General features: G+C 60.4%; 37 protein-coding genes and 1 tRNA gene. 10 read left to right on the forward strand and 28 right to left on the reverse strand.

Annotated features, from left to right (window positions below; genetic code table 11):
• Positions 1–356 precede the first annotated feature (356 nt).
• Positions 357–2,558 (reverse strand): catalase/peroxidase HPI, encoded by a 2,202-nt coding sequence (gene katG, locus ACR0KJ_RS17970; protein WP_170453267.1) that lies wholly within the window; start codon positions 2,556–2,558, stop codon positions 357–359.
• Positions 2,559–2,973: 415 nt separating this feature from the next.
• Here katG and ACR0KJ_RS17975 point away from each other — a divergent pair, with 415 nt between their 5' ends.
• The gene (locus tag ACR0KJ_RS17975; RefSeq protein WP_170520764.1) at positions 2,974–4,590 is read left to right on the forward strand and encodes a choline dehydrogenase; all 1,617 of its coding nucleotides are present in this window, start codon (positions 2,974–2,976) and stop codon (positions 4,588–4,590) included.
• Here the strand turns inward: ACR0KJ_RS17975 and ACR0KJ_RS17980 are convergent.
• The gene (locus ACR0KJ_RS17980) at positions 4,584–5,429 is read right to left on the reverse strand and encodes an SDR family oxidoreductase (RefSeq protein WP_480627325.1); all 846 of its coding nucleotides are present in this window, start codon (positions 5,427–5,429) and stop codon (positions 4,584–4,586) included. The two genes, ACR0KJ_RS17975 and ACR0KJ_RS17980, sit on opposite strands and share 7 nt — an antisense overlap.
• An 88-nt stretch (positions 5,430–5,517) precedes the next feature.
• On the opposite strand from ACR0KJ_RS17980, the gene ACR0KJ_RS17985 reads away from it, so the two are divergent.
• Positions 5,518–6,150, forward strand: coding sequence for a class I SAM-dependent methyltransferase (locus ACR0KJ_RS17985; RefSeq protein ID WP_170631698.1), 633 nt, complete (start codon positions 5,518–5,520; stop codon positions 6,148–6,150).
• A 68-nt stretch (positions 6,151–6,218) separates the two neighbouring features.
• Here the strand turns inward: ACR0KJ_RS17985 and ACR0KJ_RS17990 are convergent, their stop codons facing one another.
• Genes ACR0KJ_RS17990 through ACR0KJ_RS18000 form a run of 3 tightly spaced genes read right to left on the reverse strand, consistent with a single transcriptional unit; the run spans position 6,219 to position 10,167 of the window.
• Positions 6,219–6,998, reverse strand: a complete 780-nt coding sequence (locus ACR0KJ_RS17990; protein ID WP_170453271.1) for a carnitinyl-CoA dehydratase — start codon at positions 6,996–6,998, stop codon at positions 6,219–6,221.
• On the reverse strand, positions 6,995–9,010 hold the full coding sequence (locus ACR0KJ_RS17995; protein WP_480627326.1) for an acetate--CoA ligase family protein: 2,016 nt from the start codon (positions 9,008–9,010) through the stop codon (positions 6,995–6,997). The genes ACR0KJ_RS17990 and ACR0KJ_RS17995 overlap by 4 nt, the downstream gene beginning before the upstream one ends.
• Positions 9,007–10,167: an acyl-CoA dehydrogenase family protein gene (locus ACR0KJ_RS18000; protein ID WP_480627327.1), complete on the reverse strand. Its 1,161-nt coding sequence runs from the start codon at positions 10,165–10,167 to the stop codon at positions 9,007–9,009. The genes ACR0KJ_RS17995 and ACR0KJ_RS18000 overlap by 4 nt, the downstream gene beginning before the upstream one ends.
• Positions 10,168–10,244: 77 nt before the next feature.
• Between ACR0KJ_RS18000 and ACR0KJ_RS18005 the strand changes: the two genes are divergently transcribed.
• A complete protein-coding gene (locus ACR0KJ_RS18005; protein WP_480627328.1) occupies positions 10,245–11,198 on the forward strand; it encodes a GlxA family transcriptional regulator in 954 nt (317 codons plus the stop codon).
• Positions 11,199–11,204: 6 nt separating this feature from the next.
• Here ACR0KJ_RS18005 and ACR0KJ_RS18010 read toward each other — a convergent pair whose 3' ends face one another.
• Together ACR0KJ_RS18010 and ACR0KJ_RS18015 are read right to left on the reverse strand one after the other, a co-directional pair.
• Entirely contained in the window at positions 11,205–12,197 is a 993-nt protein-coding gene (locus tag ACR0KJ_RS18010) for a sterol desaturase family protein (RefSeq protein WP_480627329.1), read from the reverse strand.
• A gap of 81 nt (positions 12,198–12,278) precedes the next feature.
• Positions 12,279–13,034 (reverse strand): class II aldolase and adducin N-terminal domain-containing protein, encoded by a 756-nt coding sequence (locus ACR0KJ_RS18015; protein WP_170453275.1) that lies wholly within the window; start codon positions 13,032–13,034, stop codon positions 12,279–12,281.
• 350 nt (positions 13,035–13,384) lie between these two features.
• Between ACR0KJ_RS18015 and ade the strand changes: the two genes are divergently transcribed.
• The 3 genes from ade to ACR0KJ_RS18030 all read left to right on the forward strand — a co-directional run bounded on the left by ade (position 13,385) and on the right by ACR0KJ_RS18030 (position 17,062).
• A complete protein-coding gene (gene ade / locus ACR0KJ_RS18020; RefSeq protein WP_170453276.1) occupies positions 13,385–15,187 on the forward strand; it encodes an adenine deaminase in 1,803 nt (600 codons plus the stop codon).
• Entirely contained in the window at positions 15,184–16,644 is a 1,461-nt protein-coding gene (locus ACR0KJ_RS18025; protein ID WP_170453277.1) for an AMP nucleosidase, read from the forward strand. The genes ade and ACR0KJ_RS18025 overlap by 4 nt, the downstream gene beginning before the upstream one ends.
• A 130-nt stretch (positions 16,645–16,774) precedes the next feature.
• The gene (locus tag ACR0KJ_RS18030; RefSeq protein ID WP_170453278.1) at positions 16,775–17,062 is read left to right on the forward strand and encodes an HU family DNA-binding protein; all 288 of its coding nucleotides are present in this window, start codon (positions 16,775–16,777) and stop codon (positions 17,060–17,062) included.
• A 410-nt stretch (positions 17,063–17,472) separates the two neighbouring features.
• Here ACR0KJ_RS18030 and ACR0KJ_RS18035 read toward each other — a convergent pair whose 3' ends face one another.
• The 3 genes from ACR0KJ_RS18035 to ACR0KJ_RS18045 all read right to left on the reverse strand — a co-directional run bounded on the left by ACR0KJ_RS18035 (position 17,473) and on the right by ACR0KJ_RS18045 (position 19,717).
• The gene (locus ACR0KJ_RS18035) at positions 17,473–17,706 is read right to left on the reverse strand and encodes a hypothetical protein (RefSeq protein ID WP_170520781.1); all 234 of its coding nucleotides are present in this window, start codon (positions 17,704–17,706) and stop codon (positions 17,473–17,475) included.
• Positions 17,707–17,826: 120 nt separating this feature from the next.
• Positions 17,827–19,023 (reverse strand): BCCT family transporter, encoded by a 1,197-nt coding sequence (locus ACR0KJ_RS18040; RefSeq protein WP_170521370.1) that lies wholly within the window; start codon positions 19,021–19,023, stop codon positions 17,827–17,829.
• A 172-nt stretch (positions 19,024–19,195) separates the two neighbouring features.
• Positions 19,196–19,717, reverse strand: a complete 522-nt coding sequence (locus ACR0KJ_RS18045) for a glutathione peroxidase (RefSeq protein ID WP_170520782.1) — start codon at positions 19,715–19,717, stop codon at positions 19,196–19,198.
• Between the two features lie 144 nt (positions 19,718–19,861).
• Between ACR0KJ_RS18045 and msrB the strand changes: the two genes are divergently transcribed.
• Both msrB and msrA read left to right on the forward strand, forming a co-directional pair.
• Positions 19,862–20,308 (forward strand): peptide-methionine (R)-S-oxide reductase MsrB, encoded by a 447-nt coding sequence (gene msrB, locus ACR0KJ_RS18050; RefSeq protein ID WP_170520784.1) that lies wholly within the window; start codon positions 19,862–19,864, stop codon positions 20,306–20,308.
• On the forward strand, positions 20,308–20,817 hold the full coding sequence (msrA, locus tag ACR0KJ_RS18055; RefSeq protein ID WP_170520786.1) for a peptide-methionine (S)-S-oxide reductase MsrA: 510 nt from the start codon (positions 20,308–20,310) through the stop codon (positions 20,815–20,817). Before msrB ends, msrA begins: the two co-directional genes overlap by 1 nt.
• 28 nt (positions 20,818–20,845) lie before the next feature.
• Here the strand turns inward: msrA and ACR0KJ_RS18060 are convergent, their stop codons facing one another.
• The 7 genes from ACR0KJ_RS18060 to ACR0KJ_RS18090 all read right to left on the reverse strand — a co-directional run bounded on the left by ACR0KJ_RS18060 (position 20,846) and on the right by ACR0KJ_RS18090 (position 32,647).
• Positions 20,846–22,849 (reverse strand): hydantoinase/oxoprolinase family protein, encoded by a 2,004-nt coding sequence (locus ACR0KJ_RS18060; RefSeq protein WP_480627343.1) that lies wholly within the window; start codon positions 22,847–22,849, stop codon positions 20,846–20,848.
• Positions 22,850–22,920: 71 nt separating this feature from the next.
• A complete protein-coding gene (queG, locus tag ACR0KJ_RS18065; protein ID WP_480627330.1) occupies positions 22,921–23,958 on the reverse strand; it encodes a tRNA epoxyqueuosine(34) reductase QueG in 1,038 nt (345 codons plus the stop codon).
• Positions 23,959–24,032: 74 nt separating this feature from the next.
• Positions 24,033–24,698, reverse strand: a complete 666-nt coding sequence (gene fzlA / locus ACR0KJ_RS18070) for an FtsZ-binding protein FzlA (protein WP_170520790.1) — start codon at positions 24,696–24,698, stop codon at positions 24,033–24,035.
• 58 nt (positions 24,699–24,756) lie between these two features.
• Entirely contained in the window at positions 24,757–25,491 is a 735-nt protein-coding gene (mtgA, locus tag ACR0KJ_RS18075; protein ID WP_480627331.1) for a monofunctional biosynthetic peptidoglycan transglycosylase, read from the reverse strand.
• A gap of 39 nt (positions 25,492–25,530) precedes the next feature.
• The gene (locus ACR0KJ_RS18080) at positions 25,531–26,448 is read right to left on the reverse strand and encodes a Hint domain-containing protein (RefSeq protein WP_480627332.1); all 918 of its coding nucleotides are present in this window, start codon (positions 26,446–26,448) and stop codon (positions 25,531–25,533) included.
• A 184-nt stretch (positions 26,449–26,632) separates the two neighbouring features.
• The gene (gltB, locus tag ACR0KJ_RS18085) at positions 26,633–31,165 is read right to left on the reverse strand and encodes a glutamate synthase large subunit (protein WP_480627333.1); all 4,533 of its coding nucleotides are present in this window, start codon (positions 31,163–31,165) and stop codon (positions 26,633–26,635) included.
• A gap of 48 nt (positions 31,166–31,213) precedes the next feature.
• Entirely contained in the window at positions 31,214–32,647 is a 1,434-nt protein-coding gene (locus ACR0KJ_RS18090) for an NAD(P)-dependent oxidoreductase (RefSeq protein WP_170623577.1), read from the reverse strand.
• A gap of 229 nt (positions 32,648–32,876) precedes the next feature.
• Between ACR0KJ_RS18090 and ACR0KJ_RS18095 the strand changes: the two genes are divergently transcribed.
• Positions 32,877–33,680, forward strand: coding sequence for an undecaprenyl-diphosphate phosphatase (locus ACR0KJ_RS18095; protein ID WP_480627334.1), 804 nt, complete (start codon positions 32,877–32,879; stop codon positions 33,678–33,680).
• Here ACR0KJ_RS18095 and ACR0KJ_RS18100 read toward each other — a convergent pair whose 3' ends face one another.
• Positions 33,681–34,664 carry a complex I NDUFA9 subunit family protein gene (locus ACR0KJ_RS18100; RefSeq protein ID WP_170520803.1) on the reverse strand — a complete coding sequence of 328 codons (984 nt, stop codon included), beginning with the start codon at positions 34,662–34,664 and terminating at the stop codon, positions 33,681–33,683. It abuts the gene before it with no gap.
• A gap of 201 nt (positions 34,665–34,865) precedes the next feature.
• Here ACR0KJ_RS18100 and ACR0KJ_RS18105 point away from each other — a divergent pair.
• Positions 34,866–34,952: transfer RNA gene (locus ACR0KJ_RS18105), tRNA-Leu, on the forward strand.
• A gap of 65 nt (positions 34,953–35,017) precedes the next feature.
• Here the strand turns inward: ACR0KJ_RS18105 and ACR0KJ_RS18110 are convergent.
• The 10 genes from ACR0KJ_RS18110 to ACR0KJ_RS18155 form a co-directional block, all read right to left on the reverse strand.
• Positions 35,018–35,470 (reverse strand): SRPBCC family protein, encoded by a 453-nt coding sequence (locus ACR0KJ_RS18110; protein ID WP_170453301.1) that lies wholly within the window; start codon positions 35,468–35,470, stop codon positions 35,018–35,020.
• A 108-nt stretch (positions 35,471–35,578) separates the two neighbouring features.
• Entirely contained in the window at positions 35,579–36,391 is an 813-nt protein-coding gene (locus ACR0KJ_RS18115) for an XdhC family protein (RefSeq protein ID WP_480627335.1), read from the reverse strand.
• A gap of 12 nt (positions 36,392–36,403) precedes the next feature.
• The gene (locus ACR0KJ_RS18120) at positions 36,404–37,588 is read right to left on the reverse strand and encodes a vWA domain-containing protein (RefSeq protein ID WP_480627344.1); all 1,185 of its coding nucleotides are present in this window, start codon (positions 37,586–37,588) and stop codon (positions 36,404–36,406) included.
• Positions 37,588–38,454 carry an AAA family ATPase gene (locus ACR0KJ_RS18125; RefSeq protein ID WP_480627336.1) on the reverse strand — a complete coding sequence of 289 codons (867 nt, stop codon included), beginning with the start codon at positions 38,452–38,454 and terminating at the stop codon, positions 37,588–37,590. Before ACR0KJ_RS18125 ends, ACR0KJ_RS18120 begins: the two co-directional genes overlap by 1 nt.
• Before the next feature lie 100 nt (positions 38,455–38,554).
• Positions 38,555–40,972 carry an aerobic carbon-monoxide dehydrogenase large subunit gene (locus tag ACR0KJ_RS18130; protein WP_480627337.1) on the reverse strand — a complete coding sequence of 806 codons (2,418 nt, stop codon included), beginning with the start codon at positions 40,970–40,972 and terminating at the stop codon, positions 38,555–38,557.
• Complete coding sequence (locus tag ACR0KJ_RS18135; RefSeq protein WP_480627338.1) at positions 40,969–41,499, reverse strand: (2Fe-2S)-binding protein; 531 nt, start codon at positions 41,497–41,499, stop codon at positions 40,969–40,971. Before ACR0KJ_RS18135 ends, ACR0KJ_RS18130 begins: the two co-directional genes overlap by 4 nt.
• Positions 41,500–41,511: 12 nt before the next feature.
• A complete protein-coding gene (locus tag ACR0KJ_RS18140) occupies positions 41,512–42,345 on the reverse strand; it encodes an FAD binding domain-containing protein (RefSeq protein WP_480627339.1) in 834 nt (277 codons plus the stop codon).
• A 157-nt stretch (positions 42,346–42,502) separates the two neighbouring features.
• Positions 42,503–43,600, reverse strand: a complete 1,098-nt coding sequence (locus ACR0KJ_RS18145) for an MHYT domain-containing protein (protein WP_480627340.1) — start codon at positions 43,598–43,600, stop codon at positions 42,503–42,505.
• An 82-nt stretch (positions 43,601–43,682) separates the two neighbouring features.
• The gene (locus tag ACR0KJ_RS18150; protein ID WP_480627341.1) at positions 43,683–45,170 is read right to left on the reverse strand and encodes a heme biosynthesis HemY N-terminal domain-containing protein; all 1,488 of its coding nucleotides are present in this window, start codon (positions 45,168–45,170) and stop codon (positions 43,683–43,685) included.
• A 10-nt stretch (positions 45,171–45,180) separates the two neighbouring features.
• A partial coding sequence (locus tag ACR0KJ_RS18155; RefSeq protein ID WP_480627342.1) for a COG4223 family protein occupies positions 45,181–46,310 on the reverse strand: 1,130 nt, incomplete at its 5' end.

Consider the following 46,310-nt stretch of genomic DNA (forward strand, 5'->3'; position numbering starts at 1 on the left):
CAATCAAAAACCTCCGAATGCCCACCGTCTCTCCGATGCGTCTCCGCCGCTCCCGCCGCGTCCCGAGCGCCTCAGCAGCGCCGGTGAAGGGGTATTTACGGATTGGGCACGGGACCTGCAACCCCCATTTTGAAAAAACTTCACATTTCTCGGCAGAAACTTACCAATCTTAATGAAAACAACATGTTAGCTTAAAAAATCCCGTCAACAACGGTCTTCTCCATTCCTGGAAACACGGCAAGGAATGGCCATTCAGCGGAATCGTACCCAATGCTTGGTATGCGCCCGAGAGTCGGGCCAACAAAAACGCCGCCCGAGTCTCCTCGGGCGGCGCTATTCCTGCGATCAACGCGGAATTACTTCAGGTCGAAGCGGTCCGCATTCATCACCTTGTTCCAGGCCGAGACAAAGTCGCAGACGAATTTGCCCTCGGCACCGGCCTGACCATAGACCTCGGCCAGCGCCCTCAGTTGCGAGTTCGAGCCGAAGACCAGATCAACGCGGGTGCCGGTCCACTTGACCTCACCGCTGGCACGGTCGCGGCCTTCATAGACGCCTTTGCCCGACGGCTTCCATTCCGTGCTCATATCCAGAATGTTGGTGAAGAAGTCATTGCTGAGCGTTCCCACGCGAGCGGTGAACACACCATGCTTGCTGTCGCCGAAATTGGCACCCAGCACACGCAGCCCCCCGACAAGCACCGTCATCTCGGGCGCGGACAGGTTCAGCAATTGCGCGCGGTCGACCAGCAGTTCTTCGGGCGAGACGGTGTAGTCGGCCTTCTGGTAGTTGCGGAACCCGTCTGCGATGGGCTCCATCACTGAGAAGCTGTCCACATCCGTCTGTTCCTGCGTCGCGTCGGTGCGGCCCGGGGCGAACGGAACCTCGACATCCTGACCGCCAGCTTTTGCCGCCTGTTCGACACCAACAGCACCGGCCAGAACGATGATATCCGCCAGCGAAACTTTCTTGCCACCGGATTGCGCACCGTTGAACGCCGCCTGAACGCCTTCCAGCGCCTCCAGCGCCTTGGACAGTTTCATCGGCTCATTGACGTCCCAGTCTTTCTGCGGCGCAAGGCGGATACGGGCCCCATTGGCACCGCCGCGCTTGTCCGACCCACGGAAGGTCGAGGCCGAGGCCCACGCGGTCGAGACCAGTTCGGACACCGACAGACCAGTTGCCGCAATCTTGGCTTTCAGGTCGGCCACATCCGCATCGTCAATCAGGTCGTGATCCACAGCGGGAACGTTGTCCTGCCACAACAGCTCTTCGGTCGGGGCTTCCGGGCCGATATAGGCAGACCGCGGACCCATATCGCGGTGGGTCAGCTTGAACCAGGCGCGGGCGAAGGCATCGGCGAACTGGTCGGGGTTTTCATGGAAGCGTTTCGAGATCGGGCCATAGATCGGGTCCATGCGCATCGCCATGTCGGCGGTGGTCATCATGGTCTTGACCTTTTTCGACGGATCATGCGCCGCCGGGGCCATGTCTTCCTCTTTCACGCCAACCGGTTCCCAGATCCACGCGCCCGAGGGGCTTTTGGTCAGGTTCCAGTCATAGCCGAACAGCAGGTCGAAATAGCCATTGTCCCATTTGATCGGGTTCGCGGTCCACGCGCCCTCGATACCGCTGGTGGTGGTGTCGTCACCCTTGCCTGAACCGAACTTGTTGATCCAGCCAAAGCCCATGTCCTCGATCGGGGCGGCTTCGGGATCAGGGCCGACCAGATCGGGGTCACCCGCGCCATGCGCCTTGCCAAAGGTGTGACCACCCGCGACCAGAGCGACGGTTTCCTCGTCATTCATCGCCATCCGGCCAAAGGTGTCGCGGATATCGCGGCCCGAGGCCAGAATGTTCGGCTCACCATCGGGGCCTTCGGGGTTCACGTAGATCAGGCCCATCTGCACGGCAGCCAGTGGGTTTTCCAGATCACGCTCGCCCGAATAACGGCTGTTGGGGTTGTCGGTCGGGGCGAGCCATTCGGTCTCGGACCCCCAATAGATGTCTTCCTCGGGCGCCCAGATGTCTTCGCGGCCACCGGCGAAACCAAAAGTCTTGCCGCCCATCGATTCAATGGCGCAGTTACCCGCCAGAATCATCAGGTCGGCCCAGGAGATCTGGTTGCCGTATTTCTGCTTGATCGGCCACAGCAGGCGGCGCGCCTTATCTAGGTTGCCATTGTCCGGCCAGCTGTTGAGCGGCGCAAAGCGCTGGTTCCCGGTCGAGGCCCCGCCACGGCCATCCGCCGTGCGGTACGTCCCGGCGCTGTGCCACGCCATACGGATGAACAGACCACCGTAATGGCCATAATCCGCAGGCCACCAATCCTGCGAATCTGTCATCAGCGCATAGAGGTCTTCTTTCAACGCCTTCATATCCAGCTTCTGGAACTCTTCGGCATAGTTGAAATCCGCACCCAACGGGTTCGACGCGGGCGCGTGCTGATGAAGGATCGACAGGTTCACCTGGTTTGGCCACCAGTCCCGGTTCGACCGGGTCCCCGCGCCATGCATCACAGGGCATCCACCTGTTTTGGGGTTATCACTTCCGTCCATATCGATCTCCAATCCTGGCTCAGGTCTTGCGGCTTAGCGCGGTCAAAATTTACGCGACAAGATCACAGTAAGATGTCGCCGATGTCGTTTTCAATTTCCTGTCTTGGAAAACAGAACCTTGCGACACCGTGCACCTCAATCTCTGCCATCTCGCGTCGCGCCCGGTATAGCAAAACCGCGCCATGAGAATAAGTTTTGTTTTTGGATTGTTGTGATAGCTTTTTCCTATGGTGGGCCGCAGCTCGCCGGGGTTCCAACTTGACCTGGTTGTGAGCCGGGCACAGTTACCTAGTGTCAACAGTTGAAATGCTGATTGAAATTTCCCGTAAGTCGGGCACAGTCGGACCCATTCCCTTGCGTCGTTTGCCCGGACCCTTTGGCCCAGTTGGCGCAATCAATTGATAAAGGCACATAAATGGAATTTGACTACGTCATTGTAGGCGGCGGATCCGCAGGCTCGGTCTTGGCCAATCGCCTCAGCGAGGATCCCGACATAACGGTCTGCCTGCTTGAGGCCGGAGGAAAAGGGGACCATATCGGCATCCGTATGCCCGCCGCAATTGTCGCGTCTTTGCCGGGGCGTCCAAAGATCAGCAACTGGGCGTTTGAAACAGTTCCGCAACCCGGTCTGAATGGCCGCAAAGGGTACCAGCCGCGCGGCAAGGCCCTGGGCGGATCCAGTGCAATTAACGCGATGCTTTATATCCGGGGCCAAAAGCAGGATTATGACGGCTGGGCCGCGCAAGGCTGCACCGGCTGGGATTGGGACAGCGTCCTGCCCTATTTCAAGCGGGCCGAGAACAACGAACAGGGCGCGGATGAGATGCACGGGGACAGCGGCCCGCTGCAGGTGTCACATCAGAAAGAGCCGCGCCCCGTCACACATGCCTTTTTGGAAGCAGCCGAACAACTGCAACATCGACGCATTCAGGACTTCAACCGCGGCGACAATGAAGGCGTCGGACTGTATCAGGTGACGCAGTTTCACGACCCCGCCAGGAATGGCGAGAGGTGTTCCGCCGCAGCCGCCTATGTCCATCCGGTCATGGACCGCGCGAATCTGACCGTGATCACCCACGCTCATGCCAAAGAACTGACCTTACAGGACAAACGCGCAACCGGTGTGATCTACAAGAAGAAAGCCAAGGGCGCTGACCACTCGGTTTCGGCCAAACGCGAGGTCATTCTGTGTGCCGGTGCGCTGCAATCGCCGCAATTGTTGCAACTGTCCGGCATCGGTGCGGCGGACGAGCTGCGCCAGCATGGGATACCCGTCCGGCACGACCTGCCCGGTGTCGGTAAGAACCTGCAGGATCATCTGGATTTCATCCTGACCTATCGCAGCAAGGACACCGACAATTTCGGCATCGGCCTGATCGGCGCCGCCCGCCTTCTGGGTCACATATGGCGCTGGCGCAAAACCGGAGTGTCCATGGCTGCTACCCCTTTTGCCGAAGGCGCGGGTTTCCTGAAAACCTCAGCCGATCTGGACCGCCCCGATATCCAATTGCATTTCGCCATCGCCATGGTCGACGATCACGCCAGAAAGCTGCATTACGGCTATGGCTACAGCTGCCATGTCTGCAAACTGCGCCCCGAAAGCCGCGGCACTGTCGGCCTGCACAGCGCCGACCCCTTTGCCGCCCCCGCCATCGACCCGAACTTTCTGTCTGACGATCGCGATCTTGAGACGTTGATCAAAGGTGCTCGCATGATGCGCCAGATCATGGACGCCCCCGCACTGGCCAAATTCCGGCACTCCGAGATGTTCGGGACCGAAACAGCCAAAACGGATGCGGATTGGGAACGCCATATTCGCGACCGCGCCGATACGATCTACCACCCGGTGGGCACTTGCAAAATGGGCGTGGACGATATGGCCGTGGTCGACCCAGAATTGCGTGTGCGTGGGGTTCAAGGGCTGCGCGTTGTCGATGCTTCGATCATGCCGACGCTGGTATCCGGCAACACCAACGCGCCAACCATTATGATCGCCGAAAAAGCGGCCGACATGATCAAGGCCGCTCAGTAAGCGTTCATCAGCGCCTCTAGCCCGACCCGGTAATTGGGGTACAGCAACCGCACCCCAAGTTCATCCTTGATGCGGTTGTTTCGCACGCGCTTGTTCTCATTGTAGAAACTGCGCGCCATCGGGGTCAGGTCCGCCTCTTCGTACGAAACGGCAGGCGGCAGGGGCAGACCCTGAAGCTCGGCGGCATAGCCGATCACGTCCTGAGGCGGCACCGGCTCGTCATCGCAGACATTGTAGACCGCGCCGGGGTTGGGCGCGGCGATCGACGCCGCCAGAACCTGCGCGATGTCCTCCACATGGATCCGCGAAAACACCTGCGCCGGCTTGATGATCCGCCGCAATCCACCGCGTTTGAGCTTGGAAAACGGTCCGCGTCCGGGGCCGTAGATTCCGGCCAGGCGAAAGATGTGAACGGGCAGGCCGGGAATGGCCGACCATTGCTGCTCGGCCTGCAATCGCCAACGGCCCCGTTTTGCAGTTGGGGCAGGCGGCGTGGCTTCATCCACCCAATCGCCCTGATGATCCCCATAGATTGCGGTGGTTGACAGATAACCGACCCATTCAAACTGTCCCGCCCGCGCTGCGATCTCGTCGCCCAGCGCCTTCAGAACCGGATCGCCCTCCTCGCTTGGCGCGGTCGAGATCAACATATGCGTGACCCCATCCAGATCCGGCACCTCACCGGGCCAGACCATCGGTTCTGCGCCCGACGCCCGAATTGCATCGGCACCGGCCTCATCCCGTGTCGTGCCGATCACGCGCGACCCGTCCGCCGTCAGCCTGCGCGACAGCGCCTGCGCCGAATACCCATGTCCAAAGGAAAAAAGCGTCTGTGTCATACCCCCTAGATGATCCGAGCCGGTCCGGGATGCAAGCGCCGCATAGACGCACTTGATTCGAATCCCCTCATGCGCCTTTCTTTTGGGTATGAGCCAGAAAACACCCGACCTGCACACCGCCTATGCGCTGACCTCGCCCGAGGACAACAAGCGTCTTTATGCCGAATGGGCGGGCGATTATGACGACAGCTTCGCCGCGCGTGAGGATTATCAGCTTCACATCCACACCGCCCGCGCCTTTGTCAGTGCCTTCGGACAAGGCCCGGTGCTGGATGTGGGCGCAGGAACAGGCCTCTGCGGTGCGATTCTGGCCGGGTTGGGCGTCGGCCCCATCGATGCCACGGATATCAGCGCCGAAATGCTGGACCAGGCCATGCGCAAGGACATTTATCGCGACGCCATCGAAGCCGACCTGAACCACGGTATCCCGGTGCCGCGCCACAGCTATTCCGGCATCGTATCCTCAGGCACCTTCACCCACGGCCACCTTGGACCCGAGGTACTGCCCGCCCTATTGCGTGTCGCCCGCCCGGGCGCCCAGTTTGCGCTCTCGATCAATGCCAGACATTTCGAAAAACTTGGGTTCGCCGACGCGCTGCACCAACTCGCGCACGACCGCATCCGCAACCTGACCCTGCCCGAGGTCCGCATCTACGGCGACCTCGCCGCTGGCCCCAACAAAGACGACACCGCGTTCATCGCCCTGTTCGAGCGCAGCTGATCCGCCCTTCATCTGGCCAAAAAGTATCCCGGGGGAGGCGCGGCGTGCCGCGACGGGGGCAGAGCCCCCTATCGCCCCTTCCAAACCGGATCGCGCTTTTCGGCAAAGGCGCGCGCGCCTTCCAGATTGTCCTCGGACCCATACAGCACATCCACGCTGGCCAATTGCCGCCTGGTGATCCGATTCATCACATCCTGAAACTTGGCATCCTCGGCTTCGCGCACAATCTCCTTGATCGCCGCATAAACAAGAGGTGGGCCGCTGGCCAGCAACCGGGCAAGTTCCCACGCGCGGTCCATCAACTGATCTGCGGGCACGACCTCATTGACCAGCCCCCAACGATGGGCTTCTTCCGGGTCGAACCAACGCCCTGTCAGCAGCAGTTCCATCGCGATGTGATAGGGAATGCGTTTGGGCAGCTTGACGCTGGCCGCATCAGCCACAGTGCCCGAGCGGATCTCGGGCAGGGCAAAGCTGGCGTTTTCCGAGGCGATGATCATGTCGGCGCTCAGCGCCAGTTCCAGACCGCCACCGCAGGCAATGCCATTGACTGCTGCAATCACCGGCTTGTTCATATCGCGCAGTTCCTGCAACCCGCCGAAACCGCCAACGCCGTAATCTCCGTCCACCGCATCACCATCGGCTGCGGCCTTCAGATCCCAGCCGGGGCAAAAGAACTTCTCGCCGCCCCCGGTCAGGATCGCAACGCGCAGTTCGGGATCGTCCCGAAAGTCGCGAAACACCTCGCCCATGATGCGGCTGGTGGCCAGATCGATCGCGTTGGCCTTGGGCCGGTCCAGAATGACTTCGAGAATGGCACCGTCGCGACGGGTTTTGATCGGACTCATGAACTTGCCTTTCGGATCAGCGCATCCACCGCAACCGCGCCCTCGGCGGTGCAGATCAGCGGGTTAATCTCAACTTCTTCAACTGTCGCGGCATTGGCAATGACATAGTTCTGAACGGCCTCGACCGCGTCCAGAATTGCGTCCATATCGGCAGGCGGTTTGCCCCGGTACCCGGCCAGCAGCGGCGCGCAGGCCAGTTTGCCCAACGCCTGCTGAACCGTCGCGCGCGAGGACGGGATCAGAACCGAAACCGTATCGCGCAGAATCTCGGTCAGCACCCCTCCGGCTCCCATGGTCAGCACATAGCCATGCGCCGGGTCTCGTGTGACCCCGATCAATAGCTCGGCTACCCCGCCTGTCGCCATTTCCTCGATCAACACCGTCTGGGTGCCAATCGACTTCGCGGTCTTGGCTAGATCGCAGGACAAAACCCCAAGACGCACCGCGTCATGTTCCGACTTATGCGCCAGCCCGACGCCCTTCACTGCAAAGGGGCCAACCAGTTCACCGGCCACGCACCCCACGTCCTCAACTGCAACCACCCGGTTGCGAGGGATGGGCAAGCCAAACGCGGCCAAAGCCGACTTGGCCTCAGCCTCGGTCAGCACATAATCAGCAGCTGCATCCGCAGGCAACAGCACCGGCTCTGACAGTTCCGGCAACGGTCGCGCCGCCGCTTCGACAGAGGACAGCGCCTCATGAAGGCCCGAGAACGGAACAACCCCACCTTCCAACAGACGCTGCGCAACATGTTCGGGCATCAACTCGGGCAGGGTCGCGGTCACTGCAAAAGGTCGCCCGGTCTGCGCCACACAGTTCAGCGCTGCCTGTGTCGCGCACGCCCAATCCGTCGGATCCGTATGCGGATAATCGACAATCGCCATGGTCAGCGCCTTATCCGGCCCGGTCATCCCGGACCACGCACGCGTCATCGCATCCGTGTCCCGCCAGATATAAGTGTGGTAATCCAACGGGTTGGCCAGCGCCACCATCGGGCCAAGTGCGGCGCGCAGATCCGTGCGCTGCTGGTCCGTCAACGGTGGGAAATGCAGGTCACGCCCTTCGGCCATATCTGCCGCCAAACTCGCCTCGCCGCCTGAACAACTGATCGAGGCCAGCCCGTTGCCGTCCAAACGCCCGGTGACATGCAGCAGTTTGAGGCATTCCAGAAAACTCGGGATATCGTCCAGCCGGGCAATCCCCAGACGACCCAGGAAAGCCTGCGCCCCGGCATCCCCACCCGCCAGCGACGCCGTATGCGAAATCGTGGCCGCCTGCGCGTGGTCCGAGCGGCCCATTTTCAACGCGACAACAGGAACATCCCTTTCGCGCGCTTTCCGCGCCAAGGCTTCCCATTTCCGCAAATCGCCAAATCCCTCGATATGGACGCCAATCGCGGTGATCCGGTCATCGTCCAAAAGGGTCGAGGCCACATCCGCCTGATGCGTCTGCGCCTGATTCCCACAGGTCAGCATGAACGCCAAAGGCAGGGCCCGGCGCTGCATCGTCATGTTGATCGAAATGTTCGAGCTTTGGGTCAGGATCGCCACACCGCGATCCACAGGGCGCATCCCGTGCTGATCCGGCCAGACTGCCGCGCGCTCCAACCCGTTGACGAACCCATAGCAGTTGGGCCCGAGGATCGGCATATCCCCCGCTGCCGCAACCAGCTGCGCCTGCAAATCAGCGCCCTGATCATCCTCGGCCCGCGCCTCGGTAAAGCCGGACGCAAAGCACACAGCGCCACCTGCCCCCGCCGAGGACAAAGCCGCAACGGCCGAAATCGTCGCGTGCCGGTTGATACCGATAAAGGCCACGTCCGGCGGGGTGGGCAGATCTTCAATCGTGGCAAAGGCGGGCATACCCGCCACTTGCTGCGCCTTGGGGTGAACCGGCCAGATGTCCCCGGAGAACCCGAACTTTCGGGCCTGATTGATCACTTCCGCGCACCAGGCCCCGCCGCCGATCACGGCCATGGACGCAGGGTTCAAGACACGCCCGAGTGGCCTCATGCGCCCAGCGCCCTCAGCAGGTCCCGGCTGATGATATGGCGCTGGATCTCGCTGGTGCCGTCCCAGATACGCTCGACCCGTGCATCGCGCCAGAACCGTTCCAGCGGATAGTCATCCATCAGACCCATACCGCCGTGTACCTGTATTGCGGCGTCCGTTACCCGCGCCAGCATCTCGGATGCATAAAGCTTGGCTGACGCAATCTCGCGATTCGCGGGCAGCCCTTTATCCAGCCGATCCGCCGCCGCCAGCGTCAGCAGGTCCGCCGCATCGATTTCGGTGATCATGTCGGCGATCTGGAAGGACACGCCCTGAAACTTACCGATCTTCTGGCCGAATTGTTCGCGCGTCGCCGCGTAATCCAGCGCGTAGTCAAAGGCCCGGCGCGCGCGTCCCACGGACATGGCCGCAACGGTAATGCGCGTGGCGTAGAGCCAGGTGTTCATCACCTCGAACCCGCCATCGACCTCGCCCAGAACCTGCGCGTCGGGCAGACGGCAATCGTCGAAATCCAGAACCATGTTCTTGTAGCCGCGATGGCTGACCGACTTGTACCCATCCCTGATCGTGAACCCCGGCGTGCCGCGATCCACCAGAAACGCGGTGATCCGCTTTTTCGGCCCTTTGGGCGTCTGATCCTCACCCGTCGCGATGAAGACGATGATGAAATCCGCGTGTTCGGCCCCCGAGATGAAGTGTTTGGTGCCATTGACCACCCAGTCCCCGCCATCGCGCACGGCGGCGCATTTCATGCCCCGCACATCCGAGCCTGCACCGGGTTCGGTCATCGCCAGCGCATCCATCCGCTCACCGCGAACGGCGGGCATCAGGTAACGCTCGACCTGCTCGCCTTCGCAGGCCATCAGGATGTTCTGCGGACGCCCGAAGAAATGGTTCAACGCCATCGAACCGCGCCCCAGTTCACGTTCGACAAGCGCAAATTCCAGATGGTTCAGACCGGCGCATCCGACGCTTTCGGGAAAGTTGCAGGCGTAAAAGCCCAACTCGATGGTCTTGTGCTTGATTTCTTCCGCAATCTCATGCGGGACTTCGCCGGTGCGTTCGACCAGCTCTTCATGCGGGTAAATCTCGTTCTCGACAAAGCTGCGCACGGTCGAGGCGATCATCTCCTGCTCGTCGGACAGGCCATATTGCATCTGAATTCTCCACATCTGGTCGTGCGCGTATCGTGACCGGGGTTGAGAAACACCTCGTGCGAGATTAGACGTTTATCATGCAGAAATGGACTAAATCCCCCTCTGCACCGCAGCAAATCGGTGTGCTTCTGTTCGAGGGATTCTCGAACCATTGTCTGGCCAACACGGTTGAACCGTTGCGGGCCGCCAATACGCTGTCGGGGCGCAATCTGTATCAGTGGCGGTTTCTGTCGCTGACCTCGGGGCCGGTAACCTCATCCTCGGGCCTGCAGGTGGCGCCTCATGGCCCGTTGCAAACCGCCAACGGCGACACCCTGATGGTGATGCCGTCTTATGGGTTTCGCACCCATGGCAACTGGCAGACGCAGGTTGGGCTGCGGTCCGCGGCCGAACGCTATGACACGCTGGCCGGGCTGGACACCGGAAGCTGGCTGTTGGCTTTGGCGGGCTTGTTGGACGGGCACCGCGCGACGATTCATTGGGAGGAGCTAACAGGCTTCACCGAACGGTTTCCCGACATCGAAATCGTGCGCGAAAGATACGTGATCGATCGCAACCGCATCACCTGTTCCGGCGCGATGGCCGCCTTTGATCTGGTTCTGCACCTGATCGGCCGGGATCAGGGGCAGGCACTGGCGCTGGAAGTGGCGCAATTGTTCATGACCCGCGATTCCGCCCGATCGCATGAGGGCGGCGCAGGTGCGACCAGCGGCTATGTCAACAAGGCTTTGGCGCTGATGCAGGAACATCTGGAACGCCCGTTGCCGATCTCCGAAATTGCCAGCCGGGTGGGTCGGTCGCAAAAGGCGCTTTCGGTGCGGATGCAGGCCGAGTTGGGGGCCGGGCCCGCGCAAGTCTATCGGCGTCTGCGGCTGAACCTTGCCCGCAAGCTGGTGGCCGAGACGGATTTGACCATAGGTGAGATCGCCCTGCGCGCCGGGTATGACGACCCCAGCGCGCTGACACGGGCATTCAAGGCCGAGTTCACCATCACCCCCCGCGCGCTGCGTCTGTCGCAGACACGGGGGTAAGTTCGGTTATCCAAACATCCGCTTTTTCCGGGCCCGCGTGTCGGCGGTTGCTTCGGGGGATCCGTCATTGAACGTCCCGAACCAACGGTCCCACGGCATTTCCTGATTGCCATAGTTACATTCGTAGTAGCGGTGGTGCAGCTGGTGATAAAACGTGCCCAGCGCCAGACGTTTTTTGTCTTTGATCAGCAGCTCTTCATAGCCCGTATGGCTCATCGCGGCTCCGGCGCCCTGAAACACGATGTGGAAATACAGATGAATGGGGTGCGAGGGCACGATCCAGTGGATGCAGAGCGTTGTCAGGTAAAAGAAATGCTCGACCGGGTGCATCGACAGGCCGGACCACGGCCCGATATTGACGTTCCGGTGATGCAGGCTGTGGACCTTCTTATACAGAAACGGCTGATGCAGCAGCCTGTGCACCCAATAGAAATGAAAGGCCGACCACATGGGGATCAGGATCAGCCACAGCACAAACCAGACCGGGTTTTCGGCGAAGGTGATGACCGGCACATATCCGTTGGCCATCAGCCACATCGTCACCACCTGAAACCCGGTCAATTGCAATACGCCTGACCCCAAAGACCAGAACATGTTGTCCTTGACCTGATCGCTGAAGCTCCACAGCGCGTTGTTTCTGCCCTGCTCTCGACGTTCAAACTTCAGCTTCTTGCCTTGCGACTTGCGGATATAGAAATACCAGTGCAGCCCGCCAGCCACCGCGAAGATCATTGCGAAGTTCACCAGCCAGATCTGAAATATCCAACCAAAGGCAAATGTTTGCGCGGTCTCAAGCGACGGATAAAAGAACGCCCACAGCGCGACCGCGAGGGCCAGCATCAATACCCGCTCGCTGAGCGTCAGCCAGTTTCTGGCCACCCAGCCCAGCAGGAAGGCCGGGCGCGGCGGCCACTGGAAAATGGATGGGTTCCGAAGCGGCAAATCCGGGTGATAGTTCCACTCTTTGCTCATGTCCTGCATCGGTGCGTTGTCCGACATGTCAGCTTTCCTTTGTCGCGCTGGTTTTCACACCCGGTCCTGCCGCCAGCGGGGATCGGGTTGGGCGGGTTGACGCCTTGATCAGGTTGCGTAGTCCGAGCCTTCGGCGTCCAGAACCGCTTTGATCTCGCGCAGATGCGCCTCGGCCTGACCGGGATAGTCATCCAGTTCCTGCGCGGTCTTTTCGGCGATCTCATCGGACAGTACGCGCAGGGGCTGGCCGGTTTGCAGCGCGCGAATATAGGTTTCGGCAGCGCGTTCGAAATAAAACAGCCGGTTGAACGTGTCCGCAGGGTCGCTGCCGATGATCAGAACACCGTGGTTGCCCATGATCATGACCTTTTTCTTCGGGTCCGACAGCATCGAGGCGCAGCGTTCCCCTTCGCTGTCAAACGCCAGCCCGCCGAATTCCTCGTCAATGACATAGCGGTTGTAGAACGTGGCGGTGTTCTGATCGATCGGAGGAAGATTGCTGTCGGCCAGCGAGGCCAGAACCGTGGCGAAGATCGAATGCACATGCATCACGCAGCGGGCATGGGCGCAATGGCGGTGGATCGAGCCGTGCAGGCCCCAGGCGGTCGGGTCCGGCGCGCCGGGCAGGCTCATCACCTTGGGGTCATTGGCATCCAGCAACAACAGGTCCGAGGCGCGGATTCGGCTGAAATGCATCTGATTGGGGTTCATCAGGAACTGCGTGCCGTCGTCATTCACCGCCAGGCTGAAATGGTTGGCCACGGCCTCGTGCATGTTCAGACGCTCGGTCCAGCGGAAAGTTGCGGCCATATCGACACGCTCGGACCAGTGGTCGATATTGGGGCGAAGATTGGCGACACTCATGGAAACGCTCCTTTGGCGGCTGATCTTGGCAAAGCCTGCCTTGCGCCGGGGTGTTTGACCAACAAATAATTTTCCCCCGTTCCATTAGTAGAACTTATGCCAGAGTTATGTTGGTTCGATTCACCCCTATTGCGTTCAGGTTCGGTTCGCACATCTATGGACGTTTGCGCCAATTGAGGTCGGCGCAAGATCGGGGCGGGGGACCTCCCGCCCATCGTCGCGGCCCCTTGCGGGGCAGCTTCTCTGGTTGGGCCGGGCAGCGCTGGCGCGCTGCGGCCGTGCCATATGATGATTTCATGATACGGGATTACCGGGGTTGCACCTGACCGCGCATTCGGGAAAGTTGAGCCATGGAATACTCACCTTTCCCAAGCTGGCCCGATGTCGCCCCTCGTTTGATTGCCGTAGCAGCCGGTCGCGAGGCGGCAGATACGGTCATTCGCGGTGGCATCTGGGTGAATGTGCACAGCCGCGAGCTGTTGCCGGAACATTCCGTCGCCATTGCCGAGGGGCGGATTGCCTTTGTCGGACCTGACGCCGGGCACTGCATTGGCCCCGACACCCAGATCATCGAGGCGCAGGGGCGCTATATCCTGCCCGGTCTGTGTGACGGTCATATGCATATCGAATCCGGCATGCTGACCCCGGCCGAATTTGCGCGGGCCGTGATCCCGCATGGCACAACCTCGATGTTCACTGATCCGCATGAGATTGCCAATGTGCTGGGTCTGGACGGTGTGCGCATGATGCATGACGAGGCGCTGCTGCAACCGGTGAATATCTTCACCCAGATGCCCTCTTGCGCGCCCTCGGCCCCCGGATTGGAAACGACCGGCTATGAGATCACGCCCGAGGATGTGTCGGAAGCAATGAACTGGCCGGGGATCATCGGGCTGGGCGAGATGATGAATTTCCCCGGTGTCATCCACGGTGATCCAAAGATGCTGGCCGAAATAGCGGCCACCCAGCGCGCCGGGAAAACGGTGGGCGGGCATTATGCATCGCCTGATTTAGGGCCTGATTTTGCAGCCTACGTCGCAGGTGGGCCAGCGGATGACCACGAAGGCACCTGCGAGGCTGACGCGATTGCGCGCGTGCGACAGGGGATGCGGTCGATGATGCGCCTGGGCTCGGCCTGGTATGACGTGGAAAGCCAGATCACTGCCATCACTGAAAAGGGGCTGGACCCGCGCAATTTCATTCTGTGCACGGATGACTGCCACTCGGGCACGCTGGTCAATGAAGGCCACATGAACCGGGTTGTGCGCCACGCGATTGCCTGCGGCTGCGATCCGCTGGTGGCGCTGCAAATGGCCACGATCAACACCGCCAGCCATTTCGGGCTGGAGCGTGAGATCGGCTCGGCCACGCCCGGGCGGCGGGCCGACATTATCCTCAGTTCCGACCTTAGCACGCTGCCGATTGAGACGGTGATCGCCCGGGGGAACGTTGTGGCCGAGAACGGCGTCATCACCGTGGACTGCCCACATCTGAACTGGCCCGACAAGGCACGCAACACGGTGCATTTGGGGCATAACCTGACCTCAGGCGATTTCGAAATCAAACCGCCTGCGGGCGCGAACAGGGTTCAGGCCAACGTCATCGGCGTTGTCGAGAATCAGGCCCCGACCAAAGCGCTGAAGGCAGAGCTGCCGATCATCGGTGGGCTGGTCGAGGGTGAAGGCGATGTCTGCCAGATTGCATTGGTGGAACGGCACCGCGCCACGGGCGGCGTGACAAACGCCTTTGTCTCGGGCTTTGGCTATCAGGGGAAAATGGCCATGGCCTCGACCGTGGCGCATGACAGCCACCATATGATCGTCGTGGGCACCGACCGCGATCAGATGGCCCTTGCCGCAAACCGTCTGGCCGAAGTTGGCGGCGGGATCACCCTGTTCCGCGACGGGCAAGAGATTGCGCTGGTCGAACTGCCCATTGCCGGTTTGATGTCCGACAGCCCCGCCACGCAGGTCGCGGCGAAGGCGGAACAGATGGTCGAGGCGATGAAGGCCTGCGGATGCCAACTGAACAACGCGTATATGCAGCACTCGCTTCTGGCGCTGGTCGTGATCCCGGAACTCAGGATATCCGACCTGGGGCTGGTGGATGTGCGGACATTTGAAAAGATAGACCTTCTGGAACCACTGGCATGACAACAATAAAAACACCTGACGCACCAAAACCGGAACAATTCACCGACCCGGACGCCGCCGTCGCGCGGCTGGAGCTGCTGTATAAGCAAGCCACAGAGTTTCTGTGCGACAGCTTTGCCTCGGCCCTGCAAAGCGGCGCGCCGTCTGAACGATTCAGAGCATATTACCCGGAAATTCGTATCAAGACGTCCTCTTACGCACAGGTCGACAGCCGGCTGAGCTTTGGTCACGTGTCCGAGCCCGGCATCCACGCAACAACCGTGACGCGGCCTGATCTGTTCCGGTCCTACCTGACGCAACAGATCGCTTTGCTGATCAAGAACCACGACCAGCCGGTGACCATCGGCGCATCGGACACCCCGATCCCGGTGCATTTCGCAGTGGCCAACAACCCCGATCTGGTGGTTCCGCATCAGGGCGCGGCCGGGTTCACCCTGCGCGACGTGTTCGACGTGCCGGATCTTACCACCACCAATGACGACATCGTCAACGGCGTGCATGACCATGATGAGGTCGGCCCGCTGGCCCTGTTCACTGCGCAGCGCGTGGATTATTCGCTGGCGCGCCTGTCGCATTACACAGCCACCGACCCCAGCCATTTCCAGAACCACGTTCTGTTCACCAACTACCAGTTCTACGTTTCGGAGTTCGAGAATTACGCGCGCGAACAACTGGCTGATCCGAACAGCGGCTATACCAGCTTTGTCTCGACCGGGAATGTCGAGATCACGACCGCGGACGCGACGCTGGAGCAGCCTTTGAAACTGCCGCAGATGCCGACCTATCACCTGAAACGGGCTGATGGCTCGGGGATCACGTTGGTCAACATTGGGGTTGGCCCGTCGAATGCCAAAACCGCGACCGATCATATCGCTGTTCTGCGCCCCCATGCCTGGCTGATGGTCGGGCACTGCGCCGGTCTGCGTAACACGCAGGCGCTGGGGGATTTTGTTCTGGCCCATGCCTATCTGCGCGAAGACAAGGTGCTGGACGATGACCTGCCCGTCTGGGTTCCGATCCCGCCATTGGCCGAGATTCAGGTGGCGTTGGAACATGGCGTGGCCGAGGTTACCAAGCTTGAAGGGTATGAGCTGAAGCGGATCATGCGCACCGGCACAGTTGCCTCGGTCGATAACCGCAATTGGGAACTGCGCGATCAATCCGGCCCGGTGCAGCGGCTCAGCCAATCCCGCGCGATTGCGCTGGATATGGAAAGCGCCACAATCGCCGCAAATGGCTATCGATTCCGGGTGCCCTACGGCACTTTGCTATGTGTGTCGGATAAGCCGCTGCATGGGGAATTGAAGCTTCCCGGCATGGCCTCGTCCTTCTATACGACGCAGGTCAGCCGCCATCTGGCGATTGGAATACGAGCGATGGAACACCTGCGCGGTATGCCGCTAGAGCGTTTGCACAGCCGGAAATTGCGGTCTTTCGACGAAACAGCCTTCCTGTGACGCAAAAAAGCAACGAAATCCCCATATTTTTAGGGGTTTCAGCGCTACTATTCGTTGTGTTCGCCCACAATATCCCGTTACAGTTACGCGGTGAGGCCCTATTTATCGGGCACGTTAAGGAGACCAAGAAATGGCAAAGCCTATGACAAAGACTCAGCTGGTTGCTGCTCTCGCTGAGGAAATGGGAACCGACAAGAAATCCGCAAACTCCGCGCTGGAGGCCATCACCGGCCTGATCACCCGCGAAGTTTCGGCTGGCGGTGCCGTCACCCTGCCCGGCGTTGGCAAAATCTACTGCCGCGAACGCCCCGAGCGCATGGTGCGCAACCCCGCCACCGGCGAGCAGTTCAAGAAAGAAGCCGACAAGGTGGTCAAAATGACCATCGCGAAGGCACTGAAAGACAGCGTGAACGGCTGATTTCAGCTTTCACCGCGAAATGATTGAGGGCCACCGGTTGGGGGCCCTTTTTCAATGGAAATTGTGAATTTTCTGTTTCATGCAACGCAATCTTTAGATCAAAAAAGGATCAGCCAAAGTGTTTGTTCCAGCAGGAACCCGAGTACGATACGACGGTTTGGTAGACAGCGGACCAGAATATGGATTGGTCGTACATTGTTGGTACGACGAAGAAATGGATATTCATGATTGTTATGTTGCTTTCTTCGGGAAAAGCGAGCCGGTCGGGAAGCCACACGATAAACCCTATATCCTTCGGTATGCGTCCACATCACTGGTGGTGTTAGACGACCAACCACGAAATCCCTGAAAGGCAACTGATTTCAGTCTTTACGGACAATGACGAAGGGCCGCCGGTTGAGGCCCTTTTTTCAATGGAGGCTCAGCAGAACCTCCAGGTCGCGACGGCTGAGACGTTCCATCAGGGCACGCTCTTCTGCTGTTAGGCGTGCGTTTTTACGGATGTATTTCTCCAGATAGGCCGCAATGTCACTGGTGGGTCGGTAGTAGAGATCGGGATCAGATGCGCTGAGCACCTCAATCAGACGCAACAGAGTTTTCTTCTGCTTTTCTGCATCCAGATCTTTTCTGTTTTCTTCCAACATTGCAAAGCTTTCCCGATTTCCCGGGGAGAAGGATAGCGCGCAGCCACCCGCTTCCAAGCCCCGGGGAAAAGAAAACGGGCGCCCATCGAGGCGCCCGCTATTTGCTTCGTGTGGTTCGGATCAGTGAACCGTCTCGACCTTGTGGAAGTCCAGATCGCGGCCTTCGGGCATTGAATCGATGCTCAGCACCTCTTTGCGCTTGGTGATCAGGATATAGACCACGCAAGCCAGATAGAGGCCGACCACAACCGCGCCGATCCACTGGATCTGCAGCCACTGGCTTTGGAACAGCAGGGTCAGGATGAACAGCATGGCAACGTTGCCCGCCACGTAAGGCAGCTTGCCGAACCGTTCGACCGTCATGTTCAGGTTGTCCGTGTACAGGCGGATCAGCGAGTCCAGCGAGTTGATCACGAAGGTCACGCCCACGATCACCATGGCGATATTGGTGATGCCCGCCGTGTCGATGCCGTTCAGGTGGTAGTAGTAGAGAACGGTGAACCAGATCCCCAGCGGGATCGACGGGAAGATCAGCAGCGCCGCCAGCAATTGCCATGTGGTCAGACCACCGACAAAGCGCGAGGTGAACTGGCCGATCATGATCGACCATGCAAACCACCAGAACAGGTAGAAGGCGTGATAATCGGTCAACGGCAGGACGAACTTGTGGATATTGGCAAAATACGCGCCGATATTGCTGCCGGTTTCAAAGAACCCGGTCAGGCCCATGCCGCCTGCAATCCACATGCCGATGATCAGCGACAGGAACAGGAAGGTCGAGCCCACCGACAGGATCCGCACGTATTTCAGGTCGGTCGACGAATAGGCCGCCGCCAGAATCACCACGAATACAATGACATAGAAGGTCGTCACCACGGATTGACCATCGCCGATTTCGGGAATGTAGCCGGGCAGATAGATCAGGAACAGGCTGGCGGTGAAGGCACAGGTGCCGATGATCACCACGTTGTTGATCAGTTTGACCAGCGGGATCTCAAAGAACTTCACACGCGGTTCGATCACGCAGAAGTAGAAGGCCGTCAGGAAATAGAACGCCCAGATCAGGAAGCCCCAGAACCCGAACTCGATCGCCAGCGGGTTGGCGAAGGCGTAGGCCGGCTCTTCAGCATAGCCGCCGAACTCGGTCAGGGGGAACATGATCAGGCCAACGTCCAGCCCGGACGTGAACAGGATCGCGATAAAGGTGAACAGGTGGACGGGGGTGACGCCGACACAGCGCAGGTTCCACCATTTCACCACGAAGAAAGCGACCAGGCCCAGGGCCAGCAGGACGCCGAAAGATAGAATGTACTCCAGTAGCACTGACACACCTCCCTTATTTGGTCAGATCGCACCCTTGTATGTTTAATTGGCTGGTCAATCAACAAAAATGGACGAAATGATCGTTTCGGCCAATTATTAGCCGATCTGATCCCACTTTGGGATCAGAAAACGCAGTTTAAGTTTGGAAGGTTCAGGGCCGAGGTGTTCAGCGCAACATGCCTTCGACCTTGGTCAGCAATTTGCGCGAATCCGGCCTGACATTCGACCCGTAGGTGGCGGCAACTTCGCCCTCAGGATCGATCAGGATCTTGTTGAAGTTCCAATTGGGCACAAAGCCCGTCTGCTGGGCCACAGCCTTGTAAAACGGATGCGCATCCCCACCCGTGACCGGCGTGATATCGGTCATTGGCAGGGTCAGACCATAGTTCATCTCGCAGAACTGTTTGACCTCATCTGCGGAACCCAGCTCCTGATTGAAAGAATCCGAAGGGACGGCCAGCACCACCAGACCGCGCGGCGAATACGCCTCGTGCACGTCCTGCAAGGCGGCATATTGGCCGGTGAATCCGCATTGCGAGGCGGTGTTGACCACCAACACGGGTTGCCCGCGCCAATCCTCGATGGACAAAGTGCCGCCATCAATCGACGCAAACTCGCCGGTTAGCGGGGCCGCCTGAACGGACCGCCCCACCAGAATCAATGCGGTCAAAAGCAGTAATCTGAGCATGGGCTGTCCTCCTTTTGTTAATAATACGCCTGAAACCGACCTGCAGATCACTTGCACGAAGCCGAGAGGCGGTTGAAATATGCCTTTGCATTCGCGGCCCCGCACCCCAATTATTGGCTCAAAGAAACAAGACCCGGAGACGCCATGACCCGCTATACCAAAGACCCCGAGGCCATTGCCGCTCTTTCCCCCGAAGAATTCCATGTAACCCAGCGCAACGGCACCGAGCGCCCGGGAACCGGCAAGTATCTGGGAAACAAGGAACCCGGCATCTATGTGGACATCGTATCGGGCGAGCCTTTGTTCGCCTCGACCCATAAATACGAATCCGGTTGTGGCTGGCCCAGCTTCACCAAGCCGATCATCCACGAGCATGTGGAAGAGTTTCGCGACACCACCCACGGCATGATCCGGACCGAGGTCCGCTCGAAACATGGCGACAGCCATTTGGGGCATGTGTTCCCCGATGGCCCTCGTGAACATGGTGGGCTACGATACTGCATCAATTCCGCCTCGCTGCGGTTCGTCCATCGCGATGAGATGGAAGCCGAAGGCTATAGCGAATACCTGATTCATGTGGAGGATATCTGATGACCGAACAACGCGCCGTTCTGGCCGGAGGTTGCTTTTGGGGCATGCAGGACCTGATCCGCAAACTGCCCGGCGTATCCCGCACCCGCGTCGGTTATACCGGCGGCGATGTGCCCAACGCCACCTATCGCAACCACGGCACCCATGCCGAAGGGATCGAGATCTGGTTCGACCCGACGCAAATCACCTATCGTGAGCTTCTGGAGTTTTTCTTTCAGGTCCACGACCCGACCACACCAAACCGGCAGGGCAATGACCGCGGGATGAGCTATCGCTCGGCAATCTATTTTGTCGATGATGCCCAGAAACAGGTGGCTCTGGATACGATTGCCGATGTGGACGCCAGCGGCCTGTGGCCCGGCAAGGTCGTGACCGAGGTCGAACTCGTCGGCGATTTCTGGGAAGCCGAGCCGGAACATCAGGACTATCTGGTCCGCATCCCGCATGGCTACACATGCCATTTCCCGCGCAAGGACTGGGTCCTGCCCAAGCGCGACGCGGCTGAATAACGATCCCCCCTCAGAATTCTGAGGGGGTCTATCCCGTCGCCACCCGAGGGCGACCGCTGGCTTCAACAGTCAGCATCGCCTCGACAAACACATCCCGTTCTTCCACCCGCGCCGTTCGGATGTCGCGGTCGACGACGACCCGGATGTCCTCGGCCCCGGCATCGCGCACGGCACCTTCAGCCTCGGCGCGCAGGACCCGTTCCAACAGGGCCAGCGCTTCATCCGAGGCCCCGAAATCCTGCGGGCCGTCCTCAAGATGAACGCGGTACCGGCCTTCGGTCGGAGAGGTCACTGTTCCCGATCGCCGCAAGGTCAGCCGTCCGACAACCGCACCGATGGCGTTGGCGACGCCCGCATGGTCCGGCAGCACCATCTGGCAACGCAGCCGATCCCCCACGGCAGGGTAGTAGCTGGGGGCCGAGGCGCCCAGCCCCACCACATCCACGTTCAGCGCCGCATCCAGCGCCAGCAAACCCCGGTGCTGCGCCAGCCCGCGTTGGGTCAGAACATGCCGGGCCAGGTCCTTGGGCGCGAGGCCGAAATCATCGGCCTCTTCGGCAAAAGCAGCCTCTAACAAGGTCAAACTGGTCTGTTCGGTCAGTTGGTCGATGATCATTTGCGCCAGCTGCTCGGGCGATGTGGCCAGCATGTCGCCCGACCCGACCCGCTTGCGCGCCACCAGTTCCAGCGCCTTGCGCGCAGCACTTGCATCCCACGCATCGACCCGTCCCAGCACATGGCTGGCATCGGATGGTGTTACCCCTGAAACCTGAACAATTCCGCGATCCACCAACCGGGTCAGCGCACCATTTTCCATCCGCGTCCGCAACAAGCCACCAAGCGGCAGAACCTGATCGCCCAACCTGTCCAACAGCGCCTCTTCCCGCGCGCCAACCCCATCGGCGTGGACGCCCGGCACACGGCGGGCAAACCGCGTGTCATGCTCGCCGACTGTTGTTGCGCGCAGTTGTTCGTCCAGAACGGCGTGGATCACCTCGGGCGCTTCCGATGCGATCAGTGACACAGGCAGAACCCGACGCGGCCCCAGAAAGACGCCGCCACCCAGCCCTTCGGTCACCACATGCACCTGACTGTCGCCGCCCAGCCCATGGGTTCGCATGGCGACCGCTTCGACCATGGTGCGAAACCCGCCAACCTGCGCGCCCGCCGGATCAATCGCGGGTTTGCCGTCCCGGATCAGCGCCACGTCAGTGGTCGTCCCGCCGATGTCCGAGACCAAGGCGTTCTCGGCCCCCGTCAGCCATTTCGCCCCCACAATCGACGCGGCGGGGCCGCTGAGAATGGTCTCAATGGGTCGTTCGCGGGCCTGTTCGGCGCTCATCAACGCGCCATCGCCGCGCACTACCATCATCGGCGCGGTAATGCCCAAGGCCAGCAACTGATCCTGCGCGCGCCCGATCAAACGGTCGATCATCCCGATCAGCCGGGCATTCAGCACGGCCGTCACAGCGCGTTTAGGCCCGTTCAGCTTGGCCGACAGGTGATGAGAGCACGTGACCGGCGCCCCGGTCTTTTCCGCGATGATGCGCGCCGCCTCCAACTCATGCGCCGGGTTGCGGGTCGCGAATTGGGCGGCAACGGCAAAGCCTGAAATCCCTTTGTGAGAGTCTAAGAACGCCTCCAGCGTCTCTGTATCCAACGATCTCACTTCACCGCCCGCATGGCTGTGCCCACCGGTAACGACCAGCGCCGGATCGCCCTTCAGCGCATCCTTCAGCCCGTGCTTTTCAAGATCACTTTCTTTGAATCCGATATAGATCAGCGCCACGCGGCCACCCTGCCCCTCGACCAGAGCGTTTGTTGCCAATGTGGTCGACAACGACGCCATCGAGATCTGATCGGGCGTGACCTGCGCCTCGTCCAACACGGCCGAAATTGCTTTGCCCACTCCGATCGCCAGATCGGTTCGCGTTGTCAGGGATTTGGCCGAGGCGATCACCTCACTCTCATCCCGAATCAACACCGCATCGGTATAGGTTCCGCCCGTATCCACCCCCAAAGCCAACGCCATCGGGTCCTCCATCTGTTCGCTTCGCATGGGTTTAGAGGTTTGGACCGCGACGTCCAGCCTGTTTGCGGCATTCAGGGCAGTCGATTCACCGCCCAGCGCGCCGCATCTGCCACTGCCGGATCAGGATCGTTGGTCAAACGCAACGCCACGGACCGCAACGCCGCCTGCCCGGAATTGCCAATCGCATAAAGCACATTGCGCACAAACCGATCCCGCCCGATCCGCTTGATCGGCGAACCCGAAAACTTCGCCCGGAAGGCGGCATCGTCCAGAGCCGCCAGTTCCGCCAGCGCAGGCGCTTTCAAATCGTCGCGGGCCACGTAACGAATGTCACTGGCCTTCACAGCAAATTTGTTCCACGGACAGGCTGCCAAGCAATCGTCGCAGCCATAAATCCGATTGCCCAGCTTGCCCCGCAACTCTTCGTCCACCGGACCTTTGTGCTCGATGGTCAGATAGGAAATGCACCGCCGCGCATCCAACTGATACGGGGAAGGAAACGCATCGGTCGGACAACTGTCCAGACAGGCACGACACGATCCGCAATGATCCGTCTCGGCCATGTCCGATGCAATGTCCAAAGTCGTGAAAACAGACCCTATGAAAGCCCAATTGCCCCAATCCCGGCTGACCAGATTGGTGTGCTTGCCCTGCCATCCCAACCCTGCCGCGTGCCCCAAGGCCTTTTCGGGCACCGGAGCAGTATCGACAAACACCTTCACCTCACCCCCGGCCTCGGCAATCAGCCACCGCGCCAACCGCTTAAGGCGCTTCTTGACCAGATCGTGGTAATCCTTGTTCTGAGCATAAACCGAAATCGCCCCGCGCTCGGGATGTGCCAACACCTCGGTCGGGTCATGCTCGGGCGTATAGCTCTCGGCCAACATGATCACCGAACGCGCCTCGGGCCACAGCGCCGCCGGATCGCCACGCCAATGGGTCCGCTCGGCCATCCAACCCATCTGCCCGTGATAGCCGGCGTCCAGAAACGCCTGTAACCGCTCAGGCACCTGCGGCACATCCCAGGGGCGACAGACCCGACAGGACACAAACCCCTCGGCCAAAGCCTGCTCTACCAACTTGTCTTTTAAACCCGATCCGCTCTTCATCTGGCCAAAAATATCCTCGGGGGTGAATTGGCCTTCAAGGCCAAGAGGGGGCAGACAGCCCCCTCACCACCCTATCAGAAATCCAGATCGGCGTAATGGGGCGGGGGCCGGAACCCCGGCACCTGATCCGCCAGGATCGAGCGGAACGCCGGGCGCGACTTGATCTTGGCGTACCAGTCCTTCACCGCCGCGCTGCGATTCCAATCCACGTCCGAGATATAATCCAGCGCCGACAGATGCGCCGCCGCAGCAAAATCGGCCAGGGTCATCTGATCCCCGGCCAGCCAGCGCCGGTGATCCAGCAGCCACGCCATGTAATCCAGATGATACTTGATCGCCCGCGCACCTTCCTTGACGTTCTTGCTGTCGGGATAGCCCTGCCCGGTCATCTTCTTGTTGACCCGCTCATACAGAAGCTTCGAGGTCACCTCGTGATGAAACTTGTCATCGAACCACCCCACCAGCCGACGCACTTCAAACCGGGCTTCGGGCGTTTTTGGCATCAGCGGCGGTTCGGGTCGGGTTTCTTCGATATATTCACAGATCGCAGCACTTTCTGACATGATCTGCCCATCCAGCCGCAACACAGGTACTTTGCCTGCCGGGTTGCGGCGCAGGAAATCCGGGTCTTGCTCCCAATATCTTTCTTCGACCAGTTCGACCTCGATCTTCTTTTCTGCCAAAGACAGCCGAACCTTGCGGCAGTAGGGGGACAGGGGAACGTGAAACAGACGCGCCATGGACTTCCAATCGAACCAGTGAATACTCTTCTGCTTTAGCCCCGAGAGGCGTCAGGTTTCAATCCTCGAAACAATCCGCGCGACCATCTGCGCGGATGGTGGCCGCCCCCTCGAGAATCGCCGCGGCCCGTCTGCGGGTGAAAACCGACGGGTCCGTGACCGAGCGATTGCGCGGCGAGGGCAGGATGGCTGCAATCCGCCCCGCCTGCGTCGGGGTCATATTCGCCGCGCTGACACCGAAATTGCGCTGCGCCGCAGCCTCGACCCCGAAGATACCGTTCCCGGTTTCGGCGACGTTCAGATAGACCTCAAGTATACGCTGCTTGCTCCAGAATATTTCGACCACCGGCGTGATCGAGGTTTCCATCGCCTTGCGCACCCAACTGCGGCCCTGCCACAGGAACACATTCTTCACCACCTGCTGCGTGATGGTTGAGGCCCCTCGACTGCCGCCATCCTCCAACGCATCCCGGATCGCTTCGACGTCAAACCCCCAATGCAGGCAGAAATTCGCGTCCTCGGCCGCGACAACCGACCGGGCCATGATCGGATTGATCTCTTCGATCGGGACCCAGTCGCGCTCGACCTTGCCCAACCGCCGCCATTCTGACCAGATCGTGTGGGTGATCGGCGGGTTCACGACCGAATAGAGCAAAATCAGCCCTAGCACAAAACACACAACGCCCAACGCCGCGCGCGTTACCCAACGGCGCAGTTTCTGACCCAATGGCGTTGTCTTTTTGCGTGCCTTGCTTTTCTTACCGCTCGATTTGCGGGCTGCTTTCTTTGCCATATCTCAGCTATACGACGCACGAGGCCGCTTTGAAACGGCCTAAATCGCGATTGCCCGTGCTTCGCGCGCAGGCACAACCGGACGGGCGGTGTCGGGCATCCTGGCGCCACGCGCCTTCAATTCCGGGAACAGATGCAGGATTTCGGCCTGTGTTTCCCGTTCAGGCGTCGTCAGGGCGTGACCGGGGTAATAGCTTTCGCTTTTTGCGCCATTGGCAAAGATGATCTCGTGTCGTTCGAACAACAGGTGGATATAGTCGACCTGCCCGCCTTCGATCCGCCTCACCGTGTCGCCGTTCACCAGACAATGGGCGGCAATCAACGCCTCGGGGTGGCCGAACAACAGCGGCGCGCGCCAGTCTTCGATCAGCATGCGGTGTTGTGGTGAGACCAGTAGCGGTTGGTCCAGCCCCAGCACACCCGCCTGGAACTGAACGGGTGCAAGTTTGCCCTCGGCCTCAACAGTGGTGCGCCCAACCCAGATCAGCGGTTGCGGGCCGTGATCTACGGTGGTGACAAGGTCGCCCGCCATCAGCGTTTCCACTGCCCGCGGGCCTTGCGGCGTGGTAATCATAGTGCCCGGTGTAAAGCATGGCGGGCCCAGATCGGTGGTCACGTCCAGCGGGCCTTGCGTGGTCACAAAGGTTGTGGACGCCAGCGTGCCCGGCTGCAGAACCGACCCGTCCGTGGGTGTGAACACACGTGTGCCATCCGCCAGATAAAAGGTCGTGCCGGTGTAGGTCGCGGTGCCACCGCCCGTCAGGTTGATGGTCACCGTGTCCCCCGGCCAGGACGAGGTCACCAACTGACCGTTCACGGTGTCGCCAGTGCCCGCTTCGATGTCGAAATCGTCATCATCATCGACCAGATTGTACTTTTCGACCGATATGGCCGTCCCGACCGGAGGCGGGTTGGCCGGATCGAACGCATAGAACTGGTCAAGGTAAGTGGTCGGCATTCGGCACCTCCTGTTCGACACTGCGGCGCGGCCACAGCATGATGGGTATTCATCACCAAAGCGTGAACAAAGGCTAGGCTGCCTGACTGCGATCCAGCAAGACGTGCGCGCGATCTGCACAAATAAGAAAGGCCCCGCGTGATTCAAAAGTCACGCGGGGCCCTGTTTTTGGCTCTATTGGCCGCTATTCAGCCGGAACAGCGGCAGCTTCGGTCGACAGCGGATGGCTGAGCTTGTTCAGCATCTCTTTCGGGCAGACCTGCAGGAAGTTGCCCTTTTCCACATCCCAGTGTTGCAGAATGTCGGCGGCCTTGCGGCTGTGGGTCTCGGCCGCGTGACGCTCGATCAGCGATTTCAGCTGATCCACCCAATGATCCACGGTCACCGGACAGGTCACCAGAGTCTCTTTGTTCATCAGCAATTCGGCCTTGCCTTCGGGGTCATACAGATAGGCCATGCCGCCGGTCATACCGGCCCCGAAATTGGCCCCGATATCGCCAAGGATAACGGCCACGCCGCCGGTCATGTATTCACACCCATTCGAACCACAGCCCTCGATCACCACTTTGGCGCCCGAGTTACGCACGGCAAACCGCTCACCCGCGCGGCCAGCCGCGAACAGATGGCCATCGGTGGCCCCATACAGAACAGTGTTGCCGATGATGGTGTTGTCATCTGCCTTCAACGGGCTGACCTGCGGCGGGCGCACGACAATGGTACCGCCCGACAGGCCCTTGCCGACATAGTCATTTGCGTCGCCCGACACTTCCAGCTTCAGGCCCGGGGCGGCAAAGGCCCCCAGCGATTGCCCCGCCGAGCCCTGCAGTTTCACATGCAGATGGTCGTCCTGGAACGTGTTCCGCATGCCGAAATTCTGCACGATATGGCTGGACACCCGTGTGCCGACCGTTCGGTGCGTGTTCTGGATTGCGTAAGACAGCTGCATCTTTTCACCGTCTTTCAGGAACCGCGCCGCGTCGCGCACGATTTCAGCGTCCAGAGTATCCGGCACCGCATTCCGATCCTTGTCGCGGTCATAGACAATGTCATGCGCGCCATCGACGGTAATCAGCAGCGGGTTGAGGTCCAGATCGTCCAGATGGGCCGAGCCCCGGCTGACCTGAGCCAGCAGGTCGGCGCGCCCGATGATCTCATCCACGGACCGGGCACCAAGGCTGGCCAGCACCTCGCGCACTTCTTGCGCGTAGAAGGTGATCAGGTTCACCACCTTGTCCGCATTGCCGGTGAACTTGGCGCGCAGGGATTCGTCCTGCGTACAGACGCCAACGGGGCAGGTGTTCGACTGGCACTGACGCACCATGATACAGCCCATCGCGATCAGGGCGGCGGTGCCGATGCCGTATTCCTCGGCCCCCATCATCGCGGCCATGACGATGTCGCGACCTGTGCGCAACCCGCCATCGGTGCGCAAGGTCACCCGATCCCGCAGGTTGTTCATCGCCAGAACCTGATGCGCCTCGGTCAGGCCCATCTCCCACGGCAGACCGGCATATTTGATGCTGGTCGCGGGGGATGCCCCGGTGCCACCATTATGGCCCGAGATCAGAATGACGTCCGCTTTCGCCTTGGCCACACCGGCAGCAATCGTGCCAACGCCCGAAGACGCCACCAGTTTCACCGTCACCTTGCAGCGCGGGTTGATCTGTTTCAGGTCATAGATCAGCTGCGCCAGATCCTCTATCGAGTAGATGTCGTGATGCGGCGGCGGCGAGATCAGCGTCACGCCCTTGGTTGAATGGCGCAGACGCGCGATCAGATCGGTGACCTTCATGCCGGGCAATTGCCCACCCTCACCGGGTTTCGCACCCTGCGCGACCTTGATCTCAAGCTCTTCGCACTGGTTCAGGTATTCGGCAGTCACACCGAAGCGACCAGAAGCCACCTGTTTGATCTTGGCGGACGGGTTGTCGCCATTGGGTTCCGGCACGAAATGCGCCGGGTCTTCACCGCCCTCGCCCGAGTCGGATTTCGCACCGATCCGGTTCATCGCCACGTTCAGCGTCTTATGCGCCTCGGGCGACAGCGCGCCCAGCGACATGCCCGGCGTGACAAAGCGCTTACGGATCGAGGTGATCGATTCGACCTCTTCAATCGGCACCGGCTTGCCCAGCGGCTTGAAATCCATCAGGTCGCGCAGGTGGATCGGCGGGTTCGACTGCATCTTGGCCGAATACTGTTTCCACAGCTCATATGAGGCGCGGTTACAGGCCATTTGCATCATATGCATCGAGGTCGCTTCCCACGCGTGGGTCTCACCCGATTTGCGTGCTTTGTAGAAACCACCGATGGGCAGCACGTCCAGACCGCTGTCCCAGCCCTTGGCGTGGATTTCCTCAACCTTGGCCTGAATACCGGTGACGCCGATACCCGAGATCCGGCTGGTCATGCCCGGGAAATACTCAGCCACCATGGCGCGGCTGAGGCCCACGGCCTCAAAGTTCAGACCGCCCCGATAGGACGAGATCACCGAAATCCCCATCTTGGCCATGATCTTCAACAGGCCCTGATCGATGGCTTCGCGATAGCGCGCCACATTCTCGGTCAGGGAGCCATCCAGCAACCCGCGATCAATGCGGTCGGCCAGCGAATCCTCGGCCAGATAGGCGTTCACCACGGTCGCGCCGCAACCGATCAGAACAGCAAAGTAATGCGGATCGACGCATTCGGCCGACCGCACGTTCAGCGAACAGAACGTCCGCAGCCCCTGCCGCGTCAGATGCGAATGCACCGCGCTGGTCGCCAGGATCATCGGCATCGCCACACGACCCTGACCCGAGTTCAGATCGGACAGGACCAGATGACCCGCGCCCGAGCGCACTGCTTCTTCCGCTTCGGCTCTGATCCGGGCCAAAGCGGCGCTGAGCGCCCCCCGGCCGGGTTCAAAGCTACAGTCGATCTCGGCCAGCGGAGAGTTGAAGTTTTCAACCAGCTTGTCCCACTGCGCGTTACCGACAAAGGGGCTTTCCAGCACGATGATCTCGGTCTGGCTGCTGTCTTCATCCAGCACGTTCTTGAGGTTCCCGAACCGCGTTTTCAGCGACATCACGCGGTATTCGCGCAAGCTGTCGATGGGCGGGTTGGTCACCTGGCTGAAATTCTGACGGAAGAAATGGCTAAGCGGGCGATATTTCTTGGACAGAACTGCCGAGGGCGTGTCGTCACCCATCGAGGCCAGCGCCTCTTTGCCGTCTTCGGCCATGGGCGCAAGGATCTGCTCCAGTTCCTCGACTGAGTATCCGGCTGCGATCTGACGCTTGCGCAGTTCATCGCCCGAGAAGATCGGAGCCTCGGACACACCTGCCAGCGTATTGTCCACATCGTTGATCTTGCTCACCCAGTCGCCAAACGGCAGCGCGCGGGACAGCTTGTCCTTGATCTGCTTGTCGCGGAACAGTTTGCCCTTCTTCATGTCCACGGCCAGCATCTGACCCGGACCCAGCGCGCCTTTTTCCGTCACGGTGGCCTCATCGATTGGCACCATACCGGTTTCAGACCCCGCGATGACCAGCCCGTCACCCGTCACAACGTAACGCATCGGGCGCAACCCGTTGCGGTCCAGACCGGCACAGACCCAGCGGCCGTCGGTCATCGCCAAAGCGGCGGGGCCGTCCCACGGCTCCATCACCGAGTTGCAATAGGAATACATATCGCGCCACGCCTGCGGCAGTTCCACCGCCTGCTTGGACCAGCTTTCCGGCACCAACATGGTTTTCGCCATCGGGGCCGAGCGGCCCGCGCGCACCAGAACCTCAAAAACCGAGTCTAATGCAGCCGAATCCGACGATCCCCCCGCGATGATCGGCTTGATGTCTTCGGCATAGTCGCCAAAGCTGTCCGAGGTCATCCGGATTTCATGGCTTTTCATCCAGTTGACGTTGCCCTTCAGCGTGTTGATCTCGCCGTTATGGGCCAGCATGCGGAAAGGTTGCGCCAGCCACCATTGCGGGAAGGTGTTGGTCGAATAGCGCTGGTGATAAATCGCGAATGCGGATTCGAAGCGTTCATCCATCAGGTCCGGGTAGAACACGGCCACCTGCTCGGCCAGCATCATGCCTTTGTAGATGATCGAGCGGCAGGACAGCGACGCCAGATACAGCCCGGAAATCCCAGCGGCCAGGGCAGCCTTTTCGATCCGGCGACGGATCACGTACAGCTCGCGCTCGAACGTCTCTTCGTCCACGCCTTTTGAATTCGAGATCAGGATCTGCTCGATCTCGGGCCGGGTAGCGTTGGCCTTGTCGCCCAGACAGGTCACATCGACCGGTACGTGACGCCAGCCATAGATGTAATAGCCCATGCGCAGAACTTCGGTTTCCACGATGGTCCGGCAGCTTTCCTGCGCCCCGAAATCGGTACGCGGCAAGAACACCTGACCGACGGCGATCAACTGATCCAGATTGGGCTCGTGCCCGGTGCGGCGGATCTGGTCATAGAAGAATGGAACCGGAATTTGCACGTGGATCCCCGCGCCATCGCCGGTCTTGCCATCGGCATCCACCGCGCCCCGGTGCCAGATCGCCTTGAGCGCATCGATCCCTGCATCCACAACCTTGCGGCTTTTCTTACCATCGACCGAGACAACAAGACCCACACCGCAGGACGAATGCTCCTCATCCTCGGAATAAAGACCGTTTTCCGCCATCCACTGGCGTTTGGCTTCTTCGGCCCGCACCCAATCGGCATCATATTTGGTCATTGGCTGTCTCCTTCTTCCGAGGGGGCTTAATTCGCTTTGGTATCTGGCTTATTCGGCTGCGACAGCAGCTTTGGCGTTGAACCGGTCGATGATCGCGTCGGCACAATCGCGCCCGTCACGGATGGCCCAGACCACCAGAGAGGCCCCGCGCACGATGTCACCGATGGCATAAACGCCGTCCATCTCGGTCTCACCGGTCTGGAAGGCGGCCTTGACGGTACCCCAACGGGTCACGGGCAGATCGGGCTGGCCGAACAGGGTGGGCAGGTCTTCGGGCTCGAAGCCCAGCGCCTTGATGACCAGATCGGCCTCTTCCACATAATCCGCGCCTTCGATCACCTCGGGGGCCTGACGGCCCGTGGCGTCGGGCTGACCCAGACGCATTTTCTGCACCATCACGCCCGAGACGGTATCGTCGCCGGTAAAGCCCTTGGGCGCGCTGAGCCATTCGAAGATCACGCCTTCTTCCTCGGCATTCTGGGTTTCGCGCTGCGAGCCGGGCATGTTCGCGCGGTCGCGGCGGTACAGGCATTTGACCGAAGTGGCCCCTTGCCGGATCGAGGTGCGCACACAGTCCATCGCGGTATCGCCACCGCCGATCACGACGACTTTCTTGCCATCGGCGTTCAGGCGGCCATTGTCGAAATCTTCGACCGCGTCACCAAAGCTTTTGCGGTTCGAGGCGGTCAGGAAGTCGATGGCCTTTTCGATGCCGTTCAGCCCGCTGCCCGGCATCGACAGGTCGCGCGATTTGTAAACGCCGGTCGCGATGATCACGGCGTCATGCTTGGCGCGAATCTCGTCGAATTTGGCAGCGTCCACGTCGCAGTTCAGCACGAACTCAACCCCGCCATCGGCCAGCAGGTCGTTGCGGCGCTGCACGATGTCCTTTTCCAGCTTGAAGCCCGGAATGCCGTACATCAGCAACCCACCGGCGCGGTCATAGCGGTCATAAACCGTCACCTGAACACCGGCGCGACGCAGCATATCCGCCGCCGCCAGCCCGCCGGGGCCACCACCGATGATGCCAACGCTTTCGCTGCGCTCGGCCCCCGGAACCACGGGCTTGACCCAGCCTTTGTCCCATGCCGTGTCGGTGATGTATTTTTCGATCGTCCCGATGGTGACGGTGCCGTGGCCGGACTGTTCGATCACGCAATTGCCTTCGCACAGGCGATCCTGCGGGCAAATGCGGCCACAAATCTCGGGGAAGGTGTTGGTGGCCTGACTGGTCTGATACGCCTCTTCCAGACGACCCGTCGCGGTCAGGTTCAGCCAATCGGGGATATTGTTGTGCAGCGGGCAGTGCGACTGGCAATAGGGCACACCACACTGGCTGCACCGGCTGGCCTGCTCTGCCGCCTTGTCCGCCGCGAACTCGGCATAGATTTCGTCAAAGTCTTCCTTGCGGTCATCAGCGGCACGCTTTTCCGGCATGACGCGGTCGATCTGCACAAATTTCAGCATCGGTTGCTTGGCCACGGGTCAGACTCCATGAATTGGCTTGGTCGGGCCTGTTTAAGAGATGCAGTTTGGGATGAAAAGTAAAAAGTACTGACCTAAATTGGAAAAGTTTGCGGTATCTTGCTAATCTCGGGAAATTACTGCGTGATTTTAGTTCCGATTCGGACCTATCAACGCACTTTCCTTTTGAGAGCCACCGGAATACCCATAAAAAGTAAAACGATTTGGTAGCAGTGCAGCAGGTTAAATGAGTCTTTTTCACTTGATTCTCGTAGCGATAATTCAGGGGATAACTGAATTCCTGCCGGTGTCTTCATCGGGCCATCTGATCCTGCTGCCCAGCCTGACAGGGATGGAGGATCAGGGCCAAACCATAGACGTCGCGGTTCATGTGGGCACGCTGGGCGCGGTTGTGCTGTATTTTTGGACGGACGTGAAATCTGCCCTCTCCGGCGTGCCCCGCGCCCTAAGAGGCCAAACCGATACCCCGCAGGCCAGGCTGGCCCTGGGGCTGATCATCGCGACGATCCCAACCGTTCTTGCCGGGCTTGTCCTGTTTCTGACCGGGCTGAGCGATGCGATGCGTTCGATCGCTGTGATCGGCTGGACAATGCTGCTGTTTGGCGTGTTGCTGTATTGGATGGATCAAAAGGGCCCGCAAACCAAGGTGGCAAAGGATTGGGGCCTGCGGGACGCGGCGATCATGGGCCTGTGGCAGGCCATCGCCCTGATCCCCGGTACATCGCGGTCCGGCATTACCATCACCGGTGCCCGGCATCTGGGATACACGCGCGAGGACGGGGCCCGCATTGCCATGCTGATGTCGATCCCGACGATCATCGCCTCGGGCGTCTTGTTGTCAGCGGATGTGATCCATCAGGCCGATACCAATCTGGCCAAAGACGGGGCGATTGCCGCTGCCTTCGCCTTTGTCTCGGCACTTTTGGCGCTTAGCCTGATGATGCGCCTGCTGCGCAGCGTCAGCTTCACCCCATACGTGATTTACCGCGTGTTTCTGGGCATCACCCTGCTGGTGATTGCCTACAGCTGATCAGGTCCGCAGGTTATCGGCGGAATTCTGGATGTCGTCATACTGGCCCGAGGGGCGGAATTTCCACAGGTACTCGGGCAGAACCGACGCAAGCGTCGTGGCTTCGATCCCAAGATCTTCCAGCGTTTTTGCACCCTCTGACACAACATTGTCCCGGCGCAGGTTTTTCAGCTGATCGCGGGTCAGGATGTTGTTGGGGAACAGCTGGAAGCTGACGAATTTCGCAATGTCCAGAACCCCGGCCATGATCTTGGCCACAAAGAACGGTACACCCAGAATGATCCGGCGGCGGTGAATGACCTCCAGCATCTGCTGCATCAGGGCGCGGAAGGTTTTGACCTCGGGCCCGCCCAATTCGTAAACCCCGGCCTGCGCCTGACCCAGAACCCCTTTGACCGCCGCCTGCGCGACATCGTCCACATAGACCGGCTGGAATTTCGTATCGGCACCGACCAGAGGTAAAAACGGACCCAGACGCGCCATACCCGCAAAGCGGTTGAAGAACTGATCTTCCGTGCCAAAGACAAGCGACGGGCGCAGGATCACGGCGTCGGGCATATGCTGCAACACGCCCGCCTCTCCCCGCGCCTTGGTCTGCGAGTATGTGCTGGCCGCATCTGCATCCGCACCAATGGCCGAAATATGAACCATACGCGCGATACCCTGCTGCGCCGCCAAACGCGCGATCCGCTCGGCCCCTTCGGCCTGCACGGCGGCAAAATCATTGTTGCCAAGCTCGTTCAGGACGCCCACGCAGTTCACGACCGCATCCGCACCCTGCATAGCCTGCGCAACCGACGCATCATCGCGGATATTGCACAAGACCGGTTCGACCTGACCAACCACGCCGTAGGGTTTGACAAACATGGCTTCGTTCGGCCGGCGCACCGCCACGCGCACGCGCCACCCTTCACCCGCCATCCGTCGCGCGATGTAGCGCCCGACAAAACCCGATCCGCCGTAAATCGTGACCAGTTTGGACATGGGTGACCTCCTGCTGACTTTATGGGGAAAAGACGTAGCGCCCAGATCGCTTCGAAACAAGGCGCTAATTCGCCACGCGGCAACATCGGCACAATGCCTGATTGGGGGCGTAATCGGCCTTGTTCAAAAAACTTTCAAAAATCTCCCCGAATCCGGTTGACGCCCCCCGCCACTGGGCTTAAACGCCCCCTCACGACACCTGCCCAGGTGGCGGAATTGGTAGACGCGCTAGCTTCAGGTGCTAGTGTCCGTATGGACGTGGAGGTTCGAGTCCTCTCCTGGGCACCAAATCTCCCAAAGATGCTATTCCAAAACCACCCGTGCGCGGGCGATGTTTGCTGTCATTTACAATCTCACGACACCGATTGCTCGGACACGATTTCACCGAAGCGGGTGAAGAACTTGCCAGACAGTTTCTTGGCCGTTCCCGCGATCAAACGGCTGCCCAATTGTGCGATCTTGCCGCCGATATCGACCTTGGCGGTGTAGGCCAGAACCGTCTCATCGCCATCTTCGGTCAGTGTCACCTCGGCCCCGCCCTTGGCGAACCCGGCGGCCCCGCCCTTGCCTTCGCCATTCAAGGAAAAGCCATCCGGTGCGTTAGAGGTGTCCAGCGTCACCTGACCGGCGAACTTGGCCTTGACCGGGCCGATTTTCAGCACAACCTTGGCTTCCAGATCCTCGGGCGAGTTCTGAACCAGCTCCTCGCAGCCCGGAATACATTCTTTCAGAATCTCTGCATCATTCAGGGCGCGGTACACCACGTCACGGGGGGCGGTGATACGGATTTCGTCGCTCAGTTCCATTCAGGCATTTCCTTTGTTCAACAACATCTTGGGAAGACGATCAGCGCCATTTCGGCCGCGTCTTCCGGGTTGGGACCGGGGCGGGCGGGCCAGAGTGCGGCGCACCATCTACGCAAGCTTTTCGTCATGAGAGACCTCCTTAGTCGTATCACTGTTCCGCCAAAGCACAATCTCGGCCAAGATCGACAAGGCGATTTCGTGCGGATCGATGGCGTGAATATCCAACCCCGCAGGCGATTTCAGCCGCGCAACACACAACGGGTCCATGCCCTGTGCGATCAGTTTCGCCACCAGCGTATCGGCCTTGCGGCGGCTGGCCACCATCGAGACGCGCGCGGCCGGTGTCTCCAACGCAGCCTTTAGCACCGCGCCATCGTTTTTGCCCTGGGACGCGACCACCACGAAATCCCGCGCCTCGATCCCAAGTTCGGACACCTGATCCAACGAGAACCGGGCGCACTCAGCCGATGCCTCTGCGCCGTCGTCAAGATAGACGCGCAGCCCGGCCAAAGTGCCGTGCGCCGCCAATGCCGATGCGATGGGCGAGGCACCAAAGATCACCAGCCGGGGCGCCTGTTGATAGGGTTCGACCAGCAGATCAACCGTGCCGCCAGACGGGCATCCGCTTTTGAAGGTTTGCACGCCATCCGTGTCCGTCATCGTCACCACCTTTTCCGAAGGTTTCACGCGGATCATCTGCGGCGTCCCGCTGGACAACGCCTGCTGTGCCGAGGTTCGAACCGCACGCTGTACGCACGCTCCACCCAGATGGCCCAGAATCTCTCCACCCCGCGTCACAGCCGCCTTTCCACCCGCCTTGGCCGAGGTCGCATCTGCCGTCCGCAGAACAGTCGCGACACAGAATGGTTGACCGGATTGCCGAAGCTGCTCAATGGTGTCGAAAATGTCAAAATTTCCCATGTTAGACCCTTTTCAGAGCTTGCGGAATTCAGGTTCAAGGGCCGCGAGCGCGTCCAGCGTGTTGGCGGGCAAATGGGCGTCCAGATAAGGTTCCGCAGCTTGCATGGCCGCCGCGATGGGCTGGTAGTCCTTCCACCCTTTCAGCGGATTGAGCCAGACAATCCGCCGCGCTTTGCGCCGCATCCGTGCCAAAGCGTCTGCCAACCGATCCGGGGTCTGAGTGCAGTACCCGTCCGACAGGATCAGAACGACCGTCCGGCCATTCAGCGCGCGCGCGCCGTAGCCATCCAGAAACCGCTCCAGACTGCCCGAAATATCCGTACCGCCACCGAACCCCTCGGCCATCAGCGACAACCGACCAGCCGCGCGCAGCGTATCATGGTCCTGCAAAGCGTCGGTGACCCGCAGCAGGCGGGTGTGAAACAGATAGGCATCCGCATCAGTGCCGCTGCCGATCAGACCTTTGAGGAAGGCCAGAAAGACCCGCGAATACACGGTCATCGATCCGCTGACATCGCACAAGGCAACGATCCGCATCGGACGAGGGGGCCGCGCGCGGCGAAACAGATCGATGGGCTCACCACCCCGAGCCAGACTGGCCCGTTGAATGCGCCGCATATCCAGCGTTGGTCCCCGCAAAGCCCGTTTGCGCCTGCGCGAACGCCGGTCGCGTATGGCGCGCGCCAATTTCAACGCCGCCTCTTCCGCTTGTTTCAACGAGTGTTCATCCATCAACTCACGCAAATCCCGGCGCGACAGGTTGGCCGTGCGGGTTGCAATCAGCTTCCCGTCCTTCCCCTCGGCCTCCCTGTCGCTCGGGTCCGGAGTGGTGTCCCCTGAACTGGCCTCAGCACTGTCCGCACCCGGTTCATGGCTTTGCCAGATCATCGGCTTTGCCGACTGAACCCGAACATGCGTGTTCTGCGCGACGCCGGACCGTTGCTTGCCCGCATTGAACCAATAGGCGTCAAACAGGCCGTCGAACCGCCGCCAATCTTCGGCATCCCCAGCCAAAACCGCGCATAATGCCTGACGGGCCTGATCGGTGTCCGTAGCCTCGACCTTGGATAAAGCCACCAACGCGTCGCAAGTCTCTTTCGGGCCAACCCGCAAGCCATTCAGGCGCAGATGGGCAATGAACCCCGACATGCGATCCGCCAACCCATCAGCCCGAGAGGGAAAGCGCGTCACCTGCATCACGCCACCTTCCCGATCAGCCGATCCATCAATTCCGCAGGGGCCGCATCGTAATCCGCAGCGGTTTTCAACAGACACACCAAAGTCGCCTGCACCTCGTCCCGCGACTTGGCCAGATCGTTGACCCCCAGGCCCGACAGGGCGGCGGCCCAATCCAACATCTCTGCCACACCCGGCTTCTTTTCCAGATCTTCCTGCCGCAGCGCCTGCACGACCCCGATGATCTGCCGCGCCAGCGCCCCTTCAACCTCGGGCATCCGCGCCTGCAGGATCGCCAGTTCCGTTTCTTTCGTTGGATAGTCCAGGAAACTGTAAAGACACCGCCGCCGCAAAGCATCCGACAGATCCCGCGTCCCGTTTGCGGTCAGGATAACAATGGGCCGAACCCGCGCCTTGATCGTCCCAAGCTCGGGGATCGTGATCTGATAGTCCGACAGGATTTCCAACAAATAGGCTTCGAATTCTTCATCCGCCCGATCAATTTCATCGATCAACAAAACCGGAGGTTGTTCTTCGGAGATAGCCTCTAACAAAGGTCTTTTCAGTAAATACGCATCGGAAAACAGTTGCGCCTCGCTGGTGCCACCCTGCGCTTCGCTCGCTCGGATCGCCAACAATTGACGCTGATAATTCCACTCATAAATCGCGTGGTTTGCGTCCAGCCCCTCATAACACTGCAACCGGATCAACCGCGTATCCCGCCAAGCCGCCACCGCCTTGGCGACCTCGGTCTTGCCAACCCCGGCCGGACCTTCCAGCAACAAGGGCCGCCCCAACGCCTGCGCCAGATGCAATGCCATCGCCAACCGATCATCGGCAACATAGCCCTGCGCGGCCAATCCGTTCTGCACGTCACTCAAAGTCAAAACCAGGATCCAATCTTCATCTGGCCAAAAATATCTCGGGGGTCCAAGGGGGCAGAGCCCCCTTGCCTGATCGGACCGGCCACAGCCGGTCCGAACCCAATTACCCGTGCATCCCCAGCCCATTGGCAATCTTCCAGATCCGCCAATGGTCATGCGGCATATGGCTCTGCACCAAACCAAAGGGCCGGAACGCATCATGCACCGCGTTCGAAAACGCAGGCACGCCACCCACATTCGGGCTTTCCCCGACGCCTTTCGCCCCAATCGGATGATGCGGAGACGGCGTTACCGTATAGTCGGTAATATAGTTCGGTGTCTCCCACGCGGTCGGCAGGAAGAAATCCATCAGCGTGCCGGTCTTCACGTTGCCCATCTCATCATAAGCAATTTCCTGACCCATCGCGATGGCCAACGCTTCGGTCACGCCGCCATGAACCTGCCCGTCGATAATCATCGGGTTGATCCGCGTACCGCAATCATCCAGAGCGTAGAACTGCCGGACCTCCCACTCGCCGGTATCCACGTCGATTTCCATGACGCAGATATAGGCCCCGAACGGGTAGGTCATGTTCGGCGGGTCATAGTAGCTGACCGCCTCCAAACCCGGCTCCAACCCCGGAATGGCCTGATTATAGGCGGCAAAGGCGATTTCCTTCATGGTCTTGAACCGCTCGGGCGCGCCTTTGACGGAGAACCGGTCCACATCCCATTCGACGTCGTTGTCGTGAACCTCCAACAGATAGGCCGCGATCATCTGCGCCTTGGCGCGGATTTTGCGCGCAGCCATAGCCGTTGCAGCCCCTGCCACGGGCGTTGACCGGGACCCATAAGTCCCCAGCCCATAGGGCGCTGTGTCGGTGTCGCCTTCCTCCAGCGTGATGTCATCAGCGGGCAGGCCGATCTCACTGGCGATGATCTGAGCAAAGGTCGTGGCATGGCCCTGACCCTGCGATATCGTCCCCAGCCGCGCGATAGCCGAGCCCGTCGGGTGAATGCGGATTTCGCAGCTGTCGAACATGCCCAGCCCAAGGATATCGCAGTTCTTCACCGGCCCCGCGCCCACGATTTCAGTGAAATGCGTAAGGCCAATGCCCAGCAGTTTGCGGGTCTTTCCCGCCTTGAATTCCTCGACCCGCTGCGCCTGTTCGGCTCGAAGACCGTCATACTCCACCGCCTTCAACGCCTTGTCCCAGGCGGTGTGATAATCGCCCGAGTCATATTCCCAGCCCAGCGCTGACTGATAAGGGAACTGATCAGCCTTGATAAAGTTGATCCGCCGCAGCTCGGCCGCGTCCATGTTCAGCTTGATCGCCAGAACCTCGATCATGCGTTCGATGAAATAGGCGGCCTCGGTCACGCGGAAGGAACAGCGATAGGCCACCCCACCCGGAGCCTTGTTGGTATAGACACCATCAACGGCCAGATAGGCGGTTGGAATGTCATAAGACCCGGTGCAGATGTTCATGAACCCCGCCGGGAACTTGGTCGGGTCCGCACAGGCGTCAAAGCCGCCATGGTCCGCCGTGGTATGACACCAGAGCCCGGTGATCTTGCCTTCCTTGGTAGCCGCGATCTTGCCCTGCATCCAGTAGTCGCGGGCAAAGGCGGTGGACATCAGGTTCTCCATCCGGTCTTCCACCCATTTCACCGGCTTGCCGGTGACAATCGAGGCGACAACCGAGCAGACATAGCCCGCATAGGCCCCCACCTTGTTGCCAAACCCGCCGCCAATATCGGGGCTGATCACCCGGATGTTGTGCTCGGCCAGACCCGAGATCAGCGACACAACCGTGCGGATCGCGTGCGGGGCCTGAAACGTGCCATAAAGCGTCAGCTTGCCCGTCACCTTGTCCATCGACGCCACACAGCCGCAGGTTTCCAGCGGGCAGGGGTGGGTGCGGTGGTAATAGACCATTTCTTCGGCCACTACGTCAGCCTCATCCAGAACAGCCTCGGTCGCGTCCTTGTCACCCTGTTCCCAGGTGAAGATATGGTTGTGATGTTTGCGTGGGCCGTGCGCGCCTTCGGTTTGACCTTCAAGGTCCTCACGCAGGACGACGTCGGATTTCAACGACTCGAACGGGTCAGTGATAACAGGCAGCTCTTCATATTCGACCTCGACCAGTTCCACCGCGTCCGCCGCGATATAGCGGTCTTCGGCGACGACATAGGCAACCTCCTGGCCCTGGAACAGAACCTTGCCATCGGCCAGCACCATCTGCTTGTCGCCCGCCAAAGTCGGCATCCAGTGCAGACCTAGCGGAGCCAGATCCTCGGCGGTCAGCACGGCAACCACGCCGGGCACGGCCAGGGCCGCTTCTTTGTTCACGCTGACAACGCGGGCATGGGCGTAGGGCGAGCGCACGAAATCGCCGAACAGCATCCCGTCCAGCTTGATGTCATCGACGTAATTCCCCTTGCCTTGGGTGAACCGCACATCCTCGACGCGCTTGCGGGCGCAGCCCATGCCTTTGAGGTTGGCGGCGCGTTCTTCGGGGGTCAGGGTCTGGTCGTTCATTCCGCAGCCTCCACTTTGGTTTGCCCTACCGCTTCGCTACTTGAGGGCTTTTGCGCATTGAGCAAATCAGCCGAGGCCGAGATCGCCTTGACGATATTCTGGTATCCAGTGCAGCGGCACAGGTTCCCCGCCATACCAAAGCGAATTTCATCCTCGGTCGGGTTCGGGTTTTCCTTCAGCAAGCGATGCGCGCGGGTGATCATCCCCGGCGTGCAGAAGCCGCATTGTAGCCCGTGATGTTCGCGGAACATCTCTTGCAACACCCCAAGGCTACCATCGTCATTGGTCAGCCCTTCGACAGTGGTGACATCGGCCCCGTTCACCTGTGCCACAAAGGTGGTGCAGGATTTGACGGATTTCCCATCGATATCGACGGTGCAGGCTCCGCAATGGCTGGTTTCGCAACCGATATGAGGGCCGGTGATTTTCAGATCTTCCCGCAAGAAGTGAATGAGCAAAGTGCGCGGCTCGGCCAGACCTTCGACCTCTTTGCCGTTCACGGTGAGTTTGACGTGCATTTTCGACATGTGTTCCCCTCCTCACCCCGCGCGGCGTTGCGCACGGTCGATGGCGCGGCGCAGCATCACGGCGGCCACGTGTTTCTTGAATTCGACAGGGCCGCGGTTGTCGGCCACCGGGTCAATCGCGTCGAGCATCGCCGCCACGCAGCCCTCAACATCGCCGCCTGCCAGAGCGGCGCTCGCGGCCTCGGACCAGACCGGCGTGTCAGCCAGATTGGTCATCGCAACCGAAGCCGTTCCGTTGCCCACCATCACCGCAGCAGCAGCCGTCGCGTAATCGCCGATCTTGCGCTTTTGCTTTTCATAAGCCTGACCAACGCCTGCACCCGGCACCGGGATCGAGATGCGGGTCAGGATTTCTTCGTCTTCACGCGCGGTGAAATACGCGGCCTCGTAGAACTCCCGCGCAGCGACGCTGCGGGCACCATCGGGGCCGGACAGATCGAATGTCGCGTTCAAACACTGCATCAGCCCCGGCATGTCATTGCCCGGATCGCCATTGGCCACGTTGCCGCCGACAGTGCCCATATACCGCACCTGCGGGTCAGCAATCTGCAAGGCTGCCTCGCGGATCAGCGGAATGGCTGCGGCCAGACCGTCATGGGTGATCAACTCATGCTGCGTTACCATCGCGCCCAGGGTCACGGTGTCAGACCCGATCTCGATCCCCTTCAACTCATCAATGGCCTGAAGATCGACCAGATGACTCATTTCGGCCATGCGCAGTTTCATCATCGGGATCAGGCTGTGCCCGCCCGCGATCACACGCGCCTCATCTCCGTGTTCCTGCAATATGCCGATGGCCGAGGCGATGTCGCCTGGCCGGTGATACTCAAAACCGGCTGGTATCATGTTTTTCCTCCCTGGGTCTTTTTCCTCCCTGGGTCCAAGCGGTATGCCGTGGGGGACCTGAGGAAAGAAAAGAGGAGAGGGCGCTAGTGCCGCCAGTCACGTGAAACGGGGCGCGCGGCTTGTTTCACGAGTTGCGAATAGGCTGCACGAGTTGCGATCAAAGGCCCAGCGCGTCGCGGATCGCCGTCAGGCGGGATCGGCTGACCGGCACCTTGCTCAGCGCATCGACCCCGTCGAAGTAGCAGGTGCCATTGTCTTTGTGCCGCTCAAAGCTTGAGACATGTTTGGGGTTCACCAGATAGCTGCGATGCGCGCGCAAGAAGCCATCGGGTTTCAGGCGCGATTCAGCCTCGGTGATCGACCAGGGGCAAAACAGTTTCTCGGCCCCCATGTAGAGCACGGTGTAATGCCCCTCGGCCCGGATCGCGGCCACGCTGGCAGGTTCGGTAAAGAAGGTCTGCCCTTCACGCTCGAACGGAACACCGGCGCGCAAGGCGGTAGGTTGAGGATCTTGCGTGGGTTCTGACGCTGACGGTGCGATTTCTGGCTGCGGTCCAATGAAGGTGATCCCGGTCAGCAGAAAGGCCCCGCAGATCAGAAACACCGAAACCGTGACCCCCATCGCCAGCACCTGATTGTTTAGTGCAGGCCCGGCCCCGCCTGCATTGTCACTGACGATGAAATCGGTCAGCCCCGCCGCCACGAAGTGCATTGTGAAGACGGCCAGACCGAAGCACACGGTGCCCAGCAGGATGTTGCGTTGGGTCCGGTTGTCATAGGCCACCCAGATTGCCAGCACCGACAGAACCACCGAGGCCACGGTGGAAATCGCCACGTCCCAGACAGTGTAGACCGGGCGGCACAGCTCCATCCCTGCCATGCCGACATAATGCATCACCACGATGCCAAGGCCGACAATGACCCCGGCTGAGACCATGGTCTGCATCGTTCGAGGCCGGAAATGCAGCAACAGCAACGCAAGTCCCACCATCAGGATCGCCACAAGGGCCGAAATCAGCGTAATGAGCGCGTCATAGTAAAAGAGGATCGGCAGTTGCAGGCCCAGCATGGCGACAAAATGCATCGACCAGATGCCGCCGCCCAAAATGACCGCCGCCAGCGCCACCACGAACTTGCGCCTTTGGTCATCCAGCTTTGAGGCCCCGTGCGTCAGGTAAAGCCCGGTGAACCCGGCCATCAGCGCCACGGCCAGTGACGCCGCCACAAGCCACGGGTTATGCGAGTAGTCCAGCATTTCGGTCAGTACGCCCTCCCCGACGTAAGGGCGACGTTAGCAAACCGAACTGTCCGGGACAATTGCCCAGCAATCGCGGGGATCAGGCCTGTTTTTCGACCTTATCTTCAATCGGCTCGGCGTCCAGTTCGATGACGTCTGCACCCTCGGGCTCGGTCGCTTCCATCTCATCTGGCTCGTCAGTCTTGTCTTCCAACGCGCCGACGATGAGTGGCAGCATGTGAACGCCTGTGGCGCTGGCGATCTCGGGTGTTTGCGGGGTCTGCCAGCTGAGCGTATCGAAGCTGCCGCAATTCTGGCAGACCGGCGCCCATTCCGGCTGAATGTCATGGCAGTTGGTGCAGACCCATTGCGGCCCGCGCGGCGCGTTCAGCGCCTTGGCCAGCCAGCCCTGCACCACAGCGTCCGAGGCGCCCTCGCCCCGCTCGATCGCGGCCATCAGGGTGTAACCGCGCGCATCCGCCTGTTTTTCGACCACATCGCCTAGTGCACGACGCGCTTCTGGGAAGTCTTCGGCCACGATATTCAGCTCGGCCAGGATCAGGCGGGTTTCCATGTTTTCCGGGTGAATGCGGGTCAGGGCAGTAAAGCGCTTGATCCGCTGGTCTGGCGTTTCATCCGGCGCAATCTCGGCAAAGGCATGGGCCAGATCGGGGTGCGGCTGCACCTCCCACGCTTTTTTCAGGATCTTGGTCGCGGCTTTGGGTTTGCCCTTTTCGATATAGGCGCGTGCGGCCATTGCCGCTGCAGGGACCAGATCAGGCGACAGGCGGTTGGCCTCAATCGCGCGCTCCTGCTGATCAACTGTCGCGTCCTCGTCCAGAATATCCTTGGCCTCGGACAGGGCCAGAACCGCATCGCGCCGCTTGAACACATCGCGCGGCAGATACCCGGCCTTCAGCTTCGAGGTCAGGGTAGAGCGCGCGCCGGCCCAATCCTGCGCCTTGGTCTGAAGGTTCAGCAGAACGTCTTGCGTTTCCTCGTGCCGCGGTTTAATCGCCAGCGCCTTTTCTGCCAGCTTGCGCGCGGTTTCGTCGTCGCCCTCGGCAAGCTTCTGCTTCATGATCCCGCGCACACCGACAAAACGCGTGGCATTGTTGGTCACCAGCTTCTTGTAGGTCTCGGATGCCTTTTTGGTGTCGCCGGTCATCTCGGCTGCCTGCGCCACCAGCAGGTTGGTCAGTTCAGGCTTGTTCAGCAGTTTCTCGGCCTTGCTTGCCTTGGTCATCGCCGTGCGCCCTTCGCCCGAGGCCAGCGCCATCAGACCATCCGCCAAAGCCTCATAACCACGCTTTTCCCGGCTGCGGTCGAAATAGCGCGACAGGGCGGTTTCGTCGCCATTGAGGAATTTCAGCGTCGCGATCAGCAGGCTGAGCAGTTTGAAGAACAGCCAGACCGCAAAGACCAGCACGCCCAGCGCGATCACGGATTGCAGCGGCCCCAAAGTGTATTCCGTACCCGCAACGGTGATCTGCACCCCGCCGCTGGTCTGCATCAAAGCCTGCGCCCCCAAGGCCAGCAGGCCAATAATCGCAACGAAAACAAGGATTTTAAACAATGACCACAGCATGGCAGGTCCCTCAGTTCGAGTTCAGGCTGGACGCGAGCGTATTCGCAGCATCTACGGCAGAGACACGGGTCTGAGCCGCCTGCTCCCACTCGGCCATCGCGGTCTGCGCCGCTTCGGGCAAAGATTTCAGTTCCGACAATGCGCCGCTCAGATCGCCAGAGGCCAGAGCGGCCTGCGCACGCGACAGAACGGCATCGGGGTCATCCCCGTCCTGAGGGGTCACCGACCGCGCCCCTGTCTGACGCTGCAAAAAGGCGACAAGGCCAGTGCCTTTGTCCGCATCCCGCGCATCGGCCAGTGCCGTGCGCGCCGCGGGCGCGAATGAGGCGCGGAGCGCTGGCAGCGTCTCGACCCCCTTGTCGGCGGGGCCAGACAAAGCATCGGGCACGGTCACGCCGCCTGCTTGCAGTTCGGTCACCAGATCAGAATATGGCGCACCCGTATCCAACTGACCATGCAGGCGCGACAGGATCGCGGCATTGGTCGCCGCAAGTGCTTCGGCCGAGGCTTTGGCCTCAAGCGCCTGGGCATCGGCCACCATCTTCTCAACCTCGGCCCGCTGTGCGGCCAGCGAGTCCTGTAGCTTCTTCAACTCAGCCTCAAAAGCGGCATTCGCCTCGGGCGAGGTGTTTTCGGCAATCGGGTTTTTCTCAAGCTCGGTCAATCGATCGGCCAAAGGCGCGATCTGACCGCTCAGCGCCTCGACACTGGACTTCATCGCGGTCAGGTCGGCATCAACCGGGTCCAGCTTTTGCGACAGGGCCTGCACCTGATCTGACAGGCCCGAGACATCCGGCGCATCCGACAACGATTTTGTCAGGGCTGCGATCTGATCCGATTGATCAGCCAGTTTCGATTCCAGCGCGGCAATCGATTGCGCAGTGTCCGACCCGCCCGACGAGAACAGCCCGCCCTGCCCGGCCACAAAACCAAGTCCGGCGGCAATTACGCCGCCCAGCAGCGCCGGAACAAAACCGCCGCGTTTTTCGGGGGCCGGTTCGGCAGGCTTTTCTTGTGCCTGCGCCGGTTCAGCCGTATCCGCCGAAATCTCGGCTTCGGCTTCGGCTTCGGCTTCGGCTTCGGCTTCGGCTTCGGCTTCGGCTTCGGCTTCGGCTTCGGCTTCGGCTTCGGCTTCGGCTT

The sequence above is a fragment of the Ruegeria sp. AD6 genome (assembly GCF_056542325.1).

What these genes read in the sequence shown, in the direction of transcription:
- katG (WP_170453267.1), bottom strand. Translation starts at nt 2,558, where the DNA reads ATGGACGGAAGTGATAACCCCAAAACAGGTGGATGCCCTGTGATGCAT.
- ACR0KJ_RS17975 (WP_170520764.1), top strand. Translation starts at nt 2,974, where the DNA reads ATGGAATTTGACTACGTCATTGTAGGCGGCGGATCCGCAGGCTCGGTC.
- ACR0KJ_RS17980 (WP_480627325.1), bottom strand. Translation starts at nt 5,429, where the DNA reads ATGACACAGACGCTTTTTTCCTTTGGACATGGGTATTCGGCGCAGGCG.
- ACR0KJ_RS17985 (WP_170631698.1), top strand. Translation starts at nt 5,518, where the DNA reads ATGAGCCAGAAAACACCCGACCTGCACACCGCCTATGCGCTGACCTCG.
- ACR0KJ_RS17990 (WP_170453271.1), bottom strand. Translation starts at nt 6,998, where the DNA reads ATGAGTCCGATCAAAACCCGTCGCGACGGTGCCATTCTCGAAGTCATT.
- ACR0KJ_RS17995 (WP_480627326.1), bottom strand. Translation starts at nt 9,010, where the DNA reads ATGAGGCCACTCGGGCGTGTCTTGAACCCTGCGTCCATGGCCGTGATC.
- ACR0KJ_RS18000 (WP_480627327.1), bottom strand. Translation starts at nt 10,167, where the DNA reads ATGCAATATGGCCTGTCCGACGAGCAGGAGATGATCGCCTCGACCGTG.
- ACR0KJ_RS18005 (WP_480627328.1), top strand. Translation starts at nt 10,245, where the DNA reads ATGCAGAAATGGACTAAATCCCCCTCTGCACCGCAGCAAATCGGTGTG.
- ACR0KJ_RS18010 (WP_480627329.1), bottom strand. Translation starts at nt 12,197, where the DNA reads ATGTCGGACAACGCACCGATGCAGGACATGAGCAAAGAGTGGAACTAT.
- ACR0KJ_RS18015 (WP_170453275.1), bottom strand. Translation starts at nt 13,034, where the DNA reads ATGAGTGTCGCCAATCTTCGCCCCAATATCGACCACTGGTCCGAGCGT.
- ade (WP_170453276.1), top strand. Translation starts at nt 13,385, where the DNA reads ATGGAATACTCACCTTTCCCAAGCTGGCCCGATGTCGCCCCTCGTTTG.
- ACR0KJ_RS18025 (WP_170453277.1), top strand. Translation starts at nt 15,184, where the DNA reads ATGACAACAATAAAAACACCTGACGCACCAAAACCGGAACAATTCACC.
- ACR0KJ_RS18030 (WP_170453278.1), top strand. Translation starts at nt 16,775, where the DNA reads ATGGCAAAGCCTATGACAAAGACTCAGCTGGTTGCTGCTCTCGCTGAG.
- ACR0KJ_RS18035 (WP_170520781.1), bottom strand. Translation starts at nt 17,706, where the DNA reads ATGTTGGAAGAAAACAGAAAAGATCTGGATGCAGAAAAGCAGAAGAAA.
- ACR0KJ_RS18045 (WP_170520782.1), bottom strand. Translation starts at nt 19,717, where the DNA reads ATGCTCAGATTACTGCTTTTGACCGCATTGATTCTGGTGGGGCGGTCC.
- msrB (WP_170520784.1), top strand. Translation starts at nt 19,862, where the DNA reads ATGACCCGCTATACCAAAGACCCCGAGGCCATTGCCGCTCTTTCCCCC.
- msrA (WP_170520786.1), top strand. Translation starts at nt 20,308, where the DNA reads ATGACCGAACAACGCGCCGTTCTGGCCGGAGGTTGCTTTTGGGGCATG.
- ACR0KJ_RS18060 (WP_480627343.1), bottom strand. Translation starts at nt 22,849, where the DNA reads ATGGCGTTGGCTTTGGGGGTGGATACGGGCGGAACCTATACCGATGCG.
- queG (WP_480627330.1), bottom strand. Translation starts at nt 23,958, where the DNA reads ATGAAGAGCGGATCGGGTTTAAAAGACAAGTTGGTAGAGCAGGCTTTG.
- fzlA (WP_170520790.1), bottom strand. Translation starts at nt 24,698, where the DNA reads ATGGCGCGTCTGTTTCACGTTCCCCTGTCCCCCTACTGCCGCAAGGTT.
- mtgA (WP_480627331.1), bottom strand. Translation starts at nt 25,491, where the DNA reads ATGGCAAAGAAAGCAGCCCGCAAATCGAGCGGTAAGAAAAGCAAGGCA.
- ACR0KJ_RS18080 (WP_480627332.1), bottom strand. Translation starts at nt 26,448, where the DNA reads ATGCCGACCACTTACCTTGACCAGTTCTATGCGTTCGATCCGGCCAAC.
- gltB (WP_480627333.1), bottom strand. Translation starts at nt 31,165, where the DNA reads ATGACCAAATATGATGCCGATTGGGTGCGGGCCGAAGAAGCCAAACGC.
- ACR0KJ_RS18095 (WP_480627334.1), top strand. Translation starts at nt 32,877, where the DNA reads ATGAGTCTTTTTCACTTGATTCTCGTAGCGATAATTCAGGGGATAACT.
- ACR0KJ_RS18100 (WP_170520803.1), bottom strand. Translation starts at nt 34,664, where the DNA reads ATGTCCAAACTGGTCACGATTTACGGCGGATCGGGTTTTGTCGGGCGC.
- ACR0KJ_RS18110 (WP_170453301.1), bottom strand. Translation starts at nt 35,470, where the DNA reads ATGGAACTGAGCGACGAAATCCGTATCACCGCCCCCCGTGACGTGGTG.
- ACR0KJ_RS18115 (WP_480627335.1), bottom strand. Translation starts at nt 36,391, where the DNA reads ATGGGAAATTTTGACATTTTCGACACCATTGAGCAGCTTCGGCAATCC.
- ACR0KJ_RS18120 (WP_480627344.1), bottom strand. Translation starts at nt 37,588, where the DNA reads ATGCAGGTGACGCGCTTTCCCTCTCGGGCTGATGGGTTGGCGGATCGC.
- ACR0KJ_RS18130 (WP_480627337.1), bottom strand. Translation starts at nt 40,972, where the DNA reads ATGAACGACCAGACCCTGACCCCCGAAGAACGCGCCGCCAACCTCAAA.
- ACR0KJ_RS18135 (WP_480627338.1), bottom strand. Translation starts at nt 41,499, where the DNA reads ATGTCGAAAATGCACGTCAAACTCACCGTGAACGGCAAAGAGGTCGAA.
- ACR0KJ_RS18140 (WP_480627339.1), bottom strand. Translation starts at nt 42,345, where the DNA reads ATGATACCAGCCGGTTTTGAGTATCACCGGCCAGGCGACATCGCCTCG.
- ACR0KJ_RS18145 (WP_480627340.1), bottom strand. Translation starts at nt 43,600, where the DNA reads ATGCTGGACTACTCGCATAACCCGTGGCTTGTGGCGGCGTCACTGGCC.
- ACR0KJ_RS18150 (WP_480627341.1), bottom strand. Translation starts at nt 45,170, where the DNA reads ATGCTGTGGTCATTGTTTAAAATCCTTGTTTTCGTTGCGATTATTGGC.